Source organism: Kiritimatiellia bacterium, assembly GCA_025054615.1.
Classification (GTDB): domain Bacteria; phylum Verrucomicrobiota; class Kiritimatiellia; order CAIVKH01; family CAIVKH01; genus JANWZO01.
In genome coordinates, this window is record JANWZO010000004.1 from 115,343 (window position 1) to 161,564 (window position 46,222).

At 62.9% G+C, this 46,222-nt stretch carries 42 protein-coding genes (1 of these 42 only partly in view); 6 read left to right on the top strand and 36 right to left on the bottom strand.

Translation table 11 applies throughout. The features are described from left to right. From hisD to NZ740_03125, 7 genes are all read right to left on the bottom strand, one after another. Positions 1–1,287, bottom strand: partial view of a histidinol dehydrogenase gene (hisD, locus tag NZ740_03095; GenBank protein MCS6770995.1) — the 5' portion only. 42 nt of this gene lie to the left of the window's left edge; the window shows 1,287 of its 1,329 coding nt (coding positions 1–1,287); it begins with the start codon at positions 1,285–1,287; its stop codon lies off the left edge, out of view. Positions 1,288–1,551: 264 nt separating this feature from the next. Next, positions 1,552–2,319 (bottom strand): hypothetical protein, encoded by a 768-nt coding sequence (locus NZ740_03100; protein MCS6770996.1) that lies wholly within the window; start codon positions 2,317–2,319, stop codon positions 1,552–1,554. Beyond that, positions 2,316–2,765 (bottom strand): biopolymer transporter ExbD, encoded by a 450-nt coding sequence (locus NZ740_03105; protein ID MCS6770997.1) that lies wholly within the window; start codon positions 2,763–2,765, stop codon positions 2,316–2,318. Before NZ740_03105 ends, NZ740_03100 begins: the two co-directional genes overlap by 4 nt. A 6-nt stretch (positions 2,766–2,771) precedes the next feature. After that, positions 2,772–3,398: a MotA/TolQ/ExbB proton channel family protein gene (locus tag NZ740_03110; protein MCS6770998.1), complete on the bottom strand. Its 627-nt coding sequence runs from the start codon at positions 3,396–3,398 to the stop codon at positions 2,772–2,774. Then, entirely contained in the window at positions 3,395–5,947 is a 2,553-nt protein-coding gene (locus NZ740_03115) for a tetratricopeptide repeat protein (protein ID MCS6770999.1), read from the bottom strand. Before NZ740_03115 ends, NZ740_03110 begins: the two co-directional genes overlap by 4 nt. Positions 5,948–6,041: 94 nt before the next feature. After that, positions 6,042–8,924 carry an excinuclease ABC subunit UvrA gene (uvrA, locus tag NZ740_03120; protein MCS6771000.1) on the bottom strand — a complete coding sequence of 961 codons (2,883 nt, stop codon included), beginning with the start codon at positions 8,922–8,924 and terminating at the stop codon, positions 6,042–6,044. A 71-nt stretch (positions 8,925–8,995) separates the two neighbouring features. Then, positions 8,996–10,255 (bottom strand): serpin family protein, encoded by a 1,260-nt coding sequence (locus NZ740_03125; GenBank protein ID MCS6771001.1) that lies wholly within the window; start codon positions 10,253–10,255, stop codon positions 8,996–8,998. A gap of 140 nt (positions 10,256–10,395) precedes the next feature. On the opposite strand from NZ740_03125, the gene NZ740_03130 reads away from it, so the two are divergent. Further along, positions 10,396–11,247, top strand: coding sequence for a 50S ribosomal protein L11 methyltransferase (locus NZ740_03130; GenBank protein ID MCS6771002.1), 852 nt, complete (start codon positions 10,396–10,398; stop codon positions 11,245–11,247). Next, on the top strand, positions 11,223–11,783 hold the full coding sequence (locus NZ740_03135; GenBank protein ID MCS6771003.1) for a hypothetical protein: 561 nt from the start codon (positions 11,223–11,225) through the stop codon (positions 11,781–11,783). The genes NZ740_03130 and NZ740_03135 overlap by 25 nt, the downstream gene beginning before the upstream one ends. A gap of 34 nt (positions 11,784–11,817) precedes the next feature. Here NZ740_03135 and NZ740_03140 read toward each other — a convergent pair whose 3' ends face one another. The 18 genes from NZ740_03140 to cysS all read right to left on the bottom strand — a co-directional run bounded on the left by NZ740_03140 (position 11,818) and on the right by cysS (position 30,664). After that, a complete protein-coding gene (locus NZ740_03140) occupies positions 11,818–12,747 on the bottom strand; it encodes a UbiA family prenyltransferase (protein ID MCS6771004.1) in 930 nt (309 codons plus the stop codon). Beyond that, on the bottom strand, positions 12,744–13,592 hold the full coding sequence (locus NZ740_03145) for a TatD family hydrolase (protein MCS6771005.1): 849 nt from the start codon (positions 13,590–13,592) through the stop codon (positions 12,744–12,746). Before NZ740_03145 ends, NZ740_03140 begins: the two co-directional genes overlap by 4 nt. A 129-nt stretch (positions 13,593–13,721) precedes the next feature. Beyond that, a complete protein-coding gene (locus tag NZ740_03150) occupies positions 13,722–14,177 on the bottom strand; it encodes a ferritin-like domain-containing protein (protein ID MCS6771006.1) in 456 nt (151 codons plus the stop codon). Positions 14,178–14,308: 131 nt separating this feature from the next. Beyond that, complete coding sequence (locus tag NZ740_03155; protein MCS6771007.1) at positions 14,309–15,043, bottom strand: glycosyltransferase family 2 protein; 735 nt, start codon at positions 15,041–15,043, stop codon at positions 14,309–14,311. Then, the gene (locus NZ740_03160; protein MCS6771008.1) at positions 15,036–17,387 is read right to left on the bottom strand and encodes a hypothetical protein; all 2,352 of its coding nucleotides are present in this window, start codon (positions 17,385–17,387) and stop codon (positions 15,036–15,038) included. The genes NZ740_03155 and NZ740_03160 overlap by 8 nt, the downstream gene beginning before the upstream one ends. Before the next feature lie 2 nt (positions 17,388–17,389). Further along, complete coding sequence (locus NZ740_03165; protein ID MCS6771009.1) at positions 17,390–19,312, bottom strand: hypothetical protein; 1,923 nt, start codon at positions 19,310–19,312, stop codon at positions 17,390–17,392. Next, the gene (locus tag NZ740_03170) at positions 19,309–20,298 is read right to left on the bottom strand and encodes a glycosyltransferase (GenBank protein ID MCS6771010.1); all 990 of its coding nucleotides are present in this window, start codon (positions 20,296–20,298) and stop codon (positions 19,309–19,311) included. Before NZ740_03170 ends, NZ740_03165 begins: the two co-directional genes overlap by 4 nt. A 253-nt stretch (positions 20,299–20,551) precedes the next feature. Beyond that, entirely contained in the window at positions 20,552–22,270 is a 1,719-nt protein-coding gene (gene ilvD / locus NZ740_03175; GenBank protein ID MCS6771011.1) for a dihydroxy-acid dehydratase, read from the bottom strand. 22 nt (positions 22,271–22,292) lie between these two features. Next, positions 22,293–22,562, bottom strand: coding sequence for a hypothetical protein (locus NZ740_03180; protein MCS6771012.1), 270 nt, complete (start codon positions 22,560–22,562; stop codon positions 22,293–22,295). 493 nt (positions 22,563–23,055) lie between these two features. Continuing rightward, positions 23,056–23,985, bottom strand: a complete 930-nt coding sequence (locus tag NZ740_03185) for a PfkB family carbohydrate kinase (protein MCS6771013.1) — start codon at positions 23,983–23,985, stop codon at positions 23,056–23,058. Next, positions 23,982–24,554, bottom strand: coding sequence for an SIS domain-containing protein (locus NZ740_03190; protein MCS6771014.1), 573 nt, complete (start codon positions 24,552–24,554; stop codon positions 23,982–23,984). Before NZ740_03190 ends, NZ740_03185 begins: the two co-directional genes overlap by 4 nt. 10 nt (positions 24,555–24,564) lie before the next feature. Further along, positions 24,565–25,128 carry an alkaline shock response membrane anchor protein AmaP gene (locus tag NZ740_03195; protein ID MCS6771015.1) on the bottom strand — a complete coding sequence of 188 codons (564 nt, stop codon included), beginning with the start codon at positions 25,126–25,128 and terminating at the stop codon, positions 24,565–24,567. After that, complete coding sequence (locus tag NZ740_03200) at positions 25,125–25,580, bottom strand: Asp23/Gls24 family envelope stress response protein (GenBank protein MCS6771016.1); 456 nt, start codon at positions 25,578–25,580, stop codon at positions 25,125–25,127. Before NZ740_03200 ends, NZ740_03195 begins: the two co-directional genes overlap by 4 nt. Before the next feature lie 15 nt (positions 25,581–25,595). Continuing rightward, positions 25,596–26,963 (bottom strand): acetyl-CoA carboxylase biotin carboxylase subunit, encoded by a 1,368-nt coding sequence (gene accC / locus NZ740_03205; GenBank protein MCS6771017.1) that lies wholly within the window; start codon positions 26,961–26,963, stop codon positions 25,596–25,598. Positions 26,964–26,972: 9 nt separating this feature from the next. Continuing rightward, positions 26,973–27,473, bottom strand: a complete 501-nt coding sequence (accB, locus tag NZ740_03210) for an acetyl-CoA carboxylase biotin carboxyl carrier protein (GenBank protein ID MCS6771018.1) — start codon at positions 27,471–27,473, stop codon at positions 26,973–26,975. 158 nt (positions 27,474–27,631) lie between these two features. Further along, entirely contained in the window at positions 27,632–28,639 is a 1,008-nt protein-coding gene (locus NZ740_03215) for a hypothetical protein (protein ID MCS6771019.1), read from the bottom strand. Beyond that, the gene (gene tmk / locus NZ740_03220) at positions 28,626–29,267 is read right to left on the bottom strand and encodes a dTMP kinase (protein ID MCS6771020.1); all 642 of its coding nucleotides are present in this window, start codon (positions 29,265–29,267) and stop codon (positions 28,626–28,628) included. The genes NZ740_03215 and tmk overlap by 14 nt, the downstream gene beginning before the upstream one ends. Continuing rightward, positions 29,264–30,664 (bottom strand): cysteine--tRNA ligase, encoded by a 1,401-nt coding sequence (gene cysS / locus NZ740_03225; GenBank protein MCS6771021.1) that lies wholly within the window; start codon positions 30,662–30,664, stop codon positions 29,264–29,266. The genes tmk and cysS overlap by 4 nt, the downstream gene beginning before the upstream one ends. Positions 30,665–30,785: 121 nt before the next feature. On the opposite strand from cysS, the gene NZ740_03230 reads away from it, so the two are divergent. From NZ740_03230 to NZ740_03240, 3 genes are read left to right on the top strand one after another with little or no spacing between them, the layout of a single operon-like run. Continuing rightward, entirely contained in the window at positions 30,786–31,967 is a 1,182-nt protein-coding gene (locus NZ740_03230) for a class I SAM-dependent RNA methyltransferase (GenBank protein MCS6771022.1), read from the top strand. Then, a complete protein-coding gene (locus NZ740_03235; GenBank protein ID MCS6771023.1) occupies positions 31,964–32,854 on the top strand; it encodes a LysM peptidoglycan-binding domain-containing protein in 891 nt (296 codons plus the stop codon). Before NZ740_03230 ends, NZ740_03235 begins: the two co-directional genes overlap by 4 nt. Continuing rightward, complete coding sequence (locus tag NZ740_03240) at positions 32,851–33,687, top strand: DUF547 domain-containing protein (protein ID MCS6771024.1); 837 nt, start codon at positions 32,851–32,853, stop codon at positions 33,685–33,687. The genes NZ740_03235 and NZ740_03240 overlap by 4 nt, the downstream gene beginning before the upstream one ends. A gap of 3 nt (positions 33,688–33,690) precedes the next feature. Here NZ740_03240 and NZ740_03245 read toward each other — a convergent pair whose 3' ends face one another. The 8 genes from NZ740_03245 to NZ740_03280 all read right to left on the bottom strand — a co-directional run bounded on the left by NZ740_03245 (position 33,691) and on the right by NZ740_03280 (position 42,807). Then, entirely contained in the window at positions 33,691–34,071 is a 381-nt protein-coding gene (locus tag NZ740_03245; GenBank protein ID MCS6771025.1) for a VanZ family protein, read from the bottom strand. An 11-nt stretch (positions 34,072–34,082) separates the two neighbouring features. Next, a complete protein-coding gene (locus NZ740_03250; GenBank protein ID MCS6771026.1) occupies positions 34,083–34,670 on the bottom strand; it encodes a hypothetical protein in 588 nt (195 codons plus the stop codon). A 253-nt stretch (positions 34,671–34,923) separates the two neighbouring features. After that, a complete protein-coding gene (locus tag NZ740_03255) occupies positions 34,924–37,374 on the bottom strand; it encodes a thiamine pyrophosphate-dependent enzyme (GenBank protein MCS6771027.1) in 2,451 nt (816 codons plus the stop codon). A gap of 24 nt (positions 37,375–37,398) precedes the next feature. Further along, positions 37,399–38,739, bottom strand: a complete 1,341-nt coding sequence (gene lpdA, locus NZ740_03260; protein ID MCS6771028.1) for a dihydrolipoyl dehydrogenase — start codon at positions 38,737–38,739, stop codon at positions 37,399–37,401. A gap of 2 nt (positions 38,740–38,741) precedes the next feature. Continuing rightward, positions 38,742–40,136, bottom strand: coding sequence for a 2-oxo acid dehydrogenase subunit E2 (locus NZ740_03265; GenBank protein ID MCS6771029.1), 1,395 nt, complete (start codon positions 40,134–40,136; stop codon positions 38,742–38,744). A 2-nt stretch (positions 40,137–40,138) separates the two neighbouring features. Further along, on the bottom strand, positions 40,139–40,927 hold the full coding sequence (locus NZ740_03270; protein ID MCS6771030.1) for a DeoR/GlpR family DNA-binding transcription regulator: 789 nt from the start codon (positions 40,925–40,927) through the stop codon (positions 40,139–40,141). A 248-nt stretch (positions 40,928–41,175) separates the two neighbouring features. Then, entirely contained in the window at positions 41,176–42,189 is a 1,014-nt protein-coding gene (locus tag NZ740_03275; protein ID MCS6771031.1) for a hypothetical protein, read from the bottom strand. Between the two features lie 6 nt (positions 42,190–42,195). Further along, positions 42,196–42,807 carry a LysM peptidoglycan-binding domain-containing protein gene (locus NZ740_03280; GenBank protein ID MCS6771032.1) on the bottom strand — a complete coding sequence of 204 codons (612 nt, stop codon included), beginning with the start codon at positions 42,805–42,807 and terminating at the stop codon, positions 42,196–42,198. Positions 42,808–42,883: 76 nt separating this feature from the next. On the opposite strand from NZ740_03280, the gene NZ740_03285 reads away from it, so the two are divergent. Beyond that, positions 42,884–44,209, top strand: a complete 1,326-nt coding sequence (locus NZ740_03285) for an amidohydrolase family protein (protein ID MCS6771033.1) — start codon at positions 42,884–42,886, stop codon at positions 44,207–44,209. Positions 44,210–44,273: 64 nt separating this feature from the next. On the opposite strand, the gene lexA is transcribed toward NZ740_03285, so the two are convergent. The 3 genes from lexA to NZ740_03300 form a co-directional block, all read right to left on the bottom strand. Further along, a complete protein-coding gene (gene lexA, locus NZ740_03290; GenBank protein MCS6771034.1) occupies positions 44,274–44,849 on the bottom strand; it encodes a transcriptional repressor LexA in 576 nt (191 codons plus the stop codon). Between the two features lie 393 nt (positions 44,850–45,242). Further along, positions 45,243–45,917: a thrombospondin type 3 repeat-containing protein gene (locus NZ740_03295; protein ID MCS6771035.1), complete on the bottom strand. Its 675-nt coding sequence runs from the start codon at positions 45,915–45,917 to the stop codon at positions 45,243–45,245. 18 nt (positions 45,918–45,935) lie between these two features. Continuing rightward, positions 45,936–46,222: hypothetical protein (locus NZ740_03300; GenBank protein MCS6771036.1), on the bottom strand; the 287-nt coding region annotated here is incomplete at its 5' end.

The window sequence follows — 46,222 nt, forward strand, 5'->3', positions numbered from 1 at the left end:
AAGCCGCTCAACACGGGAGAACTGTTCGATGTGCGGGAGAACGTCCTGCAGGTCGGCGCGGGTGAAGGATACGAAGCTCGTGCGCCGTCGGAAAGATTCGACGGAGAGGCCGGAGAATAGCGCGGCGGTTCCACCTGTCGGCAGGACATGGCTGGGACCAGCTAGAAAATCGCCCGCGCATTCAGGGGTCCATGGACCGATAAAAACGGCGCCTGCACGACGAATCTTTTTGAGCCACATCCGCGGCTCGCGGCAGATGATTTCGAGGTGTTCGGGCGCGAATTGGTTGATGATGTCCATGCCGATGTCGAGGTTGTCGGTAATAACCACCATGGTGCCCTCGTTGAGCACCTTGTAGACGGCGGGCCCGGCGCCGAGTTCGGCCGCGAGACGCGGCAGTTCCTCGCTCACGGCGTAGGCGAGCTGTGGCGATGTAGTGACGAGCAGCGCGCGTTCATGGCCGGTGCCGTGTTCGGCCTGCGCAAGCAGGTCTGCGGCGACATGCTTCGCTGCGGCGGAGTCATCCGCCAGAATCGCCACCTCGCTGGGGCCAGCCACCATGTCGAGATCGACATAGCCGTAGACTAAGCGCTTGGCGGCCGTCACATAGGGGCCGCCAGGGCCGACGATTTTTTGGACCTTGGGGATGGATTTGGTGCCGAACGCCATCGCGCCGATCGCTTGGATGCCGCCGAGCCGGTAGATTTCCGTAGCGCCGGCGAGGTCGAGGGCATAGAGGACAAAGGGGTTGACCTTGCCCGATTTTTCGGGCGGTGTGCAGGCGACAACCTCCTGGACCCCGGCCACTTTGGCGAGCGCGACGGTCATGAGCGCGGTGGAGGCAAGAGGCGCAGCCCCTCCGGGGATGTAGCAGCCGACCCGGTCATATGGCTGGAACTGTTCGCCAAGAATGCCGCCCTTGGGACTCAGAATATTCCAGTCTTTCCGAAGGCCGGCTTTTGCGAATTTCTGGATGCGCGCGAGGGCTTCGCCGGCCGCCTTTTTGAAGTCGGCATCCACGCGCTCGATGGCGGCCATGCGCTCGGCTTTGGTCACCTCGAATTTGCCGGGCGCGAGTTTCTGGTCATCGAATTTGGCAGCGTATTCTACGATGGCAGCATCGCCACGAGCTCGGATATCCTCGAGAACGGTGCGCGCGACGGCCTCCGCCTCCGGAAGAATCGCGGGCCGTTCTAGAAAGTCCAGAACCTGTTGGGACGGCGCGGACGGCGTCCATTTGACCACTCGGATTTGAGCGGATGGGAAAAGTTCCCGGGTGCCATTCATTTAGGGGTCCTGTTCTCTTTGTTTAGCATGATCAGCGGCTCGGGGTCTCGTTCACCTCGCCGCACACGGGGCAACGCGACAGCGGGACGCGGCGCGGCTCGACATAGACGCGGCCGCAGGCTCTGCACCGGCAGGCGTGTCCCTTCTGCGTGGCCTGATACGGCCACCCCGGGCGGAATTCCAAATATATCCACGTCGCGAATATCGCCACAAGGGCGAAAACGGCGGGCAGCCACAACGCAACAGCTTCTGGCGAGGCAGCGTTCATGGCGCGGCGGAGGAGTTGCCGTTGCCACCTGTCGGGATGTAATAAACGGTGGCCCGGAAGTGGCCTTCGCGCCCGGGTACGGCGCGGAGCCGCCGAAACGCCCGCACCAGCGCCTCGTTCCGCTCGCGGTCGGGCGTCGGCTGGGTCAGAAACACCGAGACCACGTCTCCGGCGGTAGAGACGCTGACCGAGACGGACGCCTCCCATGGACGTGAGCCGGAATTTAACTCGGGGGCGTCCAGGGGCAGACCGCTCTGCCAACCGGGTGAACCGTCCGGCCAATCGATGAACAGCCCCCCTGCCGTTGCTGCCCGGTCGCGGAACGGGTCCGAGATCCCTTCCAGCTTCCGCCAGTGCGCGGCGAGGGCCCTGCGCGCCTCATTAACTGCTCGTGGCGTCATCGGGGGCTGCCCGGCGCCCGGATCGATGCGTTCCAGAACAGGTCCCGGCCGATCGAGGGGAAGAACCCCTGACAAATAATCGGGCGGTTTCAGAGGGCGAGGACTGAAGCCTGGCCGAATGGGCAGCGCGAAGAGGACCGGCGACCAGAGCAGCCGAGGATCGTCGTCCTGAATATCCGGCTCTGAAGACTCTGCGGAGTCGATCCATGCGGTCAGACGAGACGGCGTCAGGTTCGGTTTGGCCGGCGCTATGGGTGGCCATACGGCGATGAAGAGCGCGGCCGCCGCCGCATGAAACGCAACGGTCACCGCCACGCCTCGCCAGAAACATGCTCGCGCGATCCGCGCGGCTCCTGTGTTCATCGGGCGTCCTCCAGCCGGGTGGCGAGAACGATTTCGCGGAATCCGGCCGCTTGAGCGAGCTGGTAAACGGCCATCAGCGTCCCGTGAGAAATGCGACGGTCGGCTTCGAGGATCAGACCAGGAGGTGTACCGGAACGGGCGGCGCGGGCAAGGGCGACCTGGAGCCCATCGAGGGACATTCGTTCGTCCTGAAAGAAATACATGCCTTCCTGGGGAATGGTGACGACGAGGGCATCCGCACGGATCCCGTCACGGAACGGCGCGGCTGGCAGCTCAAGGCGGATCCCGGGGCGGATGACGACGGAGGATTGGAACAGGATCACCAAAAATACCAGCAGAGTGGCGTCCACCCAAGGGGCGGCGCCGAGCCAGCCTCCAGACGCGCGAGAGGCTGGCGCAAATACGCGCCGAAAGACGGGCAATCGTTCAGGAACAAATTCAGCCATGTCCCATCAGCTCTCCGTGGACCCCCCGGCCAACTGCGCGACCGCTTGGAGGATCTCCAGGTACGCCCGCTCCATTTCGAGCACGACGGCATTGACCCGGGTTACGATGAAGGCGTGACCGATCCATCCGACCGCGCCCACCGACAGCCCCGCGATGGTCGTGAGCAGAGCGCGGCTGAGCCCAGCGCCCAGATCACCCGCGTGGACCAGGGGCGACTGCGCCTGCAGCGCGGCGGCCATCTCCCACATACCGACGCAGGTGCCTATGAGGCCGAGGAGCGGCGCGGTTTGGGCCAGCGCGAGCAGGAGCGGAAGGTGTTTTTCCAGCCGCGCAATTTCGATGACGCCGACATCGTGCATGACCGGCCCGATCCGCTTGCCGCCCTGCTGGAGTTCGAGAATGGCGGCACGAGCCATTTGCGGAATGGGGCCGGGTGTGTCCTCGCACAGCGCTATCGCCTCCATTACATTGCCCCGCTGCAAATTGTTGATAATACCGCCGAGGAAATCGCGTCCGCGGAGGGACGATCGGTGGACGAAAAGCGCACGCTGGGCGATCAGCAGCACGATCACCGCGCTGAGGGCGAGGATCGCCCACAATACCGGCCCGCCCTGCAACAGATAGACGTTCATCGATGCGCCCTCCCGGCCGGGACTTCGTTCAGTTGCGCGGCCCGGGCCTGTTGGATGGCCCGAATTCGACGCTCAGCGTCTTGCGCCGCCGGCCCCGCGGCGGAAACAACCCGCTCATAAATGCGCACCGCCTCGTCCCATTGCTGTTCGGATTCCTTGATCGCCGCGGCAGCAAAGGCAGCGCGGACGAACCAGACCGGCTCCACGAACTGCCCCTCCGCGCGCGCGGTGAGCCATCCGTACACGGTGTCCATGTAATAGCGGAAGGCCTCGGCATTACGGCCCATCTGTTCATAGCAGCGGCCGATTTTGAATTGGGCCTGCAGCCGAAGGGCCTGCGGCGCGGAGGGATTGTCGAGCAGCGACCGGTAGCTGGCAATCGCTTCCAGATACCGTTCGGCCCGCTCCGAGCCGAGCATGAACTGGCAGTCCCCGGCGCGGCCCCGAGCGCGGTCGGCAAGCGGATGATTGGGAAACCGCCGGATGATGTCGTCAAACGCGAGCAGCGCTCCCGAATACTCGCCCAATTCGGCGAGCGCATCGCCCTGGGCGAATCGGGCGTCCGGGACGAGCGGACTATTGGTATAGGTGCGAATCAGTTCATTGAGGATGCCGATGGCGCGGCGGAATTCGGATTTCGCCATCGCGGCTCGGCCCGCCCAGTATTGCGCGTCATCCGCCCATTCGCTCAGCGGATAGTCGCGCGCGATGGACAGGAAATTGGTTTCGGCGACGAGATAGGCCCCGGCGTTGAACTGTTGTTCGGCCAGCCAGAAGCGGACCTCCGGCGCCGCGGGCGATGTAGGGTACCGCTCGAGGAACTGTTGGGCCACTTGCACGGCGCGGCGGGTCTGCCCGAGCATATGCAGCGCGCGCGCGCGGAGATGGAATGCCTGCTCCGCCGCGGGGGTGTTGGGCTGTTCTCGCACCGCGCGCTCGAATCGGTCGAGCGCGCCCTGAAAATCGCCGGAGCGATAACGTGCCAACCCGGACCGCACGATCGCATCGACCCGGTCTTCCGCGTTGGTGGCCGTAGCGATGAGCCGATCGTACAGCGCGATGGCATCGTTCCACCTCCCCTGCTGTTCCCGGATCGCTGCGAGTCGGAGCGCGGCGCGCAGGGCCATCGGGTGCTCCGGGTGGCGGTCCAACACTACCTGCAGAGCATCGACCGCGCTGTCGAAATCGCGGATCAGGGCAAGGCATTCGGCGATCTGGAGCCTGAGGGACGGCGCATGCGCGGTGTCCGGGAACATCTCGAGCGCGCGCCGGTACGCGGCCTCCGCCAGCCGAAACTGGTTGTTGGCGAAATATGAATCGGCGGCCTTGATCAGGGCAGTTTCACGACTCGCAGGATCCCGCTGGACCGCCGAAGCCGCCTCGAAAGAGGAAGCGGCCTCCGCGTACCGCCCCAAGTGCCAGAGCGCCCATGCGCGACCTAACTGGGCCCGCGCCTGCCCTTCAGGATCAGCGTGGGCGCCCAGGTAGCCCTGGTAAGCGTCGAGAGCGGCCTCATATCGGCGCTGTTCGAGGAGCAGGTCCGCCAGCGCCAATCTTGCATCCGACACACCGGGATGGGTAGGCGCGGACTGGACCGCGGCCTGCAGCAGGTCAATAGCGGCGTCGGGCTGGCCGGCTGCCGCCAGCAGGCGCGCGCGTGCGATGCGGTGCTCCAATTTCAGGGTCAGATCTTCCGCGACGCGCTCGCCGCGCTCGTGCGCGTCCAGCGCGGCTGCCCGGTTCGTCTGCGCGAGCGCAAGGCGAGCGAAGGCGAGCCACGCCTCCGACCGCGTATTTGGCTCCGCCTCGCCACCGCGGTCCCGCGTCAGCTCGTCGAGCCACCTGTGCGCTTCGGCGTAAGCGCCGCGGTCGATCAGTAGGCGCGCGAGCCACAGACGGGCTGTTTGGGCCGCCGCGTGTGTCGGGAATCGCTCCACCAACTGCGCGAGAAGCTGCTCGGCGTCCTCTACCCTTTGTGCATCGAGCAGGGCTCCAGCCCAATCGAGGAGATTGGCCGCGGCCTCAGGGTCGGCAGGAAACCGCTCCTGAAATTGCGCCATCGCGCGCATCGCCCCATCGAGGTCGCCTAATTTGAGGAGCGCATGCGCCCGCAACCGGATGGCCTTGGGGAAGTTCGGGTCCTCCCGGTGCTCTCGCTCGAACCGCTCGAGGGTTCGGACGACCTCGTCGTATCGGCCAAGCTCGAACTGGGACCGGGCCGTCCAGAAGACGAAGGAACCCTCGAGGTTGGCGCGCGCCGCCCAGTCGCGCCGCGAATTCAACAGGCGGATCACCTCCTCGTGGCGGCCGAGGCCAAACAGCGCCTGGGCGGTGTACAGCGTGCCAATGGCCTTGGTGCTCTTGAAGAATGCGTTTTCAGTGAAGGCCTCAAATTTCTGGCGTGCGATATCGTAAAATCCATCGCGCAACGCGGCCTGTCCCGCGACCCAGTTGGGATCGCGCTCGAATCGACCCGGCGTCTCTGCCGCGGCGAGGGCTGCAGCGAAAACGAGGACCCCTAGGAGCCAAATCGGGATTCGACGCGTCATACGTCTCTCTAGGTAAAATCAATTCGAGCGCTGGGCAAGCCGCAAGCTTTCGGCCCGGCCCGATTCTCGAGGACTGGGGCGGTCTCGCCGCGCTTCAGGCGATGGGCAGCAGGGCCGGCTCGGCAGCCGGCGAGGCGCCGCGGGCCAGCAGCGGCTTCAGATATCGGCCGGTGTGAGATTCCGAATTTTGAGCAATTTCTTCCGGCGTGCCACAGGCCACCACTCGGCCGCCCGCTTCGCCGCCCTCAGGGCCGAGGTCGATGATGTAGTCCGCGGTTTTGATGACGTCGAGGTTGTGCTCGATGACGACGAGGGTGTTGCCCGCGTCGCGCAGGCGCTGCAACACCTGGATCAGGCGGTGGACGTCGGCGAAATGCAGGCCGGTGGTGGGCTCGTCGAGGAGATAAAGCGTGCGGCCAGTGTCTGTCCTGCTCAGCTCAGCCGACAATTTGACCCGCTGGGCCTCGCCGCCAGAGAGGGTCGTGGCCGGTTGCCCTACCTGCAAGTAGCCGAGCCCGACCTCCGAAAGGGTCCGAAGTTTTCGAGAAATGGCGGGGATGTTTTTGAAAAATTCGAGGGCCTCGTCGATGGTCATCTCGAGGACGTCGGCGATGCTCTTGCCGTTGTATTTGACCTCGAGCGTCTCACGGTTGTAGCGGCGGCCTCCGCACTGTTCGCACGGCACGTGGACGTCCGGCAGGAAGTGCATCTCGATTTTCAGGATGCCGTCGCCCTTGCAGGTCTCGCAGCGACCGCCCTTGACGTTGAAGCTGAACCGGCCTTTGTCGAATCCCCGAACCTTCGAGGCAGGCAGCTTCGCGAAGAGGTCCCGGATCGGATCGAAGGCGCCAGTGTACGTGGCGGGGTTGCTCCGGGGCGTGCGCCCGATCGGCGACTGGTCGATCACAATCACTTTGTCGATCTGGTCCAGCCCTTTGATCGCCCTGTGCTGGCCGGGCCGTTCGCGGCTGCCGTAGAAATGGCGGAAAAGCGCGCGCCGAAGGATGTCGTCTACCAGCGTGCTTTTGCCGCTGCCGGACACGCCGGTGACGCAAACGAGGCATCCGAGGGGAATGCGGACATCGATGTTTTTCAAATTGTTCTCACGAGCGCCGAGAATGGTCAGCCAGCCCTTGTTGGGCGGCGTGCGCACGGCGGGCACGTCGACGGCCAATTCGCCCGTCAAATAACGCGCGGTCAGCGACCGTCGGAAATTCAGCAAGTCCTGGACTGGGCCCTGAAACACAACGTGCCCGCCGTTGCGCCCAGCGCCGGGCCCCAGGTCGATCACGTAATCGGCCTCGCGGATTGTCTGCTCGTCGTGTTCGACGACAACCACCGTGTTGCCGAGGTCGCGGAGGCTTTTCAGCGTGCGGATGAGCTTTTCGTTGTCGCGCTGATGCAGGCCGATGCTCGGCTCGTCGAGCACATAGAGCACGCCGACGAGGCCAGCGCCGATCTGCGTCGCCAGCCGGATCCGCTGCGCCTCCCCGCCGGACAAGGTTCCGCTCTCGCGGTCGAGCGTCAGGTAATCGAGGCCGACGTCGATCATGAACTGGAGACGGCGCCGGATTTCCTTGATCACGTCCTTAGCAATTCGGCGCTCCTGCTCGGTAAGGGGAAGATTGTCGAAGAATTCTGCGGCGCGTCGGATGGAGAGCCGGGTGACATCGAGGATCGATTTTCCGCCGACGAGGCACGCGAGCGACTCGGGGCGGAGCCGGGCCCCCTTGCAGGCGGAGCAGGGCTGGCGGCTCATAAAGCCGGCGAGCTTCTGTTTCATGTAGTCGCTGTCGGTCTCTTCGTAGCGGCGCTGCAGGTTCGGGATCACGCCCTCGAACGGCTTGCGATAGGTGTGCCAGGCGCCGCCGCGCCAGAAGCCAAATTCCATCTCTTCATCGCCGGAGCCATACATCAGGATCTTTCGAACCTGCGCAGGCAGGTCGCGATAGGGCGTGGAGAGGTTAAATCCCATGTGCCGCGCGACGGCGCGGAGAAGCCCGCTGTAGTAGATCACCGAGCGCCGCCCACCGCTCCGCCAAGGGCGAATCGCCCCTTCCTCGATCGACTTGTCGGGGTCCGGGACGATCAGATCCTCGTCGAACACCATCATCGTCCCGAGCCCGTGGCACGTGGGGCAGGCGCCGTAGGGGCTGTTGAACGAAAAATGGCGGGGCGTCAGCGTTTCGAAGCTCAGCCCGCACGGCACACAAGCATTCTTCTCGGAGTACACCGTTTCCTGCCAGTCGCCCCCCTCTCGCTGGACGAGCGCCAGCAGCGTGCCCTGCCCCTGCCGCAGGGCGGTCTCCACCGAGTCGGTCAAGCGGCTGCGAATGTTGTCAGCTATGACCAGACGGTCAATAACCACCTCGATGGTGTGGGCCTTCTTTTTGTCGAGTTTGGGCGCCTGATCGAGGTCCACGATCGTTCCGTCGATCCTGGCGCGGACAAATCCGGATTTGCGCAATTCATCGAGCAGTTCGAGATGTTCGCCTTTTCGGCCCTGGACGCGTGGCGCGAGCAGGATCAGCCGCGTCTGGGCGGGAAGCTGCATCAACTGGTCGACAATCTGCTCGGCAGTCTGCTGGGTGATAGGCCGCCCGCATCGGGGGCAGTGCGGCTTGCCGACGTTCGCGAACAACAGGCGGAGGTAATCGTGAATCTCGGTCGTCGTCGCAACGATCGATCGCGGATTCGACCCCGCCGTTCGCTGCTCGATCGAGATGGCGGGGGAGAGCCCCTCAATGTGGTCGACATCCGGCTTCTGCATCTGCTCGAGAAACTGCCGGGCGTAGGCGGACAGCGATTCGACGTATTTGCGCTGACCCTCCGCGTAGAGGGTATCGAAAGCGAGCGAGGACTTGCCCGATCCGCTAAGCCCCGTGATCACCGTCAATGAATTTCGCGGGATGCGGACGCTGATGTTCTTGAGGTTGTGCTCGCGTGCTCCGGTTATGACGATGTCAGACACACTCATGCGATCCTTGAGGAAATCGTGAGCGTAGAAAATTAGCACATGGCGGCGCGCAATGCGAGCGGTCCGGCCGCCTAGCGCGGGTCAGAAATCCGGCCGAGAAACAAAAAGGCCCGACTTGGGAAATGTTGCACTGCGAATACAAACGGGCGGTCCACACGAATTTCGATCGGTTTCGGCTTCGGAATCGGGGCCGCCGTCGCGCGCACCATGACCACGGCCGACGCGGCCGCCGCCTCGGCCCCGCGTTCGTCCATTTCGAAGAACGTTTTGTGATACACCTGATCGATGAACAGGTAGTCGTCCGGCCGGCGGGGAGCTATCCGGTCAAAATTCGCGCTACCGGCCGGGACGTCGAACGCGCTCCTCATGCCTAGCTCCACCAGCGCAGGCTTGAGAGGGATTGACGGCGATTCGATTTTTAGCTTCGGCAGAAAAAGCACAGCCTCCGCGAATGGCGCGTCTGCGGCGGAGGAGAAGTCGTCCACGGTCAGCGATGCCTCGACAGCGGAAAGTCCCGACGGGTCATCAGGAACGATCGCGACCAGGTGCAAGCCGCCACCGGTGAAGGGAATTGAGACTGCCGTATAGCCCTGCCCCTTTTTGACCCGATACTGCGCGGTCCGAACCATTGTGGGAACCGGGACCTGCTCGTGCCCGCCCACCCAGAACGGCAGGGGTCGCGTGTTCCGTTCGTCAAACGGCTCCATCCATGGCGCCTTCATGTAGAGCGCATTCACCAGAACCAACCGCGTATCGGCCAAGATCCCGCCGGCCGGAATCAGGTCCTGGATTCGCGAGCGGGTTCGATCGGCAACCCAGCCGTTGATTTTCACGCGCTCGCCCTCGGGATTGCTCTTAAAATCGCACGTCTCGAACGGCGCTTCGTAGACGCTCTCCATCAATTCGAGAAATTCGGATCGGAACGGATAGCCGCGCTGGCCGAAGAGCCGATGGGCGACCGCCAGTTCGATCGAGCCCCTCTGCTTCCGATCCCCCGGATCCGCGGCGCCGGATCGCGCCGTTTCATCGGCGAGTTGTAGCAGCTCGGCCCGCAACGCGGAAAACGAGCGGTGCAGCGCGGCTTCACCCTCGGGATAGAACAGCGCCGTTCGCATTTCGTCGCGAGTCTGGCCCGATGCCCCGGCGTAGGCCATCGCGAGCGCCGACTGAATTGAATACGGGGAAATCAGCACATTCGCCGGCGTGCCGCGGGTGTCCGCCAACAACGCCCAACCCAATCGGTTGATCGCCGAAGCGGCCTCGCCGTCCGCCCAGACCGCCGCGGAGAACGCCATGCCGATGCCGATCACCCCTATCGCTGTTTTCTTCATCTAATCCGCTGCACTTTTACCCGTCTTACACGAGAAGATGCCAGTTCATTCGCTTTCATCTGCTATTTGAGATTGGCAGAAGCTGAACGGTCCGCTACCTCGAACGTGTGCAACCAAGAACCCCTGGGACTGACGGCGCCGTGCTCACGCTGGAGGCCGGCTTGGATCGCGCCGAAGATCTCGCGGCGAAGGCCGAATCCGCCTGGCGCCGGCCGGCCGCGATTCTGCAGCGCCCTGATTCCAACCGCGCATGGATCGACATCTTTTTTGAGTGCGATACGGAAGCGCTGGTAGCCGCCCTCGCGGCGCGAGAATGGCCGGGCGTATTTGCGGCCCAGCCCCGCTTGTTGAAACGGCGGAGCTGGCAGACGTTCTGGAAGCACCACTTCAAAGCGCAGGATATTGGTTCGCGATTGCGGATTCAGCCGGCGTGGAACCGGCGGAGGCCGGTCCGTGGGCGAGTGTGCGTCCTTTTGGACCCAGGGTTGAGCTTCGGGACCGGCGAGCATTTCACGACGCGATTTTGCCTTGAGCAACTTGACCGGCTGCTGACGAAGCATCCTGGCAGTTCCGTGCTGGATGTCGGCACTGGCAGCGGCATCCTCGCGCTTGCGGCCGCCAAACTTGGCGCGCGGCGCGTGGTGGCGATCGACCACGATCCGCAGGCGGTTGCCCATGCGCGAGCCAATGCGCGCCTGAATCGCCTGGGCAACCGAATCCGATTTTCTGTGCGCGACCTTGAACAAGACGGGCCGCCGCGCGGGCGGTTTGACGTGGTATGCGCGAATCTGTATAGCCGTCTGCTCACCCGCTTTGCAGACAGTCTCGCGGGCGCCGCGCGACACTTTGCCGTTTTGAGCGGAATCCGCGATGCTGAGCTGGATGCCGTCGCCGAGGCGTACATCCGCCTGGGTCTGCGTGAAGTCGCGCGCGATGGCGACGGCGAGTGGGGAGGTCTGATCTTCTCATGGACACGTTCTTCTTCGACCTGACGTTGAAACAGGCGGCAGCTTTTGTGGCCGTTCTTTCGGTCCTTGGCGGGGCCGCCTTGCTCGCTGTGCCGGCAGCATGCCGCGCTTACGTGCCGACCATCGGCCGCCATAAACCCACAGCTTGGGCGCTGACCGCAATCGACCTGCTCTGGGTCGCGTGGATTATCAACCAAGCTTCGCTGGGGCGATTCGAGTTCCTCAAGCCGTGGCTCTACCTTGCGACCCCATTGTCGTTTTATCTTATCATCCATTTTGTCGACGAACTTTTGGGCGTGCGGGCGCTCGCGGGTCTGTTGCTGTTGATGGCCAATCCGGTTCTCAATGCCGCGCGCTGGATGGACACCGAATGGCGCCTCGTCATGACAGTACTTGCATATGTCTGGGCGATCGCGGGCATCACCCTCACCCTGAGCCCGTATTTGTGGCGCCGCTGGACGGCGCCCTTGTTGGCAACAGACCGGCGCGCGCGCGCCGCGGGGGCAGGAATGCTGCTCTTCGCCGCGGGTTTGTTTTACCTCGCCGCACGCGTCTACTGATGGCCGAGAATTGCGCGTTCCGCCGGTCCCAGGACTAGCTGGGAGCAAATGCGCGGGCCAGTAGCCGATTCGCCGGCCAGGCCAGCATCACTGCGATGGCCGCAGCCACTGCAAACCCGTGGCCGCCTGACGCGAGGATCAGGGCCGACTGAAGCGGCATCAGCGCGCCGATCAGGCTGCCGACGGCCGCGGGCGCAGCCGACCGCGGCCCTCGGCACAGTTGGCGTGCGGCTGCTCCACTCAGGCCCACGGCTACCAAAAAAGGGACCGCCGCCCGCGCCGCCGCCGATTCGCTGACATCGCCCGCCAGCACCAAGGCCGCGCCGCCCGTGAGGAGCGCGGCCATCGGGAGCCAGGCGCTGAAACCCGGACGCTCCCCCGACAGCTCGCCGCGGGCGGGCAACGACAGCGCCGCAACATACAGGCCCACCATCCCCGCGCCAATCCAGGCCGCAGCGTTTCCCGCGCCGGCCGATGCGATTCCCAGGCCGACATTGAGCGCCCGACATGCGCCGAGCAAGATGATGGGTAGTATTCCCGACCGCGGCAGAAAGTTGTAGGCCGCTACGGCCACCGCGAGGGCGCATCCGGCAGCCAAACACCTCCATCCGGAAGCGCTGCAAAATACGAGACCAAGCCCCAGCGCCGCCAGGGCGGCACGCCAAGCCGCGCGGGTTGAAATCAGGCCGGCCGCGATTGGGCGGTCCGGCCGATTCCTCCGATCTTCGTCCACGTCGGCCAAATCATTCAGAATCAAGCCAGCGACGTAAAAGATGAGGCCGGCCGCCGCGGCCCATAACACGGGCGCGCTGAATTCGGCGGACGCCCCTATTGAAAGTACGTAGCCTGCGACGGCGTCTCCCGGCACGGTCAACAGGTTGGGCAAGCGCACCAGCCGAAGCCAGGCGTTAACGGCTGAGTTTCGCTTAGAAGGGGGCCGATCCAGGGGATCGGCAAAGGTCACCGCTGATACTCCCGCGGATGGATAAACGGGATTGAAAAATCTGGATTGAAGCGTCCGCTTTGCCGATAGAACGCGAGCGGATTCTCAAACAGGAGCCGCTCAATCTGCGCCTCGGAAAAGCCGTTGGACTTCATGTGCCCAGCAACCTTGACAAGGCTGAGCGGGTCCGAAGAACCCCAGTCCGCCGAGCTGTTTACCCAGGTGCGCTCGATGCCCCATTTCTTGAGGATGTCAATGCACCGTTCCGGATTGAGCTTGGAATACGGATACACCGTGAGCCCCGCCCATGCGCCCGAATCCCGCGTGAGCTTCATGGTCTCCTCGGTGTTGTGGTCGATCATGATCTTGTCCCAGTCGTAGTTCAGCTCACGGCAGACCGCGATCGTGCGTTCGACTCCCTTCTTTTTGCTGACCGTCGGCGTATCGTGCGGCGTGTGGATCAAAATCAGCATGTTCCGGGCCTTCGCCATCTCGAGCTGGCGCTGGAAGACCTCTTCCTCGTTAGCCGTTATGAGGTTGTAGCCGACCTCGCCGACTGCCACGCAGCGGGGATGGTCGAAATAGGGCCCGATCCCGGCCAGCGTCTCCTCAGCAAGCGCGAGATTGTCGGCTTCCTTTGGATTCACGGCGATGCAGGCATAGTGGTCGATGCCGAATCGGCGAGCCCTGGCTGTCTCGAATTCGAGAATGTGCTGGAAGTAATCCCAAAACGTTCCCGCATAGCGGCGAGGGGAACCCAACCAGAAGGACGGTTCCACGCAGGCGCGAATTCCATTTTCATACATCGCCTGCAGGTCGTCCGTGGTCCGCGAAAAAATGTGAATGTGGGGTTCGATGATGATCATGATCTTCTCCTCAGCCCTTGAAGCGGGACTGACGCATCCTATTAATCGCCGCGCCCAATTTTGCGGTTCATGAAATCCGAAACCGGAAGGCACCAGCAGCAGCCTTCCACGGCGCCGCGGTGGGGCAGACTATTTTTTCTCGTATTCTTTGAGGAAACTCCGGAATTGCTCGCGGTGAGCCTCCTCGTCGGCCAACAGGTCAATCGCCAAATCTTGCGTGACGTAATCCACGCCATCGCAGAGCTCGATCAGTTTGTTGTAGCCCTCAATCGCGTCTTCTTCCGCCGCAATCACGCCTCGGATCACGCTGACGACGTCAGTAGTGTCGCGGGGCGGCTGGAGGTCCTTCTGGCCGGGCTTGAATTCGAAGGATCCCGGAACGGTTCCTCCGAGCACCTTGATCCGACGGGCAAGCTGCTGAGCATGGCCCAGCTCCGCCGCCACATCGGCGGCAAGGGCGGCCTTGATCTCTTCGGCTCGTACGCCGTCGAGGTTCACGGAATTGGCAATGTAATTTTGGACCGTCTCCAGTTCTTTCCAATACGCCTCTTCCAGTGCGCGGATGATTTCCTTCCTCTTTTTCATGGCGATACCCTCAGAAAAAAGCTACTCCCGCATGTCGCATCCCTCAAGTTGATCAGTTTAGACGACTGCACTGCGGAACCTGCGGCTTCAAAGCACCGGCTAATGCCATCTCCACCATCCGCGCGTATAACCTAGGTCCAAGTCACGGTGAAATGCCGCGCAAGCGATCGATCGATGACACGTACGCGGTCCACCGCCAGCGCGAGACCGACCTTCACGGCGTAATAAAGGGTACCCCATCCGTGAATCGTCGATCGGCCCGCTATACGGGGGCGAAACACGACTGGCTCCTCCACGAAGGAGTAGCCCTGCCGACGGAGCAGCGCCAGGGCCTCCGGCTCGGGATAATCAACGGGATACTCTCGGGCAAAATAGTGGAGCAGCGGGCGTTTGACGGCCCAGAAACCGGACGTCGGGTCGGTCACTCGCTTCCGGCAGATGATCGAGAGGGCGACTGACAAAAGGCGGATGCCAAGAAACCGCGCCATCGAACTGGTGTGGATGCCGCGCGAGGAAAAACGTGAGCCGATCACAAGGTCGGCATCCGTCTGCCGCGCGCGTGCGACCAATTTCGGGATTTCCGAAGGCGGGTGTTGGCCGTCGCCATCGATCCGGACGCACAATGAGAATCCGCGCGACAGCGCGTATTGAAAACCCGCCTGCACAGCGCCGCCGACGCCAAGGTTGCAGGGGAGGTCAAGGACGGTCGCACCCCTCTCACGCGCGCGTTCGACGGTTCGGTCGGTCGACCCATCGGAAATGACGACAGCCTGAATGCCGGGCAGCACCGACTGCAATTCATCGAGGAGCGGTCCAATCGCCTCCTCCTCGTTGAAAGCCGGGATGATGACCACCACATCATTCATCGCTAGCAGTTTGCAACGGCTCGACCCACATGTCGATCCGATGGAGCAGCGCCCCCAAACCGGCTGGGTAATCGGAAATTCCCTCTGTTGAAGGGTCATACGGAGACTCGGCGCGTAATGCGTAGGCCATCGTCCGGCTGCTCGGAGGACCCGCCCCAGCCACCACAGCCGACGCCTCGCTCCAGGAGTGCGCCAACTCAAACGGACCAATCTCAACGCCATCTTCCCGCACGAGCGTGATGCGTTGTACGGCCCGCTCATCGCGTCGCCCGGACACGCCAACCACTCTTACATGGAGTTGCTCGCCGGCTGCGGCGACCGGGCCGATGATCGCCGCGCCGTTTTGGAACCACTGACCCGGAACTCGATCCCCCTGTGGCGAGCGTATCCTGTTCACACGCGGCACCCACGGTCCGCGCAGCGCAAGCCAGCCGCCATCGAAGACCTTAGAGAGACGAGGCAACTCATTGTTGGGGGGGCGAGCCTCGAGGACCTCCACCGCAAGATCACGCAAGTTAGTCTCCGCCGGCAGCGCCCTCTTGGAACGCACGCGGATCATCCGTCCGGTGATCGAACCGTGCGAACGGAAGACAAGACCCTGTTCAATTCCCGGATTGGCGTATGCTGTGACGACAAGGACCGTCCGGCTGCTCGCTTGTCCGGCCAGCCAGCGGATGATCTCAGGCAACTGCTCGCGGGCCCGTTCGTGCTCGCCCAGCCCGTAAACCGGTCGAGTGGATACGACTGCATGCTGGAGGCTGAACGAGTGGTAGTCAAACAGGGTGAGCGAGTCGCCGATCGCCTCGGAGACGCGGCGGATCCAATTCTGAGCACCAGCCTCGTTGCGTACCACATAAGGTGCCGGCCAGCGCAATGCATTCGCCACTCCCAATCCCAACACGAGGATCGCCAGCGCGCCGGTAAGCAGGCCGCTAAAACGGCTTAATCCGTCCACGGCCGACTTCAACACCGCCGCAGCCGGCATCGCCGCAACGGCCAGAAAGAGAATCGCCGGCAACAAACGGCGCTGGTGCCAGAGGCCGGAAACTTCGACGCCTTTCAAAAAGCAGCACACCACGAACGCGGCAAGGCCAAGCGCGACCGGCCAACGCTGATCCAGCCGCTTTTTTATCAAGACAAGAACACTAGCCCCCCCTAATAAGGTCACGCCCGGCAAGCGAAGGGCGGACCAGGCGTCGAGCAGCCCATTCCATAACGCGGATCGCCCGGAGGGCAAGACCGCTAAGACCAGCATGACGAGCAGCGGCAGGGACGCCAGAATGGCTTTCGCGAGGGCACTTTCACCCCAAGTCCTGATGGCCACCGGCGCGGCCGAACCTTTGCTGCGCCATCCTGCAGCCCCAACGGCCACGCTCGCGACTGCCGCTGCTGCGCACAGAAGGGCGGCCACTGTCAGAAACGCGACGAGCGCGCGGTGTTCCGCGACGCGATGCAGGTTTCGGCGCCAGATCGACGGATCGAAAAGATCGCCGTACGGCTGGCAAATCCACGCCGTCATCACCACGAGAGGAACAAGCCCTGCCACCCATCCGTACAGTTGGTGCCGACGGTGTGGAGCCCGGAGGAATCGGATCAAAAAGACCGGCATGGCCAGAAGCGACGCGAGCGGGTGAAGGCTGACCGCCAGACCCAGCGCAAATGAACTGGTCAAAGCGGAGGCGCGGTCTGTTGGCAGGCGCAACGCCGCACCCGCCGCCAGCAGCGACGCCAACCCCTCGGGGACGTAGCCGCGAAGGAACCAGACGGGCAGGGGCGATGCAACCACCAGAGCAGCAAATAGCGCAGCACCCAGCAACCCTGCCGACGCGGACGCATGCAGGAGCAACACGCCAAACAGCACGGCGCACAGCGCGGGCAAAACGAAATCGCCACCCCCCTCGAAAAGCAACTCCGCCAGCGCGGCGGCCGACGGCGCCAGGGGATAAAAGAACGGCTCCGTCTCCGCATGCTCGAGCGAATGGACCAAAAACGATCGATCCCGCGTATTCCGCCATTGCATCGTGGGCAGAAGCATGAAGGCGGGGCGAATTTCTTCCGGCACGGCGAGCAGGGCCCGGTCGACCTCATGGAAGCCCCTCCTCATCGCGAAGGCCTTTGTCATGTGACGGTAACCGGAGGTATCGAGGCCGGAGATCGAATCCTCATGGGGACGAAGAAACAGAGCACCGGCCAACCCGGCTGTGAACAGCAACCCGACGATCCGCGCCCGCCGGCTGCCGAACCCGCGCCACGCATCGGCGGCCAAGGGGGCGGCAACGGAATAAACGCCAGCCACTAGAGCGCAAGCGCCGACTGCTGCAAAAACTGCCACATCCAGTGTCATTCTCAGCCCTCGCCATTCTCCGGACGCCAAACGAGGACTCGAAGCCGAGGCGAAAGCGCAAGGTCCTCCAGCGGCGCGCCCCATCTGCGCAGAGACCGCTCCAACCTGTTGTTCTCCTCGGCAGCCCTCGCCCGGTTTTGTTCGAAGGATTCAACGAGCTCCGGCTGCAGACGCCGCATGATCGACCCGCCCAAGTCGGGAGGCGCCGTCGTCTCGTCGAGGAGAGCGAGCAGCAGGCCGTCCCCCGGCGGGCCGTCAATCTGGCGTACAACACGAATTCTTGGAGAGGAGAACGCAAACAGCGGGTCGCCAATATCGTTGCCGAAACCGCTGATGCGGCGGCAGACCATCATAATGTTTGGCGATCGATCGATTTCGGCCCATAAGGTTGCGAGGTCGCGCCATCCGCTTCGCGCAATCGGATCGCCCCCAACTGCGCGCGCAAATGCGACGATCTCATGTTCGGCGGCCGACCCAAACACGGTGTGCGTGGGAGGAAGGACGAGGCCCGATGCGGCCAGCAGGAGGGCGGCTGCGGAACACCATCTCGGGTGTCCAATGAGGACTGGCTTTAAACCCTCCATTTGTCGGACCAAATAACCGGCGACCATCGCACAGGCCAGGAGTAGACTCCATCCCTCGCGCTGATAGGCGGTGAATTGCATGAAGCCCGTCCACGTCTGAATCAGGGTCAATCCGCCCCAAGCGCCCAGAACCGTCTCGATGAACGAGCGGGCTAGGAGACCTCGGGCCAGGATGAGGGTGAAGATTCCGCCGGCGCCCGCTGCGAGCAGATCCGGGAGCCAATCTCCAAATCCCATTCGCTTGATTCGAAAAAAATCGGCGGCCAGGCGGACGAGCTGGTCGGACGACCAATCCAACTCATGCGGCGCCTCCTCCTGATTGACCACGGCGCCAACGTCGTCGCCTGAAAGATAGGCCGGCGTCTGACTCCGTGCGGCGCCGCCTGCTGCGGCAAGATGTCCGCCTGTCAGGACGACGCCTGGGATCAGACAGAATCCCGCAAGGCATGCCGTTGCAAGAAAACGGCGGCTCCGGAAGACGCCCATCAGGCCGACAAGGGCGGTGAGGCAGGCCACTTGCAGCAACATCATGGGCACGGCGCACCCGAGCAGCAGGCCGATGAAGACGAGTGTCGCGGCGGCGCTGCGATCCCCACGGCGGTCATGCAAACGGGCCAAGGCCAGCCATACCACCGGAATGGCAAACAGACCCGCTTGATTGGCAAAAGCGCCCACGCCTGTTTTCAACAAGGGCCAGAGGAGCGGACAGCCAGCGACTATGCCAACGGTAATTCGGCCCGCACAGCGCCCGAACCATGTTTCGGCCAGTGCGTGGGTGGCCAGTATGAGTCCCAAGCCGTAAAAGGCGCCTCCAAATCTGGCAATCCAGTAGGGGTCGATCCCGAATGCCAGGGCGGGCAAGGCCATCACCCAGGAGTACCCGGGCGGATAGATCGGGTTGGACAGCCGCCCGCCCTGCAGAATCTCGCGAATAAATAGCAAGTGAGTGTAGGCGTCGGATTGGCCGAGCGCCCACGTTTCCAGAGGATGGATCCAGCGCACTGCCACGGCCATCGCGGAGAGGGCCGGAAGGAGCCCATCCGGCTTCGGGCCTTCAGTTTCATGATCGGCGATGCGGCGCGAAAAAACGCGAACAACGGCGAGTCCTGCGAGGTACGCCCAGATGCCCCATCGCTGAGGATGGACGGCGACCCAACCCAACACCAGGCCCAAGGCGCCTTGGAGCGCGACGCCGACGGCGATCGAGACCGTCAGAGCGTGGGATGTGGGGACCCGAAAGCGAAGGGCCCAGAACGGCAGCGCAGCATAAAGCATCAGTTGCGCGGCCAGCACGGCGCCGGCCCGCAGCAGGAGAGGAATCAGGGGAAATTCTGGCATCATGGCAAATCGGCGCGTTCGCTGATGAGCGCATGCCATGTCCGCTGGGCCATTCGGCACCAAGACACGGGAGTTCGAGCGAGGCACCGAGCGGCCAGCTTGTACAAGGGAGAATAGTTGCCGGGAAGGATCGCTTCGCGAACCAGCTCCGGCGTCAGGGCTCCGCCCGCCCGCGCGTAGGCAAGGAACAGGATGCTGTTCAAACCGTGTGCCCGTTCAAATGCGCGCGCACTTTGGGCACAGACTTCGGCGCCATACAACGGCTCAAGCATCGACATCAGGCGACGCCATCCGTCAAGGACATCAAGCATGGACCCCGTCCACGTGAAGACGCCGGCGCTGCCCGTCCGGTTCCACACTAGCGGCTCGGCCACAATCCCGACCGCGCGCCCGACGACGGCCGAAAAAATTCCCCCCACATGCGCGAACCAGGTTCCGATGTAGGGCGTGACGTCGATCCGACCCCACGCCAAGCGGTTGATTACGCACGCGCCAATAAATCCGGCGGCCCAACCATATCGAGCGAGAAAGGCGGACGCCTCCATCGTTGCATCGCGTATGAGAGGGATCGCCCGACGCTTCAAAATCCTCGTGTAGTCCTCGTTGACCGCGCTGTAATTGACGAACAGAAACTCCGGCGGATCGGCTCCCTCGAGGATTTGCCGCACCTGGCGGATCGCAGTCGGCGTCAGCAAATCGTCCTCCCCGAGCCACCACCCGTAACGCGCCGGGCATTGGTTCATTGATTCGACGATGTTCCCATCGATCCCGAGATTCCGGTCATTGCGATGATGGTGGATGTGCGGATATTCCGACTGCATGCGGCGGATCACCGGCACGTTGGTCTCGTCCGTTGAATCGTCGGTTACTACGATGGGCGTTTCGAAGTCGCGCCCCGCGCGAATCACCGATCGTATTGAACGCTCGAGCAGGTCGGGGCGCTTGTAGGTCGGGATGCAAACAGCGAGCAACGAATCGCCACGTGCCATCCGCGCCGAGTCAACCAGCTTCCCGGCGGACCTGCACGTCTAAATTTCGGCGCGCTCTACTCATCCACCGCCATCTTCAACGCCTCGTTGAAACCACCGGTAGCCGTTGTCTAAACCCTCACCACCGCATCGAGGCTGGCGGCGAGTACACGGCTCCACCGACGCCCCCAAGACCAGGCCGCCTTGTCTTGAACACGAGCATACCGCAGAGCCAGCCAGCGGAGCCGCTCGGAAAACGTGCCGCGAAACTGCCTTACAAGTGGAGGTCCGTCACCGCACCAAGCGACGCGGAGGCGACCTGCGCGGCATATTTGGCGAGAACGCCCCTCGTATATCGGGGTTTCGGCGGCGTCCATGCCGCAAGGCGCTGACGGATTTCGGATTCCGGGACGTCGAGGTTGATCACGCGCTTTACGGCATCGATCGTAATCGGATCGCCATCTCGAACGATGGCCAGTGGGCCTCCCACGAAGGCCTCGGGAGTGATATGGCCGACCACGAAGCCGTGGCTGCCGCCGGAGAAACGACCGTCAGTAATCAGCGCGACGGATTTGCCGAGCCCCTTGCCCATTACGGCTGAGGTCGGTGAGAGCATCTCCCGCATCCCGGGTCCGCCGCGGGGACCCTCGTACCGAATCACGATGACATGCCCCTCCTTGACCGTGCCGTTCAAGATCGCCTGTAGCGCGGTCTCTTCGGATTCGAACACGATCGCTTTTCCGCTGAAGGTCTGCCCTTCCTTGCCCGAAATTTTGGCCACGGCGCCCTCCGGCGCCAGATTACCGCGCAAAATCACCAGATGCCCGTCGGGCTTGATAGGGTTAGAGAGCGGGCGGATGATCTCCTGCTTGGCAGGGTACGGCTTTGCGCGGCGGACGTTTTCCCAAAGCGTCTTGCCTGTGACGGTTAGGCAATCCCCGTGCATCAGACCCTCCTCAATCAGCATTTTCATGAGGGGGACGGTTCCGCCGATTTTTACGAGGTCGGCCATCACAAAGCGGCCGCTAGGCTTGAGGTCTGCAAGCACAGGCGTTCGGTTCCCGATGCGAGTAAAATCGTCGAGGGACAAGGGAATTTCGGCCGCGTGCGCGATCGCCAGCAAATGAAGCACGGCGTTGGTGGAGCCGCCCAGCGCCATAACCATCGCGATCGCATTTTCGAATGCCTCTTTGCATAGGATGTCTCGAGGTTTGATGCCGCGCTTGAGCAGATTCAAGACGGCCCGACCGGCCGCGCGGCAATCCTCGCGTTTGGCCGCGGAGATGGCGACCTGCGCCGAGCTGTTCGGCAGGCTCAAGCCCATCGCCTCGAGCGCCGATGCCATGGTATTCGCCGTGTACATTCCGCCACAGGAGCCGGGCCCGGGAATCGCGCAGGCCTCGATTTCCTTCAATTCCTTGTCACTGATGTCGCCTCGCGCATGCGCACCGACCGCCTCAAAAACCGACACGATATCGACCTTTTTGCCCTTGTATTTGCCGGGAAGGATCGTGCCGCCATAGACGAAGACAGACGGCCGGTTCAATCGCGCCATGGCAATGGCGCAGCCCGGCATATTCTTGTCGCAACCGCCGATCGCAACAAACCCGTCAAATCCCTCGCAACCGACCACGGCCTCGATGGAATCGGCGATGATTTCCCTCGAAACGAGGGAGTATTTCATCCCTTCGGATCCCATTGAAATTCCATCGGAGATCGTAATCGTGCCGAAAATCACCGCCTTGCCGCCGGAGGCATTCACGCCGGCTGCCGCATAGCGAGCGAGCTTGTCGATATGCATGTTGCAAGGCGTAACCATACTCCACGTCGACGCGATGCCGACTTGCGGCTTCGCGAAATCGCGATCGGTGAAACCAACGGCGTGCAACATGGCCCGACTTGGCGCGCGCTCAGGGCCGTCCACGATGCGGGAGGAGTAACAACGAATATCGCACGAGGAACAACGGCTGGTGACGGGGGCTTTGCTCTTCATGCCTGAAACTCCTTTATAAAGACTAACAGCACATCACGTTCCGTTCGTCCAGAGTTTTGGTAGGGTTCATCGGCGAAATGATTTGGGGAATCCTCTTCGGGGCGATGTCGTTCGCCAGGGCGGTCGGCGGCTGCCGCAAGCGCGAGGGAGCGAGCCCAGACCCTTCCCCACTCTTCAGCCGAAGCCGTCGGTCTAATTCACGGAGCATCTCCGGCAGGCGAGCGACGAGGACGCGTGGAGCCGCTTTCATGACCTTTTCGAGCACCCAGTCAATGGTGAACAAGTTTTTCACGACGCATTCGATCGGCAACTAGTTGATCGGGGCCCTGGCAGCTTTTGACCTGGCCGAGTTCGTTCTGAATGCCGGGCAGAGGGAAGAGGGGAATCCAAAAGTCAATCTTTCGTCCGCTCATCTTTCCACAAGCGATTCGCAGGCATCCGGCTCGCGCGGAGATCGATGGGGCACGGAATAGGTCCTGTGCGAAACTGATATGATTCCTTGTCGGTTGCAGGCAGTACGTCATTCTCGACAGCGCGGTGCCGCGGTGCGGACCGTACCCGCCATAATCGCGTAGATGCACCCCTTCGGCGACCCGCGGTCAATAACTGGACTTACTTGTGATGCGGGGATGGTGGATTCGCGTTGGAACGCTCTCGAGTCCCGGTGATTTATTTTGGATGTCGATTTGGACAAGGCGATGATGCCTCTTCGCGTGTAGGCCGGGTCGCATCCAGCCTTACTAATGGAATAACCTGAGATATTTACGACCCTGAGGACCCGGCTGTCAGGCCCCAATCATCCTACGAAACAGTCTGGCCCGCTTCTCAACATCCGCGCGTTTGATCCGGGCGAGGCGGTCGAGGCTGAATTCCTCAACGCCAAAGGATGCGACGACGCTACCATACATCATGGCGCGGCGTATCGCGCGCTCATTGACTACGCGGTTCCTCGCGAGCGCGCCCAAAAAACCGCCGGCGAAGGTGTCGCCTGCGCCGGTTGGATCCTTGACGTCCTCCAGCAGGAATGCCGGCATCAGAACGATCGATTTGCGCGTGAACAGAATGCTGCCGTGTTCGCCCTTTTTGATGCACACGTAAGACGGGCCCATCTCCAGCAGATGGCGCGCCGCCTTGACGAGCGCGTGCCGCCCAGTCAGATGGCGGGCCTCCGACTCATTGAGCGTCAGCATGTCAACCCGGCCAATGGCCCGGATCAGTTCCTCGCGTGCCGTGTTAATCCACAGGTCCATTGTATCCAGCATGACGAAGCGGGGTTTTTGCACCTGTTGAAGCACATGGAGCTGCAACGAGGGCGAGATGTTCGCCAGAAATAAAAAAGGGGCCCGTCGGTAACGCTGCGGCAGCTCTGGCGAAAAATTGGCGAATACATTCAATTCGGTGCTGATCGTGCGGCGGATGTCCATGTTGGCCTCATAGACGCCGCTCCATCGGAATGTTTCACCCGGCACGATTTGAAGACCCTCGGTGTCGATGCCGAATTTTCTAAAGAGTTGCAGGTATGCGGTTGGAAAATCCGTGCCGACCACCCCCACCATGCCAACGCGCGCGAAAAAGGAGGCCGCCGCGCAGGCATAACTTGCCGACCCGCCCAGGACGTGCTCGCGACGGTCGACCGGCGTCTCGACCGTGTCGATGCCGACCGAGCCCACGACTACGACATCGATGGGGTCTGAGTTGCGTGCGCGGGTGGTCAAGGCCCGGCCTCCATCAGCTCTTCTAGCCGCTCGCATAGAGCGTGGTAGAGCAGCAGGTGGCCCTCCTGGATGCGCGGCGTCGATTTCGTGCAGGAGATGTTGAGCGGAATGTCCGCGAGGGTTATGAGATCGCCCCCCGTGCCGCCGGTCATCGTCACGACCGTCAGGCCAATCTCCCGGGCCGCGCGAGCCGCGCGGATCACGTTGGCGGCGCGGCCACTGGTGGAAATCGCCAACAACACATCTCCGGCACGGCCGAGGGCGCGCACCTGTTTTTCAAAGATCAGCTCGAAGCTGTAATCGTTGCCAATCGCGGTGAGGATCGAGGTGTCGGTGGTGAGCGCGACGGCGGCATAGGGGGCTCTTTCGCGCAGAAACCGGTTTACCAGTTCCCCCGCGATGTGCTGCGCGTCGGCCGCGCTTCCGCCATTTCCGCAGATCAGGACTTTTCCACCGACCTTCAAGCGACCCGCGAGCAATTCAGCGGTCCGTTCCACGTCCGGACGGAGGCGATTGATGACCTCGTCCAGCACGGCAAGGTGGTCGGCCGCCACAGCATCCCAATTCATGCGCCGCTCCTCAGGTTGCGAACGTGTCCGCGCGGTCCGTAAGGACCGGCTCCGGAGCGGGCTTGTCGGTGATTTCCTGCACGCGCACGCGAACCTCTCCGATGTCGGACAGGCCCACCTTTTCGCGAAGCACCGTCCGCGCGCGCTCCTGTAGCATCCGGCACAATTCCGGAATCTGGGCGCCAGCCTTTACCTTGACGTCCATCTGCACGTCCACGGTACCATTCCGGACCGAGAGGGTGGATTTGAGGTCGTCGATAGAAGCAAATTCCTGAGCGAGGCGCCCGAGGAAATCCTCGACTGCTCGCAGGCTGATGCTGACGGAGCTTCCCTCGATGTCGTAGGCGATGTACTGGGCCTTTCGGGGCAGCGGAATGGCGGTGACGACGTAGAGCACGAGCAAGAGCGCAAGGCCCAGGCCCGCGGCAGCTGCCGAGATCCGCGCCTGCTTCAGCGATTCCACGAAGGCCAACCACGCCTCCGCGCCTTCGAAAACGCGCGCCAGGACAAAGATCGATGCGGCAAACAGGACCGCGAAAAGAATCAGCCCGATCAGAATATGAATTACCTTCACGCCTGCGATTCCTCCTCGCGCGTCTGGGCCGGCGGCGGAACGCGGATGCCCTGCACGATGATATTTACCGCACGCACCGGCTTGCCCGTCATCTGTTCGACCGCCTTGCGGATTTCATTCTGCAGTTGCCAGGCCACGTGCGGAATGCGAACGCCGAACGCCAGGATGACGTGGACGTCGATGACCACGGACGAATCCTCGAATTCAACCCGTACGCCTCGATCGGCGCTTTTTTTCCCGATCATCCCCGCCAAGCCGTCCACCAGCCCGCCGGACAAATCCACAACCCCGTCGATTTTCAGTGCCGCGACGCGCGCGATGGTGGCAATGACGCTGTTGTGAATCTGGACGGTTCCCAGCTCATTCGCATTCTCGACATGTTCTCCGAGAAGATCGGGATGGTCGGCTGATACATGGGAATCGGCCGTTTTGGGGTGCGCGACGTTTGCCATCGTCCTGTCCTCCACTTACGGGTTGTTCATCAGAAAGCTTTCCTTCATGAAATTCTCCAGGAAGGTCGTCGTGTATTCGCCGCGCTGAAACCGCGCGTCCGCCAGGAGCGCGAGCCCAACGGGCACGGTGGTCGAGACCCCTTCGATCACGAATTCGGACAACGCGCGGTTCAGCCGCGCAAGCGCCTTCGGCCGGTCCTCCGCCGTGACGATGATTTTGCCAATCATGCTGTCGTAGTGCGGAGGAATTTCATACCCCGAGTAGACGTGAGAGTCCACCCGCACGCCAATCCCGCCCGGCATGTGCACAAACTGGACCCGCCCCGGCGAGGGCGCGAAATCGCGATAGGGATTTTCCGCGTTCACCCGAAATTCAATGGCATGCCCGCGCGGCTTGATGTCGGACTGCTGAAACGACAATTTTTCCCCCGCAGCGATCCGAATCTGTTCCTTGATGAGGTCGATGCCGGTAATCTGCTCGGTGACGGGGTGCTCAACCTGGATGCGCGTGTTCATCTCCATGAAATAGAACTCGCGCGTCTGAACGTCGAACAGGAACTCGATGGTGCCCGCATTCTGGTACTCCACCGCCTCCACGGCGCGGAGCGCCGCTCGGCCCAGTCGCTCGCGAAGCTCGTGATCGATCACGGGGGAGAGCGCCTCCTCAACCAGCTTCTGGTGGCGCCTCTGGATGGAACAATCGCGTTCGCACAGATGGCAGGCGTTGCCGTGCTGGTCCGCAATCACCTGGATTTCAATGTGGCGCGCTTGGTCCACGAATTTTTCAATGTACACCTCGGGGTTCGAAAAGGCCCGTTCCGCCTCGGAACTCGCCATCATGAACCCCTGGACGACGCTGACGTCATTCCGCGCAACGCGCATCCCCTTGCCCCCACCGCCGGCGACGGCCTTGATCAGTACGGGATATCCGATCTGCTGCGCAACGCGCACCGCCTCTTCCTTCGTCCTCACAACCCCCTCGCTGCCGGGCGCGACCGGCACGCCGGCCTTGCGCATCGTCTCGCGCGCGACCGATTTGTTGCCCATCAGCCGTATGCTCTGGGGCGAGGGGCCGATGAAGTGGATGTTGCAATTCCGGCAAATTTCGGCGAAGTGGGCATTTTCCGCCAGAAATCCGTACCCGGGGTGAATGGCGTCGACGTCTGCCACCTCCGCCGCGCTGATGATGTTTGCGATCTTGAGGTAGCTGTCTTTGGCCGGCGGCGGGCCAATGCAAATCGCCTCATCGGCCATCTGGACATGGAGCGAACGCGCGTCCGCCGTGGAATAAACGGCCACGGATTTGATCCCCAGCTCCTTGCAGGCGCGAATGATGCGGACAGCAATTTCGCCCCGATTGGCAATCAAAATGCGTTCAAACATGGCAACTCGTCAGCGGGGTTCGACCAGAAACAGAGGTTGCCCGAATTCCACAGGGGTAGCGTTCTCGACCAGAATCTTTCGCACGACCCCCTTCACTTCCGCCTTGATCTCATTCATCACCTTCATGGCCTCAATGATGCAGACGACGCTATCTTCCTCGATCTCTTTGCCAACAGAGACAAAGGGCTCCGCTTCCGGCGAGGGCGCCCGATAGAAGGTTCCGACCATAGGCGACTTAATTTCGACAAGATTGCTGGGCGCCTCAGCCGGGGCAGCCGCAGGAGTGGGGGCCGGGGCGGAAGCCGCTGGGGCCGGAGCGGCCTGAGGCAGGGCCGCTGGCTGAATCGCAGGCGCCCCTTGCGGCGTCACCGGCGCCGCCAAAACCACGTGCGGTTCGCCGCCGAGCCGGCGTTTCAACGTCAGGCGGAATCCCTGCTCCGCCAGCTCAAATTCCGAAATATCATTCTCCTTCATCAACTCGAGGATTCGTTTGATATCCTTGATGTCCATCGGACTACCTCCCTTTGCTCATCCGGGCGGCGCGAACGCCCCTCGGCAGCCATGAATGGGAACATATCAGCCGGTCCGACCATTTGTCACGCCGGAGAAATGGGATTTTGCCGGCTCAATTCGGACGGGCCGCGGGCAATCGAACCGCTTAAGCCCGTTCAAATGCCGGTTCGGACCATAGCGTCAAATACAATGAGTGGCCTCAAATTCGAGTTTAGCCGCATCCGCGCCTCGTCCACGGCCCGTATCCGTTGTTGGAGTTCCGCCACCGATACGGCCTGCGCCTGCCGGCCCAGAACGTCCGCCCGATTCGGAAAATGCAGAGATTCGGCCGGCGCTCCAAGCTTTACGGCCAGAATGTCGCGCTGCCACAACTGAATGGTTTTGAGGATTCCATCGCGCTCTTTCGCGAGTTTCGCGGCGAGACGCGCCTCCCGCACCTCCCGGCTGACGGATTCCCGCTCGTCCTCCGTCCGTTCACGATCTAGCTCGCCGGTCTGACTTGAATGGTCACCCCCTTCCTCCCCTGTTTCTTCATCCAGATTTTGCTCGATCGACTCGATCAGTTTTTGAAGGCGTCCCGCCCGCGCAAGCGCCGTGATCGAACCACGCGGACCGGTTTCCGCCAGCCATTCCTCCAGCGCCGACCGCCACGAAGCGATCGGCGGGGTCTCCGGCTCGCCAAGGTTGACTCGGAAACAGCGGGAGACGATCGTCGGCAAAAGCGACTGCGGCTGGTCGGTGACGAGCAATAGAACGGTATCCCCTGGTGGCTCCTCCAGCGTCTTCAACAACGCGTTCATCGCCTCCGGATTCATCCGGTCCGCCGATAGAATGACACCGACCTTCCTCGATCCCGAATAGGGCGCGCGCACCGTAAACTGGATCAATTCTCTAATTTGATCGACCGAAATGATCCTGGTTTTCCTGGCGGGCTCGAGCCAGAGCAGGTCCGGGTGCTCTCGACGGGCGACGGCCGCACAAGTGGGGCAGGTCTCGCATGCCGGTTGCTCGGCAGGACAGAGGGAAATCTTCGCTATCGTCTCTGCCAAGGACAGGCCGCGCCCCTCGGGAGACCCCACGATGAGGATCGACATTGCACTCCGATTCAGGAGCAGCATCCGGCGGATCGGCTCGAGGGCCGGAATCTCCTCAGCGCAGAACATCCTGGACGGCCTCCCAAACTTCGACCGCCACCTGCTCAGGATCCCGTGAGGCGTCGATCCGTCGGAACCGACGCGGGTTTTCGCGGGCCAACTGCAGATAGCCCTCGCGTACGCGCTCATGGAACGCCAGCTCTTCCCGCTCGATGCGGTCAACCCCCTCAAACAGATCCTGTTGCCGACTTCGGACCCTTTCAAAGCCAAGGGCGACGGGAATGTCGAGAAGCAGCGTCAGGTCCGGCTCCGCGCCATCAACGGCCAGGGCTCGGATCGTCTGCAAGGCATCCATCGGAAGGCCGCGCCCAAAACCCTGATACGCTGTGGTTGAGTCGGCAAATCGGTCGCAAACGACCACCGCGCCCCGTTCAAGGGCCGGTAAAATCACCCTGCGAACCAGTTGCGCGCGGCTGGCCGCGAAGAGAAAAAGCTCGGTTTCGTGCGCCAACGGTTCGCCCGCCTCATCATGCTGCAGGATTCTACGGATCGCCTCACCGGTGGGCGTCCCGCCCGGTTCCCGAACATGAACCACCTCAGCGCCCATTTCTCGGAGCCGCGCCACCAGACGACGGGCCTGCGTGGACTTGCCGCTGCCCTCGGGGCCTTCAAACGTAATGAATCGGCCGGTCCTCATGTCGCGCGCCGCAGTTTCGGTCCCTGCGGAGTATCCTGGACCACCCAGCCGCGCCGTATGATCTCATTTCGGAGTCGATCGGACTCCGCCCAATTTTTGGCGGCGCGCGCGGCTTGGCGGCGCTCGACCAATTCGAGGACCTCAGCATCGGGAGCCGCCTCCGACGGCGTGAGCACCCCCAGAACGCGGTCCAGATCGGCCAGCATCTCCAGGGTCGCCGCGGCCGCATCCGGCGAGACAGAGCCTTCATCCAGAGCCTTGTTTCCCGCGCGCAGGAGGTCGAACAGCGCGGCGAGCGCACCAGAGATATTTAGGTCGTCATCCATGGCCGCCCGAAAGGCTTCGCGGCCCTCTACGGCCCACGCCGGCAGCGGCCCGGCGGCTGCCCGGCCCGCCCGATCGCGAAGACGAGCAGTGAACTCATCCACGCGCTGGAGTGCGGCTCGAGCGGCATGCAACCCCTCGCGGGTGAAATTCAGCGTCTGGCGGTAATGGGTCGCCAGAAGCTGATAGCGAATCTCGCGGCCGGAAAATCCCTCCCGCAGCAGGTCATCCAGCGTCAGAAAATTACCGAGCGACTTCGACATCTTTCGGCCATCGACGATCAAATGCGCGCAGTGCAGCCAGTACCGGACAAACGGCTGTCCCGTGACCGACTCGCTCTGCGCGATTTCGCACTCGTGATGGGGAAAAATGTTATCGACCCCTCCACAATGGATATCGAAACTCGGGCCCAGATACCGAATGCTCATGGCAGAGCACTCGATGTGCCAGCCCGGCCGCCCGCGCCCCCACGGCGAATCCCACCAGACATCGCCGTCCTTCTCCGACCACGCCTTCCACAACGCAAAATCGGCGGCATCCTCCTTGTCGAATTCATCTTGCGCCACCCGCGCGCCGGGCCGCAGTCCGGCGCGATCCAGCCGCGCGAGCGCGCCATACTTCGGAAATTTCTGGATGCTGAAATAGACCGACCCGTCGTCGGATCGATAGGCGATGCCCTTCTCCATCAGGACCCGGATCATCTCGATCATTTCCGGGATGTGGTCTGTGGCAGCGGGGTAGTGCTCCGCCCGTTCGATTCCCAAGACAGCGATGTCCTGGAAAAACGCGTCGATATATCTCTTCGTGAACTCTTTGAGGGGAATCTTCTCTTCGATCGATGCGCGAATCGTTTTGTCGTCGACGTCCGTGAGATTCATCACCTGGACGACCTGAAAGCCTGACCATTTCAGGTGGCGGCGTAACAGGTCCTCAAACATATAGGCGCGGAAGTTGCCAATATGCGCCCGGTTGTAAACGGTAGGCCCGCAGGTATACATCCGGACGCGACCGGGTTCGATCGGCTCGAACGTTTCCAACGCACGCGACAGCGTGTTGAAAAGACGAAGGGGCATATCGGGCGAGTATAGTTTCTTCACCCACCCCGGCAATGGCGGATTCGACGTCGCGGCCTAACTGCCTGTCCTTTTTGTCCGTGGACACGTGCGGAGACTTAGCGCATGCTGCAATCGATTCATGAGAGACCTCACCCAGCGGGGCGAGCTGCTAGTCACTTTTGCGCGCGGCGCGTCTGAGATTGTCGCCGCGGAGCTGAGAGATCTCGGGTATTCGTCCAAGCCCGCCGATGAAACGGCCCGCACCACCGAGGGCAACCTTGAAGATGTCATGCGGCTCAACCTCTGGCTTCGAGCAGCGCAGCGCGTCCTGATGCCGGTGGCGTCGGCCTCAGCACGGGATCCGCAGGAACTATACTCGGCCATGGTCGCCGAGCCATGGGAGCGTCTCCTTCATCCCGATGGCTACATTTCGGTCACCGCCTCGGTCCGTGAAGCGGAAGTGCGCGATCCTCGCTACGCTGCGCTCAAATTAAAGGACGCCATCGTCGACCGGATTGCAAAAATCTGCGGACGGCGCCCGGACTCGGGCGGCCGCCGCGACCGCGCGGTTCTGCACCTCCATTGGGCCGGCGGGGTTGCCACGGTCAGCATTGACACCAGCGGCGAGCCGCTTTCGCGGCGCGGATACCGACTCCAGCCGGGCCGTGCGCCCATGCAGGAATCGCTCGCCGCCGCCTGCATCCTCGCCAGCCCGTGGCGAGGCTCAACGCCCTTTGTCAATCCGATGTGCGGCAGCGGAACCCTCGCAATCGAGGCCGCCCTGATCGCCTCCAATCGGGCGCCTGGCCTGCTGCGCGACAACTTTGGATTTTTCCATGTCAGGGGCTTCCGCGAAAGGGAGTGGAAACGGCTGAAAAGCGACGCACGCGCCGGAATCACGCGGATCACCCCTCCCTGCGAAATCATCGCTTCGGACATCAGCCCGCGCGCCGTTGAGGCGGCTCGGGCAAATGCGGAACGCGCGGAAGTCGCAGTTGACATCCGGTTTGAAGTGTGCGATTTCGCCGATACGACAATCCCGCCCTCGCCCGGGGTGATTTTCCTGAACCCCGAGTACGGCGAACGCTTGGGCGACGCGGAGGCCCTCGCGCCCGTCTATACGCGGATTGGCGACTTTCTGAAGCAGCGATGCACCGGCTACGTTGGCTACGTCTTCACTGCCAACCTGGCGCTGGCCAAACGGATCGGCCTGAGAAGCCGGCGCCGCCTCGCATTCTTCAACGCCAACCTCGAGGGGCGCCTGCTCGAATTCGAGCTATATGCTGGTTCGCGGAAGGCGACCTCCCGTCCCGAGCGATGAGCCGCATCACCCGTTTCGGACTGCTCGTTGGCGCATGGCTCGCCGCCGCGGGCGCCGCCATGGCCCAAACCTCGCATGTGGTGCGCGCAGGAGATACGCTCGAACGCATCGCCCGGCAGTACGGGGTGCGGACCTCGGCGCTGATCGCAGCCAACGATCTCGAGCGGCCGGACGAACTGCCCATCGGCAAACGCCTCATCATCCCGCGGCCCGACGAGCCGATCCGAAAACGATATACCGTCGAGGAGGGCGACACGCTCCAGGGCATTGCGCGCGACCACGGCCTCACCGCTGACCAGCTCGCGCGACTCAACCGGCTGGACGACCCCAACAAGCTGAAGCCCGGGCAGATCCTTGAGATCCCTCTTGATGCCACCCGCCGACTCCCATCGCCGAAATATCCGCTACCCGAGAATCTTCGACGCGAGCTGGACCAAATCCCCGTGCGCCCGGGGCGCTGGCGGTACATCGTCATCCACCACAGCGCCACCGACACGGGGAATGCGCAAACCATGGACCACTATCACCGCGTGCGCCGCCGGATGGAAAACGGACTTGCTTATCATTTTGTGATTGGAAACGGCCGGGGCATGCCGGACGGCCAGATCGCCATTGGTCGGCGCTGGCGCACCCAGATCAAGGGAGGCCACCTGGCCAGCGACGCGCTTAATGAAATCGCCATCGGAATCTGCCTCGTGGGCAACTTCGAAAAAAGCCGCCCCACGCCGGCACAGGTTCGCAGCCTGTCCGCGCTCATCAGCTACCTGATGCAGCGCACCCGTAACAGCGCTTCCGCCGTGCGGACGCACCGCCAGATCAATACAAAACCGACCATCTGCCCGGGCCGCCATTTCCCAACCCGGGCCATCTTGGAGAACCTCCCATGATCCAACGAGCAATCCTCACCTGCCTGCTGGCCGCCCTCACCGGTTGCCAGACCCCTACGGAAACCGTCCAACTCAACCGAGACATCGAAGCAGAAGAGGAGGGCGTCGCCGCGCTTCGCCGCGCCTCGCTGGGTCCGGACACCGCGGGTGCGAAGTTCGACCATAAGAAATGGGGGGACCTGCTCTCCGCAGGCGTGCGGTCGGACGGCCTCGTAGATTACGCCGCGCTCAAGCGTCGGGAAACGCAGCTTGACGAATATCTTGTCGAAGCGGGCGACGTACCCCTCGCCTCGCTATCCCGCCACGAGCAACTGGCACTTCTGCTGAACCTGTTCAACGCCTGCACCGTGAAAATGATCCTCGAACACCCCGGCGTCCAATCAGTCACGGACATCCGCGCCGACGCCAGCTGGAAACACAAGGGGTGGGTCGTGGATCGGCGGGGGGTCAGCCTTCAAGAGATCGAACGCGCCTACATCCGCACCCGGTTCCCGGACCCGCGAATCCACTTTGCCCTCGTCCGGGGAGCTCGGGGCAGTCCGCCGCTTCGCGCCGAGCCCTACACCGGCGCGCAACTCGAGGCGCAGCTCAATGATCAGGCCCGCCGCGTCCTCGCCGACCCGCGTTTCGCCCGCTGGGACGCGGCCCGAAATCGTCTGATCCTCGGCGGATTTTTCGGCCGATACCGCCGTGATTTTGCCGATACCGACGCTGAGCTCGTGCGCGTGCTCCTGCCCTGGTTCCCGGAGGAAATCCGCCGCGCACTGGCGGGACGCGACCGAATCGATCTTGAATTCGCCCCCTTCGACTGGCGCCTGAACGGTTCCTGGTGAGCTTCAGCGCGGCCCCCGAGCGGCCCTCAGCGCCGCCCGCAACCGTTCGAACGCCCAAAACCCCACTACGGTCAGCGCAGCGCCGGCCGCGTCCGCAAGCCAGTCCACGACGTCCGGATTTCTCGAGGGCACAAACGATTGGTGAATTTCATCCGTCGCGCCGTATGCGGCCGCAAACAGCCACCCCCACAACGCGGCCGGTGCAGGTCTTGCCCTATGGCCGACACGCACCGCCAGATAGGCAAGCGCCCCGAGGATGCCAAACGCGACCGCGTGCGTCAGCTTGTCATGCTGGAATAACCAGTTCGGCGCCCTAGGGTCCGGAGGCCGGCTGCTGAACCAAAACAGCAATCCCGCCCACAATGCCGCGGGCAGCCAACTCACAAGGACCCGTTTCAAAACTGCGTGAACCGTAAAAAGAGCGTCGCAACAAATCCTTCAAAGTCGCCGTTGCGCCACCCGCCGCGCTCCTGCCGAAAATCGAACCACCGATAGCCGACACCTGCGCCAACATCAATCGTCGGCGTCAGGTGCAGCGCCGCGTTGATTTGCGGCTCAATGAGACTAAACCGCAGTTCATCGGCCGCGCGCCCGCCAGTCTTTTCCGCCTCCAGACGGCCGATCCCCACCGCCGCGCCTACCGAAAGGTGAAAGACCTGATCGAACCGAAACGAGTAATCGGCCAGCAGGGCCGCGTAAGCCAGATCGAACGTCTGCGGAAGATTGTAGCCCGGCGGCGCTTCGCTGAAGTCCTCGATGTTTGCGTAACCGGCCACGCCAACGCCGATCCGGTCATTTAGCAGACCGCCCACCTGCACGCCGCCGAGCCAGGTCGCGCCCGGACCCAGGTCGGAATGCTTCACGTCGAACCGCGTGAACAAATTCCAGCGGTCGTCCTCGTCGATCAACACCTTCTCCCGCTCCTGACCGGGCGCCGCGACCGCCCACAGCGCCAACGCCAAAATCACGATAATCTTCCGCATTCGTCGCCTCGCCTTTTTTTTGCCAGCATACCGAGCCGCAACCGGTTGAAAAGGGCAATCCGCCGGCGCCGAGAGGGTGAATCGCCGCCTGCGTCAAGCCATCGCTCCCATTTCCAAGGCATGGAAAAAAGATTTCCATGGTATGGAAAAAGTGTGCCGAGGGACTTCCATGCCATGGAAATTCCATGCCATGGAAATTTCGGACGCGGGAGGACACCCGGCGCGCCGCGGGGCCCGTCGTGAACCCGGCCGCTCAGATGCCGAGGCGCTGGCGGCGCGCGTGCTCGGCGAGCGTCTGGTTCGTCGTCGGGGTGTGGCCCTTGAGCGGAAGGATGCGCTCATGGACCGCGTCGACGATCCACTCCGCCTGCGGGAAGAAAACTTCCTCCATTTCCGCGCAGGGGGTGATCCAGTTTCGCGACCCGACAACCACCGGCGGGGCGTCGAGGTCGTCGAAACAGAACTGCGCGAGATTGGCGGCAATGGTCTGCATCATGCTGCCTCGCTCGCTGGCGTCGCCCGCGATGAGGACGCGACCCGTTTTGCGGACCGACTCAATTAGCGGATCGTAGTCGAGCGGGTTGAGAGTCCGGCAATCCCAGATATCCGAGGTCAACCCGTGGTGTTTCTCGAGATAATCGGCCGCTTCGATCGCGCGATACAGCGTCGCGCCAATGGTGATCAGCGTCAGGTCCCGGCCTGTGCGCCGTTTAGCGGGCGGTCCAAAGGGAATCTCGTAGTAGTCCGCGGGGACCTCCTTCTCGAAGAGCTCGCCGATGTCATACAGGCGCTGGCTTTCGAAAAACACGACCGGGTCGCTGCCGGCGAGGGCGGTGTTGAGAAGGCCTTTGGCGTCGTAGGGTGTGGCAGGGAACGCGACTTTCAACCCCGGGATGTGTGCGACCATCGCCGTCCAGTCCTGCGAATGCTGCGCGCCGTATTTCGAACCCACCGAAACCCGCAGCACGACCGGCATCTCGAGCACGCCGGCGGACATGCTCTGCCACTTGGCAAGCTGGTTGAAGATTTCATCGCCCGCGCGGCCCATGAAGTCGCAATACATCAGCTCGACCAGCGCGCGTCCGCCCTCGAGCGCGTAGCCCACGGCCGTGCCGACGATAGCTGCCTCGGAGATCGGGGCGTTGAAGAGTCGGTGGTATGGCAGCGCCTCGGTGAGACCGCGGTAGCAGGCGAACGCCCCGCCCCAGTCGCGATTCTCTTCGCCGTACGCGACGAGAGTGGGGTCGACGGTGAACCGGTGGATGATCGCCTCAAAAATGGCGTCGCGATACTGGTAGACCTTGGTTTTCGGGACCGGTTTGCCATCGACCATGCCGGACCGGATTTTCTTGGCGATGGCCTGCACGCGCGGGTTTTCCGATAGAGGCTGGCGCAGCTCGGCGGGCCCCTCGGCGTAGGCCTCGCGCCGTTTGTTGGAGAACATGACATCGCCGATTCGCTCGGCCTCGAGGCGGGGCGAAATGGACAGGTCGGAGGCGAGCTTCAGCGCGAACGTCATCAGGTCCCGCGTGGCCTGCTTCTTCGTTTCCAACGCGGCGGCGTCGATCGCGCCGAGGGCCACAAGCTCGTCGGCGAACCAGCGGAGCGGATCCACCCGTTGCCAGAGCTCCATCTCCTCCTTGGTGCGGTAAGAGGAGGCATCGGATGGAGAGTGGCCGGAGAATCGGTAGGTGATCGTGTCCAGAAGGACCGGGCCGTCGCCCTCATCGAGGATCCGGCGCTTGCGCTCGATGGCGTCAGCGACAGCGAGCGGGTTGTAGCCGTCCACGCGCTCGGCATGCATGCCTTCGGGGTTGACCCCGAGCCCGACGCGGGCGAGCACGTCGTAGCCCATCGTCTCGCCGGAGGTCTGCCCACCCATTCCGTAGAAATTGTTCATGAAGTTGAAGATGATCGGGAGGCCGCCGCGGTGCGCCTCATCCCACAGCATCTTGAACTGTCCCATCGCGGCGAAGTTGAGTGCCTCCCAGACAGGGCCGCAGCCCATCGAAGCATCGCCGATGTTCGCGATCACGATGCCCTTTCGGCGCATCACCTTTTTGAAGAGCGCGGCGCCGGCGGCGATGTCCGCCGACCCGCCGACGATCGCATTGTTCGGGTAAATGCCAAATGGGGTGAAAAAGGCGTGCATCGACCCGCCCAGCCCGCGGTTGAAGCCCGCCTTCCGTCCGAAGATTTCCGCGAGCGCGCCGTACACAAGAAACTTCACCGCCAACTCGCGCACCGTGCCCGAATGCCCCGGCTCCACCACCGCGAGGCATTCGCCGTTGAGAAACTCGCGCATGATCCGCATCAGCGTATCGTCATCGAGCTTGCGGATCGCGGACATACCTTTGGCGAGGATTTCGCCGTGCGACCGATGCGAGCCGAAAATGTGGTCGTCCACGGTCAGGTGGAACGCCTGGCCCACCGCCGCGGCCTCCTGTCCAATCGACAGGTGCGCGGGCCCCTTGTGATCGTACGCGATGCCGTTGTACGCGCCCTCGGTCTTGATCGCATGCAGCATGCTCTCAAATTCGCGGATGAGCAGCATGTCCTCGTAAATGCCGACGAGCGCCTCGGCGCCAAACCGCCTGAGTTCGTCGGCAAGGGGCCGGTTGTACTGGCACAGCGGCAGTTCCGGGGCACGAAGAACGGCCGGTTTTCGCTCTTTGGCAGGGTCGACAATCAGGTCTTTGGGCATGGCTGGGAACTCCTTTTCGACAGGTCAGTGCAGAGAAAAGACTGCGTCGCGCATCGTCTCGGATGCCGTGGGGTGCGGGAAGACCAGTTCTTCAATTTCCGGCACGCGCGCCTCCAGTTCGATGAGCGCCGCGCATCCAAAGATCATTTCCGAACACGCGCCACCAATTAGGTGAGCGCCGAGCAGGACCCCTGTATCCGCGTGAACCACCATCTTCGCTAAGCCGCGCTCCGCAGCATGCTCCGCGAGGAATCGGCCGTTGGCGGTCATGGGCCATTTCACCACCTTTACGGGGATGCCACGCGCGGCGGCATCGGCCTCGCTCAGGCCGACGACGGCGACCTCCGGATTCGTGTAGACGACGCCCGGAATGGCATGCCAACGCATCCGATCGGGCCGGCCGGTCAGGTTGTTGACGACGACCTCCCCCATTCGGCTGGCGGTGTGGGCCAGCCACGCGCGGCCGGTGCAATCGCCAATGGCGTAAACCCCCGGCTGATTGGTGGCGCAGCGGTCGTCCACGCGGATGCCGCGGCGGTCAAATTCGATGCGCGCCTCTTCCAAGCCCAGGCCCTTTACATTCGGGACGCGCCCCGTCGATACGAGCACGATGTCCCGCGGGACGGACTGTTCCTTGCCGCCTTTCTCGAAACGAACGGAATCGGCGGTGATCTCCAGAACCTTTGCCGAGACGTGAAACTCGATGTTTTTCTTCGACAATTCGGCGCGGAGTGTCCGCGAAATCTCCGCATCGATCTGCGGGCAGATCTCGGGCATCATCTCGATGACCGTGACGGGCACGCCCAAGGACCCGAAGCAGCAGGCGAACTCACAGCCGATCACCCCGCCCCCGATGACCACCAGACTTCGGGGAAGCCGCTCCAGATTGAGCAGGCCCGTCGAATCGACAACGCCCGGCAGGTCGATGCCGGGGATTGGCGGCCTTGCCGGCGACGACCCCGTCGCCAGGATCACCGCACGGCCTTCATGGGTCTGTCCGTTGACGGCGACGGTCCGGGGGCCGACCAGGCGCGCAGAACCGAAAAGGACATCGACCTTGTATTTTTTCATCAGTCCCGCGATGCCGTTTCGCAAGGTTTTCATCACCTCTTCCTTGCGCGCCTGCGCGGCGGCCCAGTCGAAGGAGACATTGGCAGCGCGCACGCCATAGGCTTCGCCGTGCACGGCGTAATGGTAAAGCTTGGCCGAATTGAGCAGCGTTTTGGAAGGGATACAGCCCTCGTTGAGGCACACGCCACCGAGCTTCGCCTGTTCAATCAGCAGGACGCGCAGCCCTCGGGATCCCGCGCGTTCCGCCGCCACATACCCGCCGGGTCCAGCGCCGATAACAATGAGGTCGTACATGGTCATGCCTTTCCTGACGAAGAAGACGATGCGGGAGGCGCGGCGAGCAGCAGGTCGATGTGCTCGATCGCCGCGACGAGATCCTGGAGGAAGCGCGCCGCCGGTGCGCCGTCGACCGCCTGATGGTCGATCGTCAAACTGAAGCTGATGGTTTCGACAAACGCCACGGACCCATCGGGCCGGCGCGCGGGCTGAAGCGAAATGCCACCTACCCCGAGGATGGCGACCTCCGGCGCATTGAGCACCGGCGTGAAATAATCGATCCCCAGCGCGCCAAGGTTGGTCACGGTGAAGGTCCCGCCTGTCAGCAGATCCGGATTGATCGAGCCCGCCTGGCAGGCTTCCGCGCGCTCGCGGATTGCTGCCGATAACGCGGCGATGGAGAGCCGATCGGCCCCGTGGATCACCGGGACCATCAAGCCGCGCGGCGTGTCGACAGCCACACCGAGGTTTACGGCGCCGAACTCCACGATTCGATCGCCGAGGAAATGCGCGTTGAGGGACGGGTGTTTCTTCAGCGCGTGAAGCGCGGCATAGCACACCAAATCGTTGATGGTGAGTTTCGGCAGGCCAAATGCCTCGCCCTGCGCCTTGGCCCTGGCTCGAAACGCCTGCACGACGGAGAGGTCCGCGCGGGCGTGCAGCGTGAGCTGCGCGGTCGTCGAGAGGGATTGGCGCATCCGGTCGGCGATGATCTTGCGAATGCCCTTCACCGGGATCTCGCGCTTCGTTCCGGCCTCTATCGCGGCGGGCTCCAAGGCCGCGGCTGCGCCGGCCTCCGGCGGAGCCAACCGGTCCGCCGCCGTGATCCGGCCGCCCAGCCCGCTCCCGCGCCGCGGCAGCGCATCGGGAGTCGAAGCCCCTGCCGCACGGGCTGCCGCGGTCAAAGGCGGAACTGTCGCGGCCGCCGCAAGAACATCGCGTTCAATCACCCGTCCGCCGGGTCCGCTTCCCGCGAGCGCAGAAGGATCAATCCCCGCCCGGGCAGACGCCTTACGCGCGCGCGGAGACACGCCAACCGAACCCGATGGCGCTGCCGGTTCTTTGGGCGCGGGCGCTGCGGTTGCGGGCGAAGCCGCGGCCCCGGGCGCCGGGCTCGCCGGCGCGGGAGCAGCCGCAGGCGCGGCCCCCGCCGGACGCAAGGCCGAAACATCTTCGCCGGGCGCCCCGATCGCGCCGATATGGGTCAATACGGGAATGTCCGCGCCCTCCGGGAAAAACAATTCCACAACAGTCCCACCCGCCGGTGCGGGGACCTCGAACGTGGCCTTGTCCGTCTCAATGCTCGCCACCGGCTGGCCCTCGACCACCGTGTCACCGGGCTTCACCAGCCATTTGACGAGAATGCAGCTTTCAACCGATTGCCCCTGCCTCGGCATGATGATGGGTACGGCCATGGTCAATCCTCCTCGGCGATCATAACGCGAATACCTTTTGCACGCAGCGATTTTATAAACGACGGGTCCGCACCGGCGTCGGTGATCAACACGTCGAAATCTTCAATTTTTCCCGCATTTGAAAATGACGTCTTTCCGATTTTCCCGCTGTCAGCCAGCACGACCACCTCGTGAGCGCGGCGCATCGCCTCTCGCTTTGTGAACGCCTCGTTGGCGTCGGTGGTCGTGAGGCCCTCTTCAATCGACAGGCCGATCGTGCCCATGAAGGCTCGATCCACCCGTAGATGGGCAAGGAGCGGTTGCGTGAGCGGACCCACGAGTGTCTGGCTCAGCCGACGCAACTCACCGCCGATGAGGATCACGCGCGGACCCTGGCCCGACAGCTCGACGGCCGCGCGCAGTGAATTGGTGACCACGGTCACGTTCGCGCGGTCGCGTAGCAGGCGCGCCAACTCGAGCACCGTGCTGCCGCCGTCGAGGTAAATCGTCTCACTTGGCCGGATCAGGCGAAGGGCAGCTTTCGCGATAGCCCTCTTTTCCCGCGAGCGAATGGCCGCCTTGTCATCAAAGAGAGGCTCGTCCACCGGGAGCTCCGCACTCACCGCACCGCCGTGGACCCGCCGGATATGTCCGGCCGCTTCCAATGTTTCGAGGTCCCTCCGCGCCGTAGCGGGCGAAATCCCCAGCGCACGGACGATTTCTTCGACACGCGCAGCCCCCCGCTGGCGGATGAACGCACGCAACCGCTGGTGCCGTTCCCATGCCAAATCGCGCTGACCCGAATTGATCATTTGTGAGCGATATTGAGCACTATTGATCGATTGTCAACAAAATTTTTTGCACACCTGACCCTCAGACGGGGAAGATCAAGCGGCATCGGCCACGCCGGGGCGAAGCCGCTGGGTGGAGGATTGGCGCCGCAAAACCGCACAGAAGAAGGCGGCTGTAAAACCGATACCTTCGCCGGAGGCGAAACCGGCCGGGTGTGAAATCGCTCGATGCCGAGTGCGCGGGCAGGGCCGCGCGTGCAAAACGGGGTTCAGGCGAGGCGAACTTTCGGCTTCTCGCCGGCGCCCCGGATGTTGTCGAATTCCTGCTTGAGACGGATGAACCGCTCGTTGAGTTCGCGGTGCTGGGTTACCAGAAAGCGAAAATCGTCATTTTTCTGATCGAGCTGACGCCGTGCATTCTGCAGTTCTGTTTTGAGCTGCTCGATTTGTTTTTCGAACTCCGCTTGGCGGGATTCAGCCGCTTTCCGCTCGGCGGCAAGTTCTTTTTCGAGCGACTCGCTGCGTTGCATCTGTTCGTCCACCTGCGCCAACAGCCGCTCGCACCGTTTTGTGAGGTCGCGTATGTCGCGTTCATGAGCGGCCGACGCCACTTTGTCCGCTGAGGCGGTGGCAGCGGTGCGGGCGCTGACCTCCGCCAAAATATGAAGGCGCCGAATTTCTTCGCGCGCCAGCCGCAATTCCTCTTCCAGCAGCGCCGCACGGGTGCCCTCTTCCCGGGCGCGGGTGCGGAGGGATTCGGCTTCCGCCCGCACATCGCTGAGTTCGCGTTCCAGCGCCGCTATGCGGTCGGGCAACGCCCTCGCGTCCTCGGGGGCAGACCGGCCACCGGCCCCTTCTGCCGCAGCCACAGCAGGCAGCTTGGCGCCGGCTTGCGCGTTTTCTGACCGACCTTGCGACGCTGGGAGTTCCGTATTCGCGGACCTCTCGCTGAGGCGCCGCAAGCATTCGCGAGCGATGACGCACGCGATCGGGGCAGGCTCTCCTCCAGCCGCGTGAACGAGGAACTCCTGGCCGGTGAGGGCGCCATCCTGTAGCAACTCGGCGAAGGCGAGGATATGCAGAGGTCCGATCGCGGCTTCACCATCCTGCATAAGCAACCACTCCATTTCGAGGGCGGCAACGCTCGGCGCGGGGCGCCAATCGCCACCCTCTTCGGCAACCTGGTCATCGGCAGCAATGCGGCCCTCGGCCGCCCATCGGCGCAAGACCTCCAGTGGCGCGGGACCGTAAACAGAGCCATCCGGTTTCTGGACCCTCCACATGGCGAGCTAAGGCTTGGCGGGGATAAAAAGCTTTTGGCCGACGCGAAGCGAATTCGGATTCGAAAGGTTGTTCGCCTCGACGATCTCGCGGACAGACACGCCATAGGCCGCCGCGATGGCCGAAAGGGACTGGCCCGCCTCGACCACATGCTCATAGCCCTCCTGCGCGCCGCCGCGTCGCACAGCAGAGGGGGTGGGCGCGGATGCGGTACGGGGCCGTGTTGCCGTTTGAGAGGCGAGGAGTTGGCTGATGCGGGCCGTGAGTGTGTCGATAATCTCCTTGCGGTCTCGCTCTCGGGCGGCGTCGATGTTGCGTAACTGCGCCTCGAGTGCGCCCATTCGCTGTTGAAGGGCCTGAATATCGGCCGTGGAGGGGCCCGCCGGCGCCGCGCGCAGTGCGTCCACGGCCCGGGCCAGCCGATCGATCTCCAATTCCATGCCCTCCAACTGTCCCTTGAGTCGTCGGTTCTCTTCCTGGAGGGCCATCAGATCCTGCTGCAGGGCGAGCTCCGTCGCCGAGGGCTGACCGGCGCCATCGGTCACCAAGCAACCTGACGTAAGCGAAAGCGCCAGCGTGGCGGCCGTTGCCTGCACGAGAAGAGGGATTGCTCGGGACATATCCGGATGCATAATCCATTGCCCCAGTAGCCTCAAGGAAAACTCATTCCTGCAGACAGGGTCAATCGCGCACGCCATGGCATCCACCATCCTGATCAAAAATGCGCTGATTTTGACATCAGCCGACGCTGAACCGATCGAACGCGGCTCCGTGCTCGTCAGGCAGGGTCGCATCGCCAGGGTCGGTCGGTTCATCGCCCGGGCCGACATGACGATCGATGCCGAGGGGGGACTGCTGATGCCCGGGTTAATCCAAGGCCACATCCACTTGTGCCAGACGCTGTTTCGCGGCCTCGGAGAGGATATGGCCCTTCTGCCCTGGTTGCGGAACGTGATCTGGCCGCTCGAGGCGGTGCACGACGAGGAGTCGATCTACCTCTCCGCCTTGCTGAGCTGCGCCGAGCTGATCAAAAGCGGAACGACAGCCTTCCTCTCGATCGAGACCGTCCGCCATACGCGACACGTGCTCCGAGCCGTTCATGAAGCGGGGATGGCCGGGGTCATCGGCCACTGTTTGATGGACGAAACCGGCGGATACGACCCACTTGCGGTGGACATCGAGGATGCCCTCGCCGACCTCGACGTCCTCCGTGACGAGTGGGAGGGGCACCCGCGGATCCGGCTGGCGGTGGCGCCGCGCTTTGCGCTGAGCTGCTCCGCGCGAAACATGCGCCTGGCCGCGGAGTATGCTCGCGAGAACGGGCTACGGCTGCACACCCACTCTTCGGAGCAAATCGAGGAGGTCGAACTGGTGCGGACGCGCACGGGGCTGCCGAACATCGAATACCTGCATTCAGTGGGCCTGACCGGCCCGGATGTCGGACTCGCCCATTGCGTCCACACCGAGCCGCACGAGCGGGACATCCTTCGCGAAACCGGGACCAGCGTATTGCATTGCCCCTCCGCGAACCTGAAACTCGGTTCAGGAATCGCGCCGATTCCGGAGTATCTCCAGATGGGCATCAACGTCGCGCTCGGAGCCGACGGCGCGCCCTGCAACAATCGGCTCGACCCATTTCTTGAAATGCGCGAGGCGGGACTCCTCCAGAAGATCCGCCTCGGTCCGGCCGCGCTGCCCGCGCGAGAGATCGTGCGGATGGCCACGGAGGGCGGTGCCCGTGCCCTGGGGTGGCAGGATGAAATGGGTACCCTCGAGGTGGGAAAACGCGCGAATCTGATCCTCGTCGACCCAGCCGGTGTCTCGGCCTTGCCCTCGGCGGATCCGCTGACCAATCTCGTGTATTCTCACGCTGCATCCGACGTGCGGATGACCATGGTCGACGGCCGGATTTTGTATGAGGATGGCGAGCTGACGACGATTGACGAGGAACGGCTTCGCGACGCCGTTCTCCGCGCCCGGGCCCGGCTGATGAGGAAAGCGGGGCTCCAACCGCCGGACTGACGGCGTTCAACATCTCTGGGGCGCAGCGCGGCGCCGGCGCCGGCGGCGAGCCCAGCGAAACTGCTCAATCGTATCGGCGCACGACCCCTCGGACGATGCCACCGATTACGAGGGAGTGTTTGGGCCGGATAAACGAGTATTTTTTGTTCGCCGGATCCAACCGCACCCCGGCGCGGTCTTTGTGGTAATATTTCAAGGTCCACTCGCCGTCCACCTGCGCCACGACAATCTGGCCGTTCCGGGGCGTTCCCCCTTTTTCAACGAGGACAATGTCGCCCGGGTGAATGCCGGCATCGATCATCGAGTCACCGGTCACGGTGAGCAGGTAGGTCGCCTCGGGCCGTCGGATCAGGTACTCGTCGAGGCTGAGAACATCGACTAGTTCCTCTTCCGCCGGAGAGGGGAAGCCGGCCTGCACAGTGCCGAGAAGTTTGACGACGCCAGTGAGTTTCCGCGTCGGCGCCATGTGTCCCTGGCTGTCCTGCAGAATGAACCCACCTTCGACGAGTTTGCGGACCAGCCCGGCAACAGAGTTAGTGGAGCGGTACCCGAACAGGGTGAGCATCTCACGGTAGGTCGGCATCCGGCGTTCGCGATGGAGGAACAGCCGCAGTTGTTGGATCTTTGCGTTGAGATTCATGGTCCTCGGCATGGAGCACCTCGCATTCTGAACAGGTGATCCCATAATACTGAACAAATGTTCCTTTTCAAGGCAAAACTTGGCGGTGTCATAACTCAAAATGTCCCCTTGCGAACTCGGTAGAAATAACCCACGGCGGTGAAGGGAGGACCGCTGCAATGGGAGGAACTTTAAAAGAGCCAGAACAAGCGAACGAGGTTAGAGGTCAACGGGCGGCTCCATCGGGGATACAAGGGGCACGCTCCACAGCATGCCCCTTTATTACAAATGAATTTTCCATTCAGCGTGGGACCTCCCATCTAAACGTGGACGTCTTGGAGGGCGCGGTTCCACCCGCGACGCGGATTTCGGTCGGGGTGGAACCCGACCCTCCAGGTTCTTCACACCCCCGTCCTAGGGCACCACCTCGACGTGGTAAAACTCCGCAGGCACCGCCGTCGCATCCGTCACGCTGTTCGTCACCTCATACCACGGCGCCACCCCACCCCCCACCGTGTTGCTGAAGATCACCTCATGAGCCGACAACAGCAGGTTCGTCCGCGCCTTCACCACATACTTCCTCTCATGGTTCCCTCGCGCCTGCCAAAACACCTGCCGACCGCCGCCCCCCTCCGCAATCTGAACAATCCGCAAATACAAATTCGAATTATTCGGATTGCTCCCACTCAGCGATTCGACCCCATCGCTCATCCCATCCCCATCGCTGTCCGAATTGTTATGGTCCGTCACCGTGTTCGGCGAAAAACCGGTGCCTTCCAGTTCCGTCACATCCGCCAGCCCGTCGTTGTCGTTATCCAGATCAACCTCATCCGGCAACCCGTCGCCATCAGTGTCTTTTCCCGGTTGCATTGCAAAGGTCTGCAAATAGCCCGCAAAGTTCGCCGTCGCGCCCGCCCAGGAAATCCGAATCCCGCCTGGCTGCGCGCCCGAGCTCCAATGGGTGTAGGGCCCGCCGGTCGAGCGATCCCCGAACCCGTCATGCACTGTGCTGCGATGGGAGTATTGGGCCGACGAGTCCAGCGAGGACATCGCCAAAAACCCGAGACCGAAAAGGACCGAGCGATTCATGGCGCACCTCCTTGAAAATCAATACGCCCCGTTTTGTTGGCTCGAAAGCCGTTTCTCGAGTTCCTCGATCCGGCGACGCAAATCCTCGTTCTCTTGCGCGATTCGCTCATTTTCCTTTGCGAGCGCCTGCACCGCGGCGAAGAGCACGCCGTCGGCGTCGAGTGTGTTGATCGTCTTGTCATCCCCCAGGCCAAACGCCGCCTGAAAATCCTGCGCCATCGGCCCGATGTATCGCCGGTCGTTCGGATCCGCCTTGTATTCCCACGACGACAACGGCAACGTCTTTACCCCCTCCAGCACCTTCT

Excerpts from the sequence above, each read along its gene's own strand:
- NZ740_03100 (MCS6770996.1), bottom strand. The coding sequence starts at position 2,319 with ATGAACACAGGAGCCGCGCGGATCGCGCGAGCATGTTTCTGGCGAGGC.
- NZ740_03105 (MCS6770997.1), bottom strand. The coding sequence starts at position 2,765 with ATGGCTGAATTTGTTCCTGAACGATTGCCCGTCTTTCGGCGCGTATTT.
- NZ740_03110 (MCS6770998.1), bottom strand. The coding sequence starts at position 3,398 with ATGAACGTCTATCTGTTGCAGGGCGGGCCGGTATTGTGGGCGATCCTC.
- NZ740_03115 (MCS6770999.1), bottom strand. The coding sequence starts at position 5,947 with ATGACGCGTCGAATCCCGATTTGGCTCCTAGGGGTCCTCGTTTTCGCT.
- uvrA (MCS6771000.1), bottom strand. The coding sequence starts at position 8,924 with ATGAGTGTGTCTGACATCGTCATAACCGGAGCACGCGAGCACAACCTC.
- NZ740_03125 (MCS6771001.1), bottom strand. The coding sequence starts at position 10,255 with ATGAAGAAAACAGCGATAGGGGTGATCGGCATCGGCATGGCGTTCTCC.
- NZ740_03135 (MCS6771003.1), top strand. The coding sequence starts at position 11,223 with ATGGACACGTTCTTCTTCGACCTGACGTTGAAACAGGCGGCAGCTTTT.
- NZ740_03145 (MCS6771005.1), bottom strand. The coding sequence starts at position 13,592 with ATGATCATCATCGAACCCCACATTCACATTTTTTCGCGGACCACGGAC.
- NZ740_03150 (MCS6771006.1), bottom strand. The coding sequence starts at position 14,177 with ATGAAAAAGAGGAAGGAAATCATCCGCGCACTGGAAGAGGCGTATTGG.
- NZ740_03155 (MCS6771007.1), bottom strand. The coding sequence starts at position 15,043 with ATGAATGATGTGGTGGTCATCATCCCGGCTTTCAACGAGGAGGAGGCG.
- NZ740_03160 (MCS6771008.1), bottom strand. The coding sequence starts at position 17,387 with ATGACACTGGATGTGGCAGTTTTTGCAGCAGTCGGCGCTTGCGCTCTA.
- NZ740_03165 (MCS6771009.1), bottom strand. The coding sequence starts at position 19,312 with ATGATGCCAGAATTTCCCCTGATTCCTCTCCTGCTGCGGGCCGGCGCC.
- NZ740_03170 (MCS6771010.1), bottom strand. The coding sequence starts at position 20,298 with ATGGCACGTGGCGATTCGTTGCTCGCTGTTTGCATCCCGACCTACAAG.
- ilvD (MCS6771011.1), bottom strand. The coding sequence starts at position 22,270 with ATGAAGAGCAAAGCCCCCGTCACCAGCCGTTGTTCCTCGTGCGATATT.
- NZ740_03190 (MCS6771014.1), bottom strand. The coding sequence starts at position 24,554 with ATGAATTGGGATGCTGTGGCGGCCGACCACCTTGCCGTGCTGGACGAG.
- NZ740_03200 (MCS6771016.1), bottom strand. The coding sequence starts at position 25,580 with ATGGCAAACGTCGCGCACCCCAAAACGGCCGATTCCCATGTATCAGCC.
- accC (MCS6771017.1), bottom strand. The coding sequence starts at position 26,963 with ATGTTTGAACGCATTTTGATTGCCAATCGGGGCGAAATTGCTGTCCGC.
- accB (MCS6771018.1), bottom strand. The coding sequence starts at position 27,473 with ATGGACATCAAGGATATCAAACGAATCCTCGAGTTGATGAAGGAGAAT.
- NZ740_03215 (MCS6771019.1), bottom strand. The coding sequence starts at position 28,639 with ATGTTCTGCGCTGAGGAGATTCCGGCCCTCGAGCCGATCCGCCGGATG.
- tmk (MCS6771020.1), bottom strand. The coding sequence starts at position 29,267 with ATGAGGACCGGCCGATTCATTACGTTTGAAGGCCCCGAGGGCAGCGGC.
- cysS (MCS6771021.1), bottom strand. The coding sequence starts at position 30,664 with ATGCCCCTTCGTCTTTTCAACACGCTGTCGCGTGCGTTGGAAACGTTC.
- NZ740_03230 (MCS6771022.1), top strand. The coding sequence starts at position 30,786 with ATGAGAGACCTCACCCAGCGGGGCGAGCTGCTAGTCACTTTTGCGCGC.
- NZ740_03235 (MCS6771023.1), top strand. The coding sequence starts at position 31,964 with ATGAGCCGCATCACCCGTTTCGGACTGCTCGTTGGCGCATGGCTCGCC.
- NZ740_03240 (MCS6771024.1), top strand. The coding sequence starts at position 32,851 with ATGATCCAACGAGCAATCCTCACCTGCCTGCTGGCCGCCCTCACCGGT.
- NZ740_03250 (MCS6771026.1), bottom strand. The coding sequence starts at position 34,670 with ATGCGGAAGATTATCGTGATTTTGGCGTTGGCGCTGTGGGCGGTCGCG.
- NZ740_03255 (MCS6771027.1), bottom strand. The coding sequence starts at position 37,374 with ATGCCCAAAGACCTGATTGTCGACCCTGCCAAAGAGCGAAAACCGGCC.
- lpdA (MCS6771028.1), bottom strand. The coding sequence starts at position 38,739 with ATGTACGACCTCATTGTTATCGGCGCTGGACCCGGCGGGTATGTGGCG.
- NZ740_03265 (MCS6771029.1), bottom strand. The coding sequence starts at position 40,136 with ATGGCCGTACCCATCATCATGCCGAGGCAGGGGCAATCGGTTGAAAGC.
- NZ740_03270 (MCS6771030.1), bottom strand. The coding sequence starts at position 40,927 with ATGATCAATTCGGGTCAGCGCGATTTGGCATGGGAACGGCACCAGCGG.
- NZ740_03275 (MCS6771031.1), bottom strand. The coding sequence starts at position 42,189 with ATGTGGAGGGTCCAGAAACCGGATGGCTCTGTTTACGGTCCCGCGCCA.
- NZ740_03280 (MCS6771032.1), bottom strand. The coding sequence starts at position 42,807 with ATGTCCCGAGCAATCCCTCTTCTCGTGCAGGCAACGGCCGCCACGCTG.
- NZ740_03285 (MCS6771033.1), top strand. The coding sequence starts at position 42,884 with ATGGCATCCACCATCCTGATCAAAAATGCGCTGATTTTGACATCAGCC.
- lexA (MCS6771034.1), bottom strand. The coding sequence starts at position 44,849 with ATGAATCTCAACGCAAAGATCCAACAACTGCGGCTGTTCCTCCATCGC.
- NZ740_03295 (MCS6771035.1), bottom strand. The coding sequence starts at position 45,917 with ATGAATCGCTCGGTCCTTTTCGGTCTCGGGTTTTTGGCGATGTCCTCG.